Origin of the sequence: Rothia mucilaginosa (genome assembly GCF_964211445.1) — a bacterium.
Lineage (GTDB): Bacteria > Actinomycetota > Actinomycetes > Actinomycetales > Micrococcaceae > Rothia > Rothia mucilaginosa_E.
In genome coordinates this window covers 1-51,769 of sequence record NZ_CAXOQT010000016.1, presented here as the reverse complement: position 1 = coordinate 51,769, position 51,769 = coordinate 1, and the positions used below count along the sequence as shown (strand labels likewise).

The window sequence follows — 51,769 nt, the reverse complement described above, 5'->3', positions numbered from 1 at the left end:
AAGTGCATGCGGGGCGGGGGTCTACCCTCCCTCTCGCGGCGTATACACGAAGACGCACAAGTCTATATAAGCAGCTGACTAGCACAGATGAGCTAATCAGCCGAACCGTTTATCCAAGTGTAGCCGGTTTTGCCGGTTTAGCGCGGCGACTTCGCATCATCCGCTGTAGTTGCCTGGTGACGCTGACGGTACAGCACCACCGCCGAGGAACGCTGACGAGGCGCCGGGCGGGTACCGCGGGCAATATGCACCACGTCGCCACTAGTACCGGCAGCGAACACGCGCTCCGTCAAGCCCAGCTTCACCTTCGCGTCCTCAACCTGACGCTGCAGCGCCGCGATCTGCTCCTGCTGCTCCTCCACGAGGGACTCCAGCTCAATAATGCGGCGAATACCCTCCAGGGAGACGCCCTCCTGCGAGAGCTGCTGAATCTGCTGCAGACGGTTCACGTCACGCTGCGAGTAGCGGCGCGCCTTACCGGGCGCACGCGAGGGCTGAACCAGGCCGATGCGGTCGTACTGGCGCAGGGTCTGCGGGTGCATGCCCGCCAGCTCAGCCGCTACAGAAATCACGAAAACCGGCAGGTCCACGCTGTGCAGCGGCTTGCCGCTACGAGACTTGGATGATGATTCTCGAGATGCCATTGGTTTACTTCGCCTTCTTCAACAGATCCTTACGGGGGTTCTCCTGGGGTGCCAGCTTCACGAACTTGTCGAATGCTTCCTGCGCCTCTGCGCTCAGCTCGGTGGGCAGAACGATTTCGGGGATGACCATCAGGTCGCCGTCGCCGCCCTTAGCCTTGAAGCCGCGGCCCTTGGCGCGCAGTCGGCGGCCGACCTGGCCGGGTGCCAGGCGCAACTTCACGGTGGATGCGTCGGGCAGGGGCACCTCGATCACTGCGCCGTCGACGGCCTCGGCGAGGGTGACGGGCGCACGCATAATCAGGTTGTTGCCCTCGCGGGAGTACACGGAGTCGTCGGAGACGCGCACGGTGACCTTCAGGTCGGCGCCGTGCAGGCCCTTGCCGCGCAGGCGCACCTTCTGGCCGTCCTTGATGCCTGCGGGGATGCGCGCCTCGGTGTGGGAGCCGTCCGGCAGGAACACGGTCACAGTCGCGCCGGTGTATGCCTGGGCGAGGCTGATGCGGGTGCTGGTGGTGCTTTCTTCGGGTGCTGCGTGCTGTGCGCCGCCGAAGCCGCCGCTACCCATGCCGCCGAAGTCGGCGCTGGTGAAGCCGGCGGAGCGTCGGGAGCCGCCTGCGCCGCCGCCGAAGAGGCCGCCGAGCAGGTCGTCAATGTTGATGCCTGCGCCGCCGCCGCTGAAGCCGCCGAATGCGTCCGCGCCGGGGTAGCCGGTGTAGCCGCCGCCGCCGAAGCCGCCCATGCCAGATGCGCCGTAGCGGCGGATCTGGTCGTACTCTTCGCGCTGCTTCTTGTCGGAGAGCACGTCGTAGGCCTCAGAGATTTCCTTGAACTTCTTCTCCGCTGCGGCATCGCCGGGGTTCAGGTCCGGGTGGTACTTGCGGGAGAGCTTGCGGTACGCCTTCTTGATGTCGTTTTCGCTTGCGTCTTCGCTGACACCCAGTGCCTTGTAGAAGTCGTCAGTTATCCAGTTTTCACTTGCCATGTGTGTTTTCTCCTCTCGCGGTGTTGCGCCGCCCTCCTCGGTTACGGGACGGCTAGCAGGGCACCACGTTCTTATCTTAATGCTCTATATAAAAGTTTAGTCTACTTGACTCAATTTCGGAAGGGGCTAGACCAAAAAATAGCGCCCTCCAAGGGTTTTTCACCGCGACCGCAGCTCACCACATCCCGGACAAAATGCCCCCGGCAAAACATCCAGGGTAAACAACACGAGGCAAACAACAGGGCGGGCACTCCCCCACCAGGGAGAGCACCCGCCCGTCGTTAGTTATTCAGCCAATGCTGAGCCGACCACCTTACGGTGCGACAGCCACAGCCACCTGAGCGGTACGAACCACACGGTCGTTCACGCGGTAGCCGTAACGCAGAACCATGGAGACATGATCCTCAGCCACCTCGTCGGTGGGCTGCTGCAGTACAGCTTCGTGGATGTTCGGGTCGAAGGCGTCGCCTACTTCACCGAAGCGCTCCACGCCCTGCTTGCTGAGCAGCTCTTCGAGCTTGGTAGCGATGGAGGCGAAGGGGCCTTCCTGCAGGTCGCCGTGCTTACGTGCGGCGTCGATATCGTCGAGCACCGGCAACAGCGCGGTCACCAGTTCACTGGTTACGAAGCCTCGCAGCTGCTCCTTTTCGCGAGCGGTGCGGTTCTTGAAGTTAGTGAACTCGGCCTGCAGGCGAAGCAGGGAGTCCAGGCGCTCTGCGGCGAGTGCCGCATCAGCAGATTCTGCTTCTACGGCGTCCTGGAGCTCAGCCTCGACGGCTTCCGCGGCGTCCTCGGCGTTTTCTGCCGATTCAGCTTCGGGGTGGCCTTCCGCTGCGGGGGCGTTGAACGCCTCCTCCAGCGGGTCGGGGGTAGTGTTTTCCTGCTCAGCCATGATTACTTCTTCTCGTCTTCGTCGATAACCTCGGCGTCGACAACGTCCTCGTCAGCTGCGGGCTTGGACTCGGAAGCGTCAGCCTGTGCTGCTGCGTAGAGTGCCTCGCCCAGCTTGGACTGGGAAGCCTGCAGCTTCTCGAGTGCGGACTTCACTGCTGCGTCGTCGTCGCCCTCGAGTGCCTTCTTCAGCTCGTCGACGTCACCCTGAACGGAGGTCTTGACGTCCTCGGGCAGCTTGTCGTCGTTCTCCTTCAGGAGCTTCTCGACGGAGTATGCGAGGGACTCAGCTGCGTTGCGGGTGTCAGCAGCCTCGCGGCGTGCCTTGTCCTGCTCTGCGTGTGCTTCTGCGTCCTTGACCATGCGGTCGATGTCTTCCTTGGAGAGGGAGGAACCGCCGGTGATGGTCATGGACTGCTCGGCGCCGGTGCCCTTATCCTTTGCGGAGACGTGGACGATGCCGTTTGCGTCAATGTCGAAGGTAACCTCAATCTGGGGCACGCCACGGGGTGCGGGGGCGATGCCGGTCAGCTCGAAGGTACCCAGGTTCTTGTTGTCGCGAGTGAACTCACGCTCACCCTGGAAGACCTGAATGGTCACGGAGGGCTGGTTGTCCTCTGCGGTGGTGAAGGTCTCGGAACGCTTGGTCGGGATTGCGGTGTTGCGCTCGATCAGCTTGGTCATCACGCCACCCTTGGTCTCGATACCGAGGGAGAGGGGGGTGACGTCGATCAGCAGAACGTCCTTACGGTCGCCCTTCAGCACACCTGCCTGCAGGGCTGCACCCATTGCCACAACCTCGTCGGGGTTCACACCCTTGTTGGGCTCGCGGCCGGTGAGCTCCTTGACGAGCTCAGCAACAGCGGGCATACGGGTGGAGCCACCGACCAGGATGACCTCAGAAATCTCGGAGATGGACACGCCAGCTTCCTTGATTACGTCGAGCACGGGCTTCTTGGTGCGCTCGAGCAGGTCGCGGGTCAGTTCCTCGAACTTTGCGCGGGTCAGCTTCTCATCCAGGTGGATGGGGCCCTCGGGGGTCACGGACAGGTACTGCAGGGAGATGTTGGTGCTGGAAGCGCTGGACAGCTCCTTCTTAGCCTGCTCAGCTGCCTCCTGCAGACGCTGCAGAGCAATCTTGTCCTTGGACAGGTCTGCGCCGGTGTTTGCCTTCACCTGTGCGAGCAACCACTCAACGATGCGGTGGTCCCAGTCGTCACCACCGAGGCGGTTGTCACCGCTGGTTGCGCGAACCTGGATGGTGGAGAAGCCGTCGTCGTCCTTGCCGACTTCCAGCAGGGAGACGTCGAAGGTACCGCCACCGAGGTCGAAGACCAGGATGAGCTCGTCTTCCTTACCCTTGTCCAGGCCGTATGCCAGTGCTGCGGCGGTGGGCTCGTTGACGATACGCAGGACGTTCAGGCCTGCAATCTCGCCGGCTTCCTTGGTTGCCTGACGCTCAGCGTCGTTGAAGTATGCGGGAACGGTGATGACAGCGTCGGTGACGGTGTCGTTCAGGAATGCCTCTGCGTCGCCCTTCAGCTTCATGAGGATACGAGCGGAGATTTCCTGCGGGGTGTACTTCTTGCCATCAATCTCGGTGGTCCAGTCGGTGCCCATGTGGCGCTTGACGGAGGAGATGGTGCGGTCGACGTTGGTCACTGCCTGACGCTTTGCGACGCTACCGACCAGAACCTCGCCGTCCTTGGAGAATGCGACGACGGAGGGGGTGGTGCGGGTGCCCTCTGCGTTAGCGATGACGACCGGGTCGCCACCTTCCAGTGCTGCTACGACCGAGTTGGTGGTACCGAGGTCAATACCTACTGCACGTGCCATATGTTTATTCACTCCTTAGGTGTTAGTGCCCCGCTTCTTCTAATGCGAGGCGGGTTAGTTTGAAAGTTTTGGAGGCGAGGGTGCTACGCGTGATGCCCCGTGTGGGGTGGTCTGCGCGGCTCCCTTGAGCCTCATGTACTCAAGTATGCACCCTTCTGGCAGGGGTGTCAATAGGGTTGAGTGAACTTTACTCAACTTTTTTTCGTGGAGGCGTGTTAGGGATGGGTTTTTCGAGGTTCCGGAGGGGTGTTTTGCGGGTGATTTTGGGGCGGCGACGAGACAAGGATGGGCGGTTTTGCCGCAAAATTCCGGGGTTTTTGGTCTGGGCGAGGGTGAGGCGCGGCGATTCAGCGCACGGCGGACGCTGCCGGGCTAGTTTGGAGAAAAAATTTTTTTGAAAGAGGGGTGAAAAAGGGCGAAAAACCCAAAAATTGGGGTGCGAGGGGTGCCGGAAGGTGGTGCAGGGGCACCTCATATAGGGTGTGCGGGGGTGGCTTTCAGGTCTGGAGACTAGTCCTCTGGCAGCGTTGCTAGAGAGGGAGTGAGACGTCAGAGGTTCACTCCTCTTATATATAGAGGGCCTGCTTGCGAGCTCCATCGCTCACTTCATGGAGGAATCTCTGCTTGTCCGACCCGTAATTCTCTAACCTTCACCTGTGGCTTGAGGCTACCCGCCTGCCGTATGCTGGTTACGACAATATCCTCTCAAAGCAGACAGGAGACCCCAGTGTCGCAGGAAGACAACCCGAGCACCCAAGGCGATTCCACCTCCAAAACCCCACTCCCTTCCGCAACTCCCAAAAATCAGGCAAATAGCACCCCTGCCACAGAATCAGAAGAACCAAATAACCTGACAGCAGAAACCCTCAGAGAAGAAGGAGAGGGGATAGTAGAAGAACGCGGTAGATTTAAAGAGCGGCTACATAATATCAAAGAATTACCACATAATATAAATAAATATATCACTGAAGATAATCCTATTTTGGACAGCAATGAAACCAATAAGAAATACCCAACTGATACTCTGGTGTCAATATTTAAAATCCAGAAAAAAGATCATAAAATCATTTTCTGGATATCTGTCCTTCTATTAACCCACATGATTTCCTATTACCTTAAATGGATATACCTTGTAGACCTATTTCGAATTGCCATAACAACGATATTCTTAATATTTGCAATAAAAAATACATACTCGGCCTATCAAAACAGGCCCATTATTGTTGATTCTTTCAAGAAACACCCACTTCAATTCTTTACAACGATTATTGCCATAGGTGGATTATTTGCATTAGTTATCCCAGCAGCAATGAATGTGTTGAAGCTCATTGGAGATAGCTCTGCTTTAACCACTGCGATACTCACTATCACCGGTGGATTTATTGCAGTCTTTGGACTCATTAAAAGCCATCAAAAAAGCGAGCTGGAACGCGAGCAATTAGAGGTGCAGAAGCAGAAAGATGCTCGAGACCATATTCGGCAGCTCCATAGTTCCTACAATGACCGTTTTGATAAAGCTGTTGCGGAGCTTAATAGCGACGATGTAAAGGCGGCCTATGCGGCTGTACCTAAATTAGCTAAACTTGCCGATGCTTGGTTAGATTATAAAGATCTCAGCGATGATAAGAAAGAATTGAAGAAACTGAAAAAGAAGGCAAAGAAAGAAGCTCAAACAATCATAAACATTCTTTGCAAATATATACGCACCATGCCTGGTGAATACACAGAAGAAGACCTTAAAAACATAGGTGCCCTAAACAGCACAGACCAGGATAAACTTAAAAATGAATCCGAGGTTCGCCGTCTTATTTTCTCCGAGATTAGCGACCGATCCAGTGAGGTCACCATTGAAAATGACAAAATATCCACCACTTCTGGCCCATGGAGCAACTTCGATTTCGATTTCAGTCGAGCACCAATTTTCTACCCACTCAATAACCTCACAATTGAGAAAGGTAATTTTTCTTCTGCCAAGTTCTACAGCAACGCAGACTTCAGCGGGGCGACTTTCACCCAAACCGCAGACTTCAGCTGGGTGACCTTCGCCCAAAACGTGCGCTTCAGCGGGGCGACCTTCGCCCAAAACGCGGACTTCAGCTGGGCAACCTTCGTCCAAGACGCGGACTTCAAGAGAGCGGCTTTCACCCAAAACGCAGACTTCAAGAGAGCGGCTTTCACCCAAACCGCAGACTTCTACGAAGCGGCCTTCACCCAAACCGCGGACTTCAGCGGGAGGACCTTCGCCCAAAAGGCAAACTTCAACGGGGCGACCTTCACCCAAAACGCAGACTTCAGCGGGGCAATCTTCACCCAAAACGCAGACTTCAGCAGGGCGATCTTCACCCAAACCGCGGACTTCAGCTGGGCAACCTTCGTCCAAGACGCATACTTCGCGGGGGCAACCTTCGTCCAAAAGCGGAGCTTTAAGGATGCGTTCTTCAAAAATTGTGCGCCAACCTTTATGAACGAGATTTTGGGAGCCTGGTTCTCCGTTCACAGGGTTCAAGAGGACTACATTTTTTCAGTTTCTAGCGGCAGTAAGCCTATTCAACCTGGCAAAGCTGAGCTTGACGGAATGGAACGCCAGATTCCGGTCGGAACCATGCTCTTCGACCTCGATTCAGGCCGTATAAGTGAACCTGCGAAGCCAATAGAAGAGTCTGATAATCAGGGAGAAACCCCCTCCAAGTAAGGCTCATTAGAAGGAGCCCCGCCGACCCCTCGTCGGCGGGGCTTCTTCTTTAACCCAGCGCGAGCGCACAAGGGTGGGGGCTTCCCCTATGCTGGATATAAGCCAGCACCGGAGCAGGAAGGGCACACCACCATGAACCTAGTAGCACTCTTCGCAAAGCTGCGACAACGCAAAAACACCCCGGAACGCATCCAGCAGAGGCAGGCCAAGCGGCGCAAACGCTACACGCACGCCCTCGAACAATTCCTCGACGGACAACCCGCCACACGCCTCGGCGCGGTATTCACGCTCGTAAACCTCGCGGACGGATGGCTCACCGACACCTCCCTCCCCACGCAAGTACGCCGTGAAGAAGCCCAAACCATTATCGACGCGCTGACCGGGTGCATCCGCACGCCCTACCCCCTCGCGCAGAAACGGCAAATCCTAGAATCAGACGAGGCACCCGAAGGATACGAAGGCGACTTTACGCACGATCAGGAGGCGCTTCGCGAAGAGCAGCTAGTGCGCCGCACCGTCTTCAAGGAGTTCAGCCGCCGCCTCGCCGCCGCCTCCGAAAGCAGCAAGGCAGGCCATAAGAAGAACCAGCACCCGGTGCCGCCAATATCTCCGATGTGGGCTGATTTGCGCTTCGACTTTGGTGGTGCGCCCATCTTCTACCCGCTACAGCAGCTGTACTTTCAGAACGCCGATTTCGCCTCCGCAACCTTCTACGGCCCGGCAGATTTCTTCGGCGCAACCTTCCACGGTGACACTAGCTTTTCGGCGGCGCAGTTCACGGCTGATGCATCCTTCGACGGCGCGAACTTCAACGACTGGGTGGGGTTCAGCGCCGCCCACTTCGCGGGTGCAGCAGAGTTCAGCGGGGCGCGCTTTGCGGACACGGCAAGCTTCGCAACCGTAACCTTCACCGGCGAGACTGACTTCTCAGATGCGGTCTTTTCAGCTGTGGCTGACTTCGCGGTAGCCTCCTTCGAGTCCGACGCCAACTTTTCACGCTTGAACACCGCAGGCATAGCCAGCTTCGCGGCGGTCACCTTCGGCGGAAAGGCAGTATTCACCGCCTCCACGTTCCACGATGAAGCGCACTTCGCCGCGTCGGTCTTCAACCGCCCCGCGGTGTTCTCCAAGTCGCTGTTCGGCGGGGCCGCGCGCTTTGCCGGTATAGCTACCAAGCAGTCCGCAATGTTCAGCAACGTACGCTTTGCGAGCGCGGCGGATTTTAGCGGGGCGTCCTTCACGCAGTTCGCGGATTTTGGTGAGGCGAGCTTCGACGGCGACACCACGTTCAGCCGGTCGTTATTTATTGCTCTTCCGAGGACGAGCTATGAGATGGACTTCCCGCAGTATGCGAATTTCGGTAACACGGCGTTCGCGCAGGATGCCGACTTTAGCAAGGCGACGTTCACGGCGAGTGTCGGCTTCGGTGGGGTGACGTTCGCGCGGGAGGTGAGCTTCAACGGGGCGAGCTTTGAGGGTGCTTACTTCGCGGATGCTACGTTCGGTCGGGACGCGCGTTTTAGCGACGTAACTTTCAGGGGTGCGTCTGACTTTAGTAACGCGCGCTTTGCTGGCGATGTTGAGTTTGCCGGGGCGGCTTTCAACGCTAATGCGGAATTCCACGAGGCTTCTTTTAGAGGGCACGCGGACTTCCGCGACGCTGCGTTTGCGGCAGACGTTCGGTTTAGTGGCGCGTCCTTTGGTAGAAACGCGGGGTTCTGCGCGGCGTCGTTCGGCGGTAATGCGAGCTTCTTTAGGACGGACTTTGCGGGGACTGCTGAGTTCCGTGAGGCTGTCTTTGAGGGGTATGCCGGGTTCAGTACGGCGGCTTTCAGCGCTGATGCCAACTTCAGCGGAGTTGTGTTTGAGCAACTTGCTTGGTTCGCTGATGCAGCCTTCGAGGCAGGGGCGGAGTTCGTGGGGGCAACCTTTATGGGTGTTGCAGATTTCTGCGATGTGTCTTTCGTGAAGAGCCAGCTGGTTTTTGCGGCTGAAGATGCTGACTCGGGTGAGATGTGCCGGGCTCGATTCGCTGCGCTGTCTGCTGATTCGGAGGCTACCGGTCAGGAGGCGCATAACTTCGCGGTGTACGAGGGCAGCCAGCCTATTCCGCTGGGCACGGCGGAGCTTCTTAATAGAACGTTCGTTCTCCCTCTCGGCACGGTACTGTACGACCCGGATTCCTGGGACGAAGAGAAACAGGACTACACCCGCATCAGTGAGCCCGCGCAGTAAAACCTAGCTCTCCCCTGCCGTCGGGGAAGCCCCCCCGCACAGACCCCGCCCGCGCATCCAGTGCTGGCGGGGTTCTTGCTTTTGACCAGCAACCGCCCAAGCCCAGCAGCTTTACACTATGCTGAATATGACCCGCCCCTTTCAACGATGATAGGAGAACCACATGCATCTCGCACCCAGCACCGCGTGGGTTTGGCTGATAGCTTGCGCAGTCATCATTCTGTTTTTCCCGCTCGCCGCGCAGTTCGGCAATTTCAAAGGGAAGCTGTCTAGCTTCCGCACCTGGGTTTGGGCTATCGCTCTCTTGGGCATTGTCGCGGCGGGTTTTATGCCTTTCGCCTTTGATCCTGACATCGCCTATTTTGAGGTTCAGCCGTTCATTTTCTTCATCACCGGTACGCTGTTGGGTGTTCTCTTTCTTGGGGAGTTCCACCGCATAAACGCCCAGAAAAAGCTGGAACACCCCCAGCGAGTACATGCCAAGCGCCATACCCGTTACAGCAAGGCAGTTGAGCATCTGGCGTATCCGAACCCGGCAGTCCGTGCGAGCGCCATCAGCACGCTTGCGGGTCTGGTTGATGAGTGGCTCGCTGATGAGCAGCTCAGCGTTGAGGCGCGGCAGAAGGAGGGGCAGGTCATCGTCAATGCCCTCTGCGCTTATATTCGTTCGCCGTTCGCGCGGGCGTTCAAGGCAGAAGCTTTTGAATCGGATACACCGCCCGCTAACTATGCGGGTGATTTCGCTACGGATCTGGCGGCTTTCCGTGGTGAGCAGGATGTTCGCCGCAGCGTCTTCGTTGAGATGAGCAAGCGCAACAGCACCCTTGCTGAAAATGAGAAGGGCGAGACGGCTGTTGTCCCTGGCGCGTGGAGCGGCTTTGAGTTCGATTTCAGCAGGGCGGTCGTCTTCTACCCTCTCGACGGCCTGACTCTTGAGAACGCTGACTTCTCAGCGGCAAGGTTCTGCAACGGTTCAGATTTCAGCGGGGCAACTTTTGTGGGAACCGTGGATTTCAGCCGCGCAACTTTTGAATCTATCGCGGGGTTCGGTGACGCGACCTTCGCTGGTGACGCGACCTTCAGCCACGCAACCTTCACTCGTAGTGCAGACTTCGGCGGAGCGTCCTTCATTCAGAGCGCGCATTTCGCCGGGATGAAGTTCATGCAGAACGCGCATTTTAGCGGGGCGAACTTCGCTCAGGAGGCGAACTTCACTGGGACGGCTTTCATCCAGAACGCTAGTTTTGGCGGGGTAAATTTTGCTCGAAACGCAGACTTCAGCTGGGCTGTGTTCGCTCAAAACGCGCACTTCATCGGGGCCGTTTTCGGTCAGGTTGCAGACTTCAATGGGGCAACTTTTACCCAAAACGCCCGCTTCAGTGAGACGGCTTTCGTGCAGGTCGCACGCTTCAAATGGGCGACTTTCACGCAAACCGCAGACTTTAGCGAGGCGGCTTTTGACCAAGGTGCAGATTTCAGTGAGGCTACCTTTGAAGCTGACGCTGAGTTCTACGGAGCGTCCTTTATGGGTGTTGCAGATTTCTGCGATGTGTCTTTCGCGAAAAGCCCGCCAGCCTTCGCTGTTGAGGATGCTGACTCGGGCGAGATGCGCCGGGCTCAGTTCGCTGCGCTGCCTACCGGTTCGGAGGCTACTGGTCAGGAGGCGCATAACTTCGCGGTGTACGAGGATAGCCAGCATATTCCGCTGGGTACAGCCGAGCTGAACGGCGTGGGCTACCACATCCCGGTCGGGGCGGTGCTCTTTGATCCGGCGTCCTGGGATGAACACAGGAAAGAATACATGCGCCTGAGTGAACCCGCGCAGTAATATCCCGAAGGCCCCCGCCACATCTTCGAAGTGGTGGGGCCTTTGCGTGCTCGGTGGACACCGCTGAGTAGCTGCGTCGAAAAATAAAAACGGTGCGAAAAACCCCGCTAGAGCCTACAGGCTCAGCGGGGTTTTTCGAATCTTATCTACCCTGGTTCGTTTATCGCTTTCCAGCGGCATTACGCTATGTCCACAATAAATAAAACATAAATTGGGTAGCAAAAATCCGCGAAATGTGTGTCATCTGCTAAAATCAGCAGTGACAACGCAATTCCGCGTTGTCTCTAGTTAATAAATTAAATAGAGAGGAGGTGTACTCCTATGGACAAGGACCGCTTTTGGGTACTTGTTGAACGGGGAAGCTATGTAGCAACCCTGTTCGCTAGCCTGATTGAGATGTGTGAGTTTGTAGCTGCGTCTCTCTTTTAGGCTCTGATTGTGGGGCTACTCGCGATGGTGCAACATCGCTGGTAGCTCCACTTTTATTTTACTGTCATTGCACATAAGGACATTCCCTGCACATATGACCGTATATCTAATAATGTAGCGCAATTCTTAAGACATAACAACACGGCAACACTAATTACGCCGCTATTGCATCCACCGTGAGGAACAATATTACCTATTTTGAGGATTTCCCCATACCTACCTCGCCTGCCGCAGATAGCAGAAGCATCGTCTGTGCATCTCATACAGGCGAATCCCTCGTTGATAACCGGGCGCAACTCAGGACAGGTAGCTTTACCCTATGCTGGAAGGTAAACGTTCCTATCAGAGAGGACAGGAGAACCAGATACATGTTCATAGAGCCAACGGAAGCCTGGCGGCTACTCAGCCTATGCACCGCATGGGTCGTTACTTTCTTACTTGCCGCACATTTCACCAAGCTGAAGACGAAAGTACCCCTGTTCTACAGTTGGATTGGGGCAATCGCTATCTTTGGCGGAGCAGTAGCTTTCCTCCTACCCATCGCGCTCAACTCTGGTTTCGGTAAGGACGATGACGGTCGGGTTCTCAGGCAGCTCATCCTCTACACCACCGGTGGCGTTCTAGGTGTTATCACCCTTGGCGAGAGTCACCGAAAGAACAATCAAGAAAAAGAGAAAAATGAGAACGACCATACCCGTCAGGTGTATGCAGAGCGTCGTAGTCGCTACACCAAAGCTGTCGAGCAGCTAGCTGATGAGAAAGCAACCGTCCGACTGGGCGGTATCTATACCCTTGTAGGCTTGGTCGATGAGTGGCTCGCAGATGACACCCTCAATCCTAAAGAACGACAGAAAGAAGGTCAGGTTATTATCAATAACCTCTGCTCCTATATTCGTTCGTCCTTTCCTCTTGCACGAAAGGCAGAAGTACTTGACTCCGACATAGAACCTACTGACTATGAGGGGGATTTTGCCAAGGACCAGGCGGTATTTCGTGAAGAACAGGATGTACGCCGCTCTATCTTTGATGAGATGAGCAAACGAAGCAGCTCCTTTATCAAGGATAAAGAAGACAAAATAGTCGTTATTCCTGGCGCTTGGAGTAACTTCGATATTGATTTCAGCCGAGCATCAATTTTCTACCCTCTGAATGACCTCACGATCGAGAAAGGCAATTTCTCGGACGCAAAGTTCTACGCTGGTGCATCATTTGAAAATTCTAAATGGGACAACCTAGCCATATTTGATGCAGTTTTTTATAACGATATTAGCTTCAAGAACGCAATCTTTTCTGGAGAAACACATTTCACAGGATCCAATTTCAAGAAATCTGCCTCGTTCTATAATGCCAATTTCCAGGGAGATTTATACGCCAAGGGCCTCCAGATTTGCGGCCCTTCGGACTTCTCCGCCACTTTATTTGAATCAGAAGCATACTTCAATAATTCAGAGTTCCATACAGATATGAAAGGTCGAGAAGGAGATATTGATTGGGACAAAATCGGTATAACAAAATTTTGGGGAGCCAATTTCAAAAATAAAGATACTAGTAAAACCGCTGATTTCTGTGATACATATTTCTATGGCTACACAGATTTCAAGGGATCAATTTTTGAGATCAGTGCATTATTTAGGGGGTCAAAATTTATGCATGGGTCAAATTTTTACCGCACCGAATTTACCTTGGCAGATTTCAAAGGGACGCATTTTAATCGAGGAACTAATTTTCAAAATTCAACTTTCAGCAGGCAAGCACATTTTGTATATTCTGAAGGCCTTTTGGGATACGAAACATTTTTGGGAGCAACATTTTCATACTCCGGAAACTATGATTTCGACCTAATTCCACTTGGTCGCATTCAAAAAGATGTTAACTTTGATGACGATTGCATGTTATATCCGATAGGGTCAAGAGTTTACATCGATAAAAATGGTACTAGGATATACAGCAGCCCTGCGCGCGCTTAGCCCTCTCTCGATAAAAATCTAAGAAGTGCAATCGTGGTATTTCCATAAAATTATGGACCCCGCCGACCTCACGTCGGCAGGGTCTTTGCAAGCCCGCGGTAAAGTACCCGTCAGCGAGCGCATCCGCCTATCACAGAGCTGCCCCGAGCGGGACATCGTTTATATCTGATAGCAACCCATGTCAGACAGTTTTGCGCTATGCTGAAAGGTGACCGTTCCTTTCAGCGAAGACAGAAGAAACAAACATGCCAGAAAACGTCTCACCGCCGTCTCTCAATAGCCAGAATCAAGAAGACAAAAAACCACGTTTCAACTTATATACATGGCTTTTTGATAATCCTGCGCACTTCTTCTGGATCATTGTTTTACTTGGCCTCATAGGAGGTTTAGCCGCTCTTATGGTGCCAAATTGTATTGACTGGCAAATTCCAAGCAATAATTCTGCAGATACTAAGGTAGAAGAAATCAGACAGAAATCTATCTCTGATTTACGCCTCCATATCCTTTACATTACAGGTGGAATCATTGCGATTCTGACGCTTCTGCAGAACAGCTGGAAAAATCAAATCGACCGCCGAAAAATTGAGGATGACATCCAGAAGAACAAGAATGACCACAATCACCAGGTGCACGCCGAACGCCGCAGTCGCTATACCAAGGCGGTAGAACATCTGGCTAGCGATAAAGCTACCATCCGTCTCGGCGGTGTTTACACCCTAGTGGGCCTTGTTGATGAATGGCTTGCAGACGACCCCCTCGGACAAGAAAAGCAACAAAAAGAAGGGCAGGTTATTATCAATAATCTTTGCTCCTATGTTCGCTCACCCTTCCTGCTTGCTGCACTACGAAAAGATCTTGACAAATACACATCATTAACTGAAGATGATATAGAAAAGCCCAACAACAATCCTAGGGTAATTTTCCTTCAAGAACAGGAAATTCGTATAGCTATATTTACAGAAATCAGTAAGCGACTCGAAAATTCCACCAACGACCATGAAGATGCTTCAGGACTTTGGAATAAATTTAAATATAATTTTAGGGAAGCAGACATCTTCTATCCCCTTGCAGACCTGCATTTCTCATCCCCTGATTTTTCGGGAGCAAAGTTCTACGGAAACACAAGCTTTTCCAGCTCAAAATTTATCGGTGATGCAAATTTCAAATTTGCAGTGTATGAAGGAATCACCTCATTTCTCGATGTGAATTTCGAAGGAACTGCTAACTTCTATAGAGCAAATTTTGCAGAAAAATCTTCATTTGCCGGAGCATCTTTTAATGGAGGCGTTGATTTTAATCGCCTATCATACAACCAGGAACCATTATTTATAGATGAAATAGAAGGTGAAATTCATCAAGCTAGATTCTCATGCAAAACCAAACCCGAGGAATATAAATATACCGATAAAGAATTAGAAATAAAAACAATAAAAACTAAAGATATCGAATATGAAAATAAAACATATACTATTCCTCTTGAAGCTGTGCTATACAATCCTGATAACCCTTCAGCGTCTACAGTTTCATAGTCTCGCAAAGAATCTCATAAAAAATAAACCTGCGCCCCGCCGGCCCCTCGTCGGCGGGGCCTTTTCGCGCCCATACCAAATGCGCCTCCGCGAGTACCCTCAGCGAGCGCCTCCACCCATCATCGAACCACCCAAAGAACCACGCCAAGCACCCGCCGCGCCCAACTATCCTCTACCCCACCGATACACTAGAACCATGTACCGAATCATGACTGTCTGCACCGGCAACATCTGCCGCTCCCCCGTCGGCGAATACCTCATCCTCCAGCACGCCCAAGAAGCCGGCGTGCCCGTCACCGTCACCTCCAGCGGCATCAGCAACGAAGAAGAAGGCAACCGCATCGACCCGCGCGCCGCCGCGCAGCTCACCACCCGCGGTATCGACCCGTCCGCGCACCACGCCAGCGTCTTCACCGTCGAGGACTTCGACCGCAACGACCTCATCCTCGCCATGGACGCACCCCACTACCTGCGACTCAAAGCCCTCGCCCGCAACGACGACGACAAAGCCAAGATCCGCATGATGCGTAGCTTCGACCCGAAGGTCACCACCACCCACCTGGATCAGCTCGGCATCTACGACCCCTGGTACGGTAGCGAACGCGACTTCGTGTACACCACCGGCCTCATTGACGCCGCCGCGCGCGGCCTCATCAACCACCTCAAGCAGGAAGGCGACGCGCAGTGAGTCAGCGTATCCCCCTGAACCAGAACCGCCGCGTCACCGGCACCACCGAAATCCTGGAGCTCTGCAAAGACATGCTGCGTCTGGAGCACGGCATCGGCAACGACTTCGACATGGATACCGCCGAATTTGCTGAATTCCGTGAGCAGTTCCTTGCCGACTTCGCGCAGATCCCGCTGATTATCGGCATTGACGGCCGTAGCGGCACCGGCAAAACCTCCCTTGCCGCGCAGCTTGAGCGGGAGCTCACCGCCGCCGGCCACAGCGTGCACGTGCTGCACCTGGACGACTTCTACCCCGGCTGGGACGGCCTCTTCGACGGCGTGGAGGCGTGGGACGCACTATCCGTACAACTGACCGAAGGTATTGCCGGGACCTACACCCCGTGGGATTGGGAGGCGGGCGCCCCCGGTGAGGTGCGCACCGTCGACCCGGCGGCTACGCAGGTCATCATCTGTGAGGGTGTCGGCGCGATTGCTGGCGCCTGCGAGGTGCGTATCCTCGCCACTGCCCCGGACGAGGTGCGCCACGAACGCGCCATGGCTCGTGACGGTGACACGTTCCGCCCGCACTGGGAACGATGGGCGGCGCAGGAGGAGGCGCTGCTCGCCGAAATCCCGGAGGACTACGAGACCGTGGACTTCATCTACGACAGCGCGGCAGCAGACGCACGGTAACCGCCGGGAAGGGGCGGTGTTATCTCTCCAACGGAGCGTGGATAACACTGTCCCTTTGCTGTACCCGGTATGCGTAGGGCGCAGCCACGTTTTCCGGAAGCGCCCTCAGGGTGTCGCACAGACGCTCTCCGCAGCGAAGCAAGGAGGGGCGGAGCGTCTGTGCGACGGGTGCCCCTGCGTAGGCGCGGAGGAAATATGTGGCGTGCCCTCCCCCCTATCCTTGTAGGAACGAGAGCGAATACCGCCTCCCAAGCGAACCAAGTACGAAGGAACCAAGCAGAGCGCCCCTCCTGAACCGAAAAAAGGTCAAACGTTTAACTTACGAAGCCACCCCCGATTCTGCTAGGGTGAAAAGGTTGTGCTTCTGGCCTGCGCAAGCTCATCCCCGGATCCGGCACCGCCGCATCCACCCCTTAGAGCCGCGGGCTCCGTTGCACGTGCGTCACGCAGAAAGAAAAACTAAGGCTAATGTCTTCGAAGTCGATTAAGACCTCTTTTGGGCTGTCGCCCCTTTTCATTGTTGTTCTGGCGTTGCTGACCGCTATTGCGCCGCTCGCTACGGACATGTACCTTGCCGCGCTGCCCGCTGTCGCGGAGGACCTGAACACGACCAGCACGAACGCGTCCCTGACGTTGAGCGCGTTCATGGTCGGTATGGCGCTCGGCCAGCTGGTTGTGGGCCCGCTGTCGGATAAGACGGGCCGCCGCAAGCCGCTGCTGTTCGGTGTGGTTGTCTGCTTCATTGCGACGGTGGCGTGTGGTTTTTCGCCGAATATTGAGCTGCTGATTTTTGCGCGTTTTATGATGGGCTTCACCGGTTCGATTGGTGCGGTGCTGGCGCGTTCCATCGTGACTGATACGACTGAAGGCCTGGCGACCGCTAAGCTCATGGGCGTCATGATGATGATTAACGGCTTCGCGCCGGTGCTTGCGCCGCTGTTTGGCGGTTGGGTGCTGTCGTGGGGTAGCTGGCGCGATATTTTCCATGTGCTCGGCGTAGTCACCGCGGTCATGATGCTTGGCGTGGTCTTCGTCGTGAAGGAGACCCTGCCGGTTGAGGAACGCTACCAGGGCAGCGCCCTGAGCGTGTACTCGGAGCTGCCGAAGGTGTTCACGGTGCGCCGCTACATGGGTTTCATGCTGACCATGTGCTTCGCGTTTGGTGCGCTGTTCTCGTACATTTCCGGTTCGACGTTCGTTCTGCAGAAGATTCTGGGTCTCTCCGAAACCCAGTTCACGATTGTGTTCGGCGTGAACTCGCTGGGCATTGTGCTGTTCAGCGCGATTGCAACCAAGCTCGTTGGACGCGTGGCGCAGCGCCGCATTGTGAACACCGGTGTGATTAGCCTAGTCGTGGTGTCCGTGCTGCTGACCGTCAGCTTCCTGATGGGTATTTCACTGGTGCCGACGCTGATTCTGCTGTTCCTGCTGACCAGCTCGTGCGGCCTGATTTTCGGTAACGCTTCCGCACTGGCGCTGAACGAGGCACGCCACATGGCCGGTAGTGCTTCGGCGGTAATGGGCACGGTTCAGGCTCTGCTGGGTGCGTTGGCGGCGCCGCTGGTGTCGATTGCCGGTGAGCATGAGTACCTGCCGATGGGCTTCTCCATTCTGGGTTTTGCGAGCCTGACGGCGCTGGTCCTGTGGCTGACCCCGCGTAAGGATTCGGACTACTCGGCGGACGGCAAGAGCCACGGTGCTGGTGAAGGCCACGGTGCCCCGGCGGCGGGCCACTAGCCTGTTGTTGATTTTTGTATAGCTAAAGCCCCGGATGGGTGACCCGTGTGGGTTGCCGGTCCGGGGCGTTACTGTATTTGCTGCAGTAGTTAGGGAGGCGCCCGCACTCTTCCTTCGCTCCTACAGGGGAAGCGGGTGCCGCATGTTTCCTCCGCGCCTACGCAGGGGCACCCGTCACCCGGACGCTCCGCTCTTCCTTGCTTCGCTGCGGAGAGCGTCCGGGCTGACACCCTGAGGGCGCTTCCGGAAAACGCGGCACCCTTCGAGCCCTTTCAGGAAGCAGCCGCGAACGTACAATAAGACTATGTCTAGTACCGTAATTCTTCTGAACGAGCAGAACCCGCAGGGCATCTTCGTCGACCCGTCCGTGCCTCTCATCAGCGTTGATGATCAGGGCTTCACCCGCGGCGACGGCGTCTTCGAGACCATGCTGTCCGTCAACCGCCGCGTGCGTAAGCTCGGCATGCACCTGTCCCGCCTCGAGTCGTCGGCGCGCATGCTGGATCTGCCCGACCCGGAACCCGAGATTCTGCGTTCGGCGGTGGAACGCCTCATGCGTGAGGCGGCCGCCGGTGCCGAGACGGCGCTGGGCGAAGAGCACATCGTGAAGATTATTATTTCGCGCGGCCCCACCCAGGCTGTGACTTCCATGCAGCCGGGCCCGTACACGCTGATTATGGCGTCGCCGGTGCCCGCCTCCATCGTGAAGCGCCGCACCGAGGGCGTGAAGGCGATGCTGCTGCCGCGCGGCCACGAGCCGATGGACAACAGCGCCTACCCCTGGCTTCTGGCGGGTGCGAAGACCCTCTCCTACGCGGTGAACATGGCGGTCCTGCGGTACGTGCAGGAGCGCGGCGCGGACGACGCCATCTTCATCACCGACGAGCGTCGCGTGCTTGAAGGCGCCACCTCCTCGGTGCTGGTCGCCAAGATTGAGGACGGCAAGAAGGTGCTGTACACGCCCGAGCCGAGCCACGGCATCCTCCCCGGCACCACGCAGGGCGCGGTGTTCGAGGCGGCGCGCCAGGCTGGCTGGGAGCTGGGCTTCGGCCCGCTCTACCCGCAGGATTTGTTCGAGTCGGACGGCGTGTGGCTGGCGTCGTCGGTGCGTCTGATTGCGCCGGTGACCCATCTGAACGGCACGGCGCTGGCGTATGACCCGGAGCTGACCGCCACGCTGTTGAACTACCTGGCACAGCAGAGCTAACCGCATACAAAAAAGGGACGGTATTATCCGTAGCGACATCAGGGTGTCCGAAGCGAAGCGAGGACGGGTGCCCCTGTAGGAGCGAGGATAATGCCGTCCCTTTTCGCATATCTGGAGAAGCCCTACAGGAGCGAAGGAAGAGTGCGAGCGCCTCCCTACTCATGTTCCAAGCAGAGCAAACTAGCCCCAGAGGAACTGAATCGTACCCACCGCAATAGATGCACCGTACGCAACCGCGATGATGACGGCGGCGGCAATGCTCACGTGCACGTCGCGCGGCGAATAGGAGGGCACACGAGCCCAGGTACGTTCGCCTGCGCCGAAGCCGCGCGCCTCCATGGTGATGGCGAGGCGGGAGCCGCGGCGGATAGCCTGCACGAGCAGGGCAAAGCTTTGCCCGCCGAAGGTTTGGGCGCGTCCGGCGAGGGATTGGCCTGCGCCGAGTCCGCGGGCGCGTCGTGCTTGGCCGAGGGCGTTCCATTCGGCGAAGAGGATGCCGACGAGGCGGAGGGCGGCGACGGTGGCGAGCACGAATCGGGAGGGTAGTTTGAAGGTTTGTGCGAGGGAGTCGCCGAGGTCGGTGGGGTCGGTGGTGAGTACGAATGCGAGGGTGGGTAGGACCATGGCGAGGGAGCGGATCATCATGGCTGCGCCGACGGCGGCGGAGTCGGTGGTGATGCTGTTGAAGCCGAGGTCGAGGATGGTGGCGCCGGTTTTGGCGCTGAGCATGGCGACGGACCAGCCGGTGGTAATCACGGCGATGAGGATGGGCCAGAAGCGGGTGAGGACGTTGACGGGGCGGAACCCGACGAGGATGAATCCGAGCAGTTCGAGGGCGAAGAGGATTCCGGAGGTGAGGGGGTCGCGTACGATGAGTGCGGCGATGATGAGGGTGAAGGAGACGATGAGTTTTACGCCGGCGTTGAGGTTGCTGAAGTAGCTGGTTCGGTCGATGGTGCCGAAGAAGTCGGTGTTCATGCGTTCTCCTTTCCGGGGGTGGTGTGGGCTTCGGAGGTTTCGAGCGCCTCGAGGGTGATGTGGTTGCCGCCGAGTGCGGCGGTGTAGTCTTCGTCGTGGGTGATGGAGATGACGGCGGTGCCGCCTGCGAGGAGTTCGCGGATGAGGTCGACGAGTTCGGCCCAGGTTCGTGCGTCTTGGCCGAAGGTGGGTTCGTCGAGGATGAGGATTTTGGGTGCGGTGGCGAGCGCGGAGGCGACGGAGAGCCTGCGTTTTTCGCCGCCGGAGAGGGTGAAGGGGTTGGCGTCGAGTAGGTGGGTGAGGCGTAGGCGGGCCGCCAGGTCGTCGGTGCGTGTTGCCAGGTCGTCTTCGTCGAGGGGTTCGCGGTTGAGCGCGGCGAGTCGGCGAGGGCCGAGTTCGAGTTCTTCGCGTACGGTACCGCGGATGAATTGGTATTCGGGTTCTTGGAAGACGTAGCCGATGCGGCTGAGCATTTGGGCGGGGGTCCAGGTGGGCACGTCCCAGTGTGCGGGCTCGCCGCCGTGATTGCCGCCGTGGTTACGCAGCGCGTCGGTGGCGGTGAGGGTGCCGTTGGGCGCGGTGAGGAGCCCTGCGAGGGTGAGGGCTAGGGTTGATTTGCCGGCGCCGTTGGGGCCGAGCACGCTGAGGTGTTCGCCGGCGCGCAGGGTGAGGTTGATGCCGCCGCGCAGTACGGGCAGGTCGATGGGTGCGGGTGCGGGGGTGTCGCCGAGGCGTTTGATGGTGCGTCGGCGTGCGCGGCGTTGTTTGGGGGTGGGTTGTGCGCGGGTGATGCTGAGGTTTTCGGCGCGGAGTAGCGCCTCGCCGGTCGCAGCCTCGCCGCCCGCAATATCACCGGTCTGCGGCGCGCGCGGCACGTAGTTGGGTACCCACACGCCCGCGTCGATGAGTTCTTGGCGTGCTTCGGTGAGTACGGTGTCGGGTACGCCGTCGTGGGTGATGGTGCCGCCTTCGCCGAGCACGATAATGCGGTCCATGTGCGGTGCCCAGATGCTCACGCGGTGCTCTACGACAAGCAGGGTCGCGCCGGTCGCCTCCGCGGCGGCAAGAATACTGTCGCGCACCTCCTGCACGCCGGAGGGGTCGAGGTTGGCGGTGGGTTCGTCGAGGATCATGGCGCCGGGGTGCATCGAGAGGATGCCCGCCAGGCCGAGGCGCTGCTTCTGACCGCCGGACAGCGCGCTGCTGGGGTGGTCGAGGGGCAGGTTGTTGAGCCCTACTGCGGTGAGGGCTTCGGTGACGCGGCCCCAGATTTCTTCGCGGGGTACGCGCAGGTTTTCGGGGCCGAACGCTACGTCGTTGCCGACGGTTGCCATGACGATGGAGGATTCGGGGTCCTGCTGCATCATGCCTGCGGTGCCGCGTGCTTCGGCGGGTGCCTGCCCGTTGATGGTGATGGTGCCGCCGGCAGATTCGCCGTCGTCATCGTGGAGCACACCGGCGATGGCGTGCAGGAGCGTCGATTTGCCGGCGCCGGAGGTGCCCAGTAGCAGGACTTTTTCACCGGGGTTGATGGTGAGGTTGAGTCCGTTGATGACGGGTTCTGGGCGTCCGGGGTGGTGCCAGCTGAAGTTGTTGAGCTCGATGCGCGCCCCGCGCGGTGTTGCTTCCATGATGGTTCCTTAGCCTTGTGGCTGCTGAGTGTGCCGAGTAGTGACTCGTGGTGAGTAGTGACTAGCTGGCGGTTAGCGGCGGGTCTTGCCGGATGCCAGCGAGGAGAGCACACCGGTCTTGGCGAGGTTCTGCACGAGAATCCATGCGAGGAAGCCTGCGATGATTGCGCCGGAGATGACGGCGCACGCTACGTAGATGATTGCCTTGACCGGTTCCATGTCGGGGTAGTAGATGAAGATTTCGTTAACGCCCATGAACAGGCCGCTGAGCGCACCGGCGAAGACTGCTACGAATGCGTCCCAGCGACGGTAGCGGAAGATTGCGAATGCGATTTCAGCGCCGATGCCCTGGAAGAAGCCTGCGATCAGGATTTCGCCGCTCCACGCGCCGCCGGTGAAGAGCACGGAGATGAATGCTGCGACGATTTCGCCGAAGAGTGCCGCACCGGGCTTGCGGATGAGCAGGCCGCCGAGGGTGCCGCCGAGCAGCCATGCGCCGGCGACGATGGGGCGGAATTCGGGTGCTGCTACGAGTGCGGTTTTGGCGGCGGGGCCGACTGCGATGTCCCAGATCCAGAAGATGACGGCGCAGGCTACTGCGATAACTGCGGCGATAACGATTTCGTTGACTCGCCAGCGCAGGTTCGGCTTCTTCGCTTCTGCCTGTGCGGGTGCCTGGGTAGTTGCCTTAGAGGCGGGGGTTACGTTCTGCGACATTGGTGGTCCTTCCTTCGTTGGAAGGGGAATGTCCTCGCCCTCTGAATGGACGAGGGCATTGAGAAGAAATTCGACTCCCTACGCCGGTACTAACCGGATCAGGTTCGAGGGTCTGCTTAGCACTCTCAGCGCCTCGGTGGCGCTCCCCTGTCGTTGTGGGCTTCCTTGTCCGTATCGTTTTGGTGCGGGCGGAAGTCCAGGTTCGATTGTAGGCGTGTCTGGCTGTTCGTGCCAATTTGCCACTTTTTGTTTCAAAGTTCGCCCCACATTACCGATTTGTACGGTGTACAATTTTGGAACGTGACCCCTCCAAAGCGGCACGAACGCCTTAAACCCTATACGCTAGGGAGTGGCGCTCTTTTCTCACCCAACCCCGAAGGGGTTCACGGGCAGGACGCCGCATCATATACAGCTAAGGAGATACACATGAACCCCGTCGCTAAGCTTGCTATTGCGGGTATCAACATGGGCGCTGCTGCCCTGGTTGGTAAGGGCCTGGGCGCAGCCTGGACCAAGGCTACCGGCAACCAGCCTCCCGCCATTTCCCACGACTCTGAAGACACCCTGCGTCAGGTCATCCTCTGGACCGTTCTGACCTCCGTCGTGGGTGCTGTGGTGAGCTTCGGTATTGCTCGCCTGCAGCGTCGTTTCTTCAACTAAGACTTTGCGCCTTCCGCGCGAAAGTTCATGAACTAGGCGGTACGTATCTCCACTCGGTACGTACCGCCTGGTGTTCCATCTTTAGCACGCCCGCTCTACTTCAGCAGGTTTCACGCCGCCGCTACGCTGAAGCGCCACCTCGGCATCCGAAAGCACAACTATGACTATTTCTTCTCCCCGCCGTAAGACGAAGGCTCCGCGTAGGGTCGTTGACCACGCGAACAGCCGCCGTTCGGTCGCGTCCTGGGTCATGTGGGATGTTGGTTCGTCGAGCTTCGACTCGATTATGACGACCTTCATCTTCACTGTGTACCTGACCAGTAGCTACTTTGGCACGCCCGAAGAAACCTCTTCGGCGCTGTCGCTGGGTCTGACCATTGCCGGTTTCCTCATTGCGATTCTGGCGCCGGTGACCGGTCAGCGTAACGACAAGTCCGGCAGGGGCATCTTCTGGCTTGGCGTGAACACCATGCTGCTGGTCGGTTCGATGGCGGCGTGCTTCTTCGTGGGCCCCACCCCGCAGTACCTGTGGCTGGGTGTCACGCTGATTTCTGCGGCGAGCGTGTTCAGCGAGTTCGCGTACGTGAACTACAACGCGGTGCTGCCGCGTATCTCCCACCCGGAGAACATCGGTAAGATTTCGGGCGCCGGATGGGCTGCCGGCTACATTGGCGGCATCCTGGCGCTGGCTGTGGTGCTGTGGGGCTTTGTGCTTACCCCCGAAGTACTCGGCCTGACCACCGATAACGCCCTGAACATCCGTGCGGTCGCGCTGTTCGCCGCCGCATGGTGCCTCATCTTCTGTGTGCCTCTGCTGGTGCGTATGCGCACCCGCGAGCGCTTCCTGCCGGAGGTGTTGCCCACCCGCGAGCTGCGTTTCCTGGAGCTCGGTATGGAGCGTCTCTCCCCGGCTCGTCAGGGCGGTCTGCTCGCCTCCTATAAGGCGCTGTGGCGCACCATTAAGCGGCTGAAGATGACGTCCCCGCAGACCCTGTGGTTCCTGATTGCTTCGGCGGTGTTCCGTGATGGTCTGTCCGGTATTTTTACGTTCGGCGGTATTCTCGCGGCGGGCACGTTCGGTTTCAGCACTTCCGAGGTGATTCTGTTCGGTATTGCCGGTAGCGCCGTCGCCGCGGTTGGTGCGATTCTGGGCGGCTACCTGGATGATTACCTGGGCCCGAAGGCGATTATTGTTATCTCGCTGGTCGGCATTATCTTGGCGGCTACCCCGCTGATGTTCTTCCCCGAACCGGGCGTGTTCTGGGTATGCGCCCTGCTGCTGTGCCTGTTCGTGGGCCCGGCACAGTCGGCGTCCCGCACCTTCCTGGCTCGCCTGGCAGATCCCGGCACCGAGGGTGAGCTGTTCGGCCTGTACTCGACCACCGGCCGTGCCACCAGCTTCCTGGCGCCGATGCTGTTCGGCCTGTGCGTGAGCCTGATGGGCGCGCAGATTTGGGGCGTGCTCGGTATTCTGATCGTTGTGGTGGCGGGCCTGCTCCTGCTGCTGCCGGTGAAGGCTCCCGGTCCGCTGCGTGTGCGTGCGGCTCGCCGCGAGCAGAAGCGTGAGCAGAAGCGCCGCGACAAGGCTGGCCAGTAAAGCTGCTCTATAAGGCTACGCGGGGCTAAGCGCTCCGCTCCCCGCAAACGCGACCTCGCGAACGCAACAGGAGGGGCGGGTAGAAGATCATCTTCTACCCGCCCTTCCTTCGTGCTTAAGCAGTGCTTATTCGGCGGTGCTCATCAGCGGAGAACCCCGGTGGTTAGTCCTCCACCACGTCGTCCTCATCATCAGAGACAGCATCCTCAGAGGAGCCCAGCGAAATCTGCTGGTCCTCCTCATCCAGAACCTCATCGCTGGTCAGCTGAGCCCAGGTCGCGTCATCAATCAGCGGATCATCAATCACACGAACCCACAGCATCGAACCAGCCGCCAAAGCGCTCAGGTTCTCGTCATACGCCTCAGCAGGCAGACCCTCAAAGATCTCAGCCAGACGCGCAAACAGGTCATCGTACGAAATGTCGCCCTCAGCCTGCAGCCAGCACTCAGCCGCAAACTCAGACAGCTCATTCAGCTCAGTATCGCACAGCAGCAAGAACGGGCCGTCCTCGCCCACACGCACACCCGAAGTACCCGGCATACGAGAAACCGCAATCGTACCGTTCAAGAACACACCCGGCAGGTGATCCTCAACCGTGTACTTCTCCAGGCTCTCAACCTCATCAGCGTTCGGCAGCTCGCCACCATTCAGCAGGTCCTGAACCAGCGGCAGAGTGTCCTCAATCTCCGAGTACACCAGGCGCCACACGCCACCGCAACGCTCCACCAGCTTAGCCAGCGACACAACACCCTCAGGGTGACGCGCCAAACCAGAGCTCTGCTCGCTCAAGAACACCAGAGCCTCATGCAGCGGAACACGCTCAAAATACGGCTCAGAAGCCGACTCATCACGAGAAATGAACACAATACGCGACAGCTTATAGCTGCGGTCATCACGATCAACAACATTCAGGCCCAAATCAACCGGGTTCTGCTGATCCTTCGGCGCATTCGGGTCAACAATCACAGACAGCGGCTTCGGATACGGCGACACAACACCCTCATCCGAAATAATCGCAGTCTCATCAGTCAGGTACGCAAACTTCGAACCCAAGAAACGCGACGCAGTCGTCTTACCGCTACCAGAAACACCCACCAGCGCAACAGCGCGCTTCGACTCAGGGTCACCAATAACAGCCGCATGCAGCATCACACCGCGACCAACCAGCTGCTCAATCATCGCCAACGTAATACGGCTCGTCAGATCCTGCATACCCGAATCGTCATCAGCCACACGCAGCGTCGACACCTTATCAAACGAACCCATCAGCGGATTCGCCAAATCCATCACCGACTCATCAGTCGGCGCATGCACCAGCATCACCTGATCAAAACGAGACAACGAAGCATACGCCTCATCAGGAGTATCAAAAAACTCCGGAGCAAGAGGCTCCCACGCCTTCTTAAAACGCTCCACAAAAGAGTCCGACATATCAATCAGATACACAGAAACTTCCGCGCCAGCAACACGCAGAACAACAGGCTTCAGATTCATCAAAAAATCCTTAGAGAGTGAGAGATAAAAACCCGCACGCGAGTGAACGCACGAGCACAAACAGGCGAAAAACCGCCCAACGCGGGCGCACAAACACACAGCCTGCACGCCCGCACCCCAAAGCGGGAAAGACTAAGACTCCACAGAACTATCCGTAGGAATCATCGTCTGATGAAAATTCAAATAACTACGCGAAGCAGTCGGGCCACGCTGACCCTGGTAACGGTTACCATACGCACCAGAACCATACGGATGCTCAGTCGGGCTACTCAAACGGAAGAAACACAACTGACCAACCTTAGAACCCGGCCACAACATAATCGGCAAAGTCGCCATATTCGACAACTCAAGCGTCACATGACCAGAAAAACCAGGATCAATAAAACCAGCCGTAGAGTGAGTCAGAAGACCCAAACGACCCAACGACGACTTACCCTCCAGGCGGGCAGCCACATCATCAGGTAGAGTCACCTTCTCATACGTAGAACCCAACACAAACTCACCCGGATGCAAAATAAACGGCTCATCAGGAGCCACCTCAACCAGGCGGGTCAAATCCTCCTGCGGCTGAGCAGGATCAATATGCGGGTACTTATGGTTATCAAACAGACGGAAGAAACGATCAATCCTCACGTCCACACTTGCAGGCTGAATCATCGACTCATCGAACGGATCAAGAACGATGCGCCCATCAGCAATCTCTTGACGAATATCGCGATCTGAAATAAGCACGCTTAAAGGATACCTGGCAAACACCACCCACGTGCAGGCATCCACCAGCCCCAGCACACAGTCCTACATCACATTTCAACCCCGGCCGCGCCGCCAACAAGCACCGCAACATATTTCACCCCAGCAAGCAGGCGCGATACACTGAAAAAGATGCGGCTGTAGCTCAATGGTAGAGCGCACGCTTCCCAAGCCTGATACGCGGGTTCGATTCCCGTCAGCCGCTCCAAAAGCCCCGGACTTTATTGGTTTGGGGCTTTTTATTTTGGGTTGGATGCGGTGGTTGGGCCAAGGGTTTAGGATGCGGCTTGGGTTGGACGGGTCGAGGCGGTATGTTCCTAGCTCCTGCAGGGAACCCGTCCTCGCTCCGCTTCGGACACCCTGATGTCGCGACGGAACATACCGGCCTCTCCCCTACTAATTCCATCCCCCTCCCTGTGGTGCGAGGTAGGGTGCGGGTTGCGCGGCGGGGAATGCGCCGCGGGTTGCTCAGCTTGGGAAGAGTGTGCGCGAAGGCGGGGAAGGGAATGCTGGGGTGAGGTACCGCAGATAGCTCACCGAGGAGATGCAGATAGGTATTTGGGTGCGGTGGTAGTTCCGTATAGGAAGTCAATGCGCCTACCAGCGGGCTCGGTGCGAAAGGGCTTGCCGCAACCATGCGAGCGCACCGCACAGCTATACCTTCCGGAAGCGACATCAGGGTGCCCGAGCTCTGCGAGGGCGGGTCCCCTGTAGGAGCGAAGGAAGTGTATAGCGCGCCAGCCTATCCCCTACACGAGCGAGGAACGCACCCCGCAAGACGCATCAAAACACTTGAAGGATGTTCAACTCACCACACAGTTGTGCTAACCTAACCACAGAAATTCAATGAGAGATTTTCTCAAAAACATCTACTCGACGACGAATCGTAGACCCGCATGACCCGCGAAACGCACCCCTACACCACCCCCGCACGCCCCCTCGACCTGAGCCTCTACCTCGTCACAGGCGACAACCCCCTCGAAACCGTCCGGGCAGCTAAACACGCCACCTGCATCCAGGTCAGGTCCAAGCCCATCAGTGCGCGCGAACTCTACCAGCTCACCGAAGCTATCGCCGGCATCATCCAGCCGCACCAGACCCTGCTCGTCGACGACCGTGTTGATGTCGCCCTCGCGTTGCGTGCCCGCGGCGTGCGCGTTGACGGCGTGCACATCGGTCAAGACGACCTGCCCGTAGCCGACGCCCGCGCCCTCCTCGGTGCCGACGCCATCATCGGCCTGACCACCGGCACCCGGCAGCTCGTCGAAGAGTCTAACAAGATTGCGCATCTGATTGACTACATTGGCACCGGCCCGTTCCGCCCCAGCCCCACCAAGCAGTCCAACCGCCCGCCCCTCGGCATTGATGGGCTCCGCGAACTTGCCGAATTGTCCGCCGTGCCGACCGTAGCTATCGGTGACATCACCCCCGAAGACTGCCCCGCCATCCGCACCACCGGAGTTGCCGGAATCGCCATGGTCCGCGCCTTCGTCGACAACCCCGCACTGAAGGCATAGCCATGACCATCACCATTATTGGCGGCGGAATCATTGGCCTCACCACCGCGTTTGAGCTCACCGAACGCGGCGAGAGTGTGCACCTCATCGACGCCGGCACCGGCGACTACGGTACCGCCGAGGATGGCACGGCGCTCTACCCCGCCGCCAGCCACTACGCCGGCGGCATGCTCGCCCCCATCGCCGAAGTGCAATTCCAACAGGACGCGCTCTTCCCGCTCATGACCGCCAGCGCCGACGCTTACCCCTCCCTCATGGAGCGGCTCAGCCGCGCCACCGACCTGCCCACCGGCTACGACACCACCGGCACGCTCATTGTCGCCGCCGACCGTGCCGACGCCGAGCATCTGCAGCGCACCCGCGCCTACTACCGGGATTTGAACCGCCCCGCAGACCCCGTCACACCCACGCAGGCGCGCGCCCTCGAACCGCTCCTGGCGCCGCGCATTGCCGGTGCCGTGAGCATTCCCAGTGACCATCAGCTGCACCCGCGGCTCATGAGGCGCGCCCTCAAAGACGCACTCACCCGCCGCGGCGTCACCTTCAGCACCGAACGGGTCACCGACCCGGACGCAGGCGACATTATCTGCACCGGACTAGGGGCAACACTGCACGGGGACTACCCGCTACGACCCGTCTACGGGGATATTCTGCGCCTGCGCACCCCGCGGCCCATCCTCAAGCACGTGGTGCGCGGCTACGTGAACTCCCGCCCCGTCTACCTCATCCCCCGCCCCGACGGGGAGCTGTGCATCGGCGCGACCAGCCGCGAAGACCACCGCACCCTCCCCGCTATTGACGGCGTACACCAGCTGCTACGTGACGCAATCCGCCTGGTGCCCGCCGTTGAAGAGTGCGAGCTTCTGGAGGCGAACGTCGGCGCCCGCCCCGGCACCCCGGACGACCTGCCCATCTTCGGGTACCGCACTCGCGCTGACGGCACCCGGCAGCTCGTGTCCACGGGCTATTTCCGCCACGGCATTCTGCTTGCCGCACTCGCCGGTAAGGTCAGCGCGGAGGTCGCCTGCGGGGCTGAGATTCCGCCCATCATGCAGGCGTGCGACCCGGCACGATTCACCCACTAAACACAGTTCCCGCCGGGTGCACCCGGCGCCCTCACGAAAGGATTCCGCATGATCATCACCTACAACGGCGAGCCGCTAACCACGAACGCCCGCACCGTATTTGACCTTGTCATGGACCAATTCGGTACCGAAAATGGTGTGGCTGTGGCGCTCAACCGCAGTATCGTGCCGCGTTCCACATGGCTGGATGTGCCGCTGAGCGAGGGTGACAGGGTGGATGCCCTGACCGCCGTTCAGGGTGGCTAATCCTCCAGCTTGTGCTGGCAAACCCCCGGCAAATACCCACCAGCAAAAAAAGAACAGCCATTCTCGGTTTTCTTTCTACACCGGGCGCGCCGCCGCGCCCACACACCTAAACCCCGTTATCTAGACGTTCCCACAGAGGAGAACTCATGAGCCTCACACCACTCACCATCGGCGACCGCACTTTCAACTCCCGCCTTATCATGGGCTCCGGAGGCGCAACCAGCATGGACCTGCTCGAACAGGCGCTCATCGCCTCCGGCACCGAAATGACGACCGTTGCCATGCGCCGTCACGCCGCAGGCACCCCCATTTTTCCGCTTCTGCAGAAGCTCAATATTGCGCCGCTGCCCAATACCGCAGGGTGCCGCACCGCAGCTGATGCGGTGATGACCGCGATGCTCGCCCGCGAGGCGCTGGGCACCTCCTGGGTGAAGGTTGAGATTATTCACGATGAAGACACCCTGCTGCCGGATACCGTGGAGCTGCTGACCGCTTGCGAGCAGCTGGTCGCTGAGGATTTCACGGTGCTCGCATATACCTCTGACGATCCAGTGGCTGCCGCCCGTCTGGAGGATGCGGGCGTTGCCGCGGTCATGCCGTTGGGCGCGCCGATTGGTACCGGTCTGGGCATTTTGAATCCGCACAATATTGAGCTGATTGCGTCCCGCGCGCAGGTTCCGGTGGTTCTGGATGCCGGCGTGGGTACCGCCTCGGATGCGGCCCTGGCGATGGAGCTGGGCTGTGATGCGGTGTTGTTGGCGTCGGCGGTGAATCGTGCCGAAGATCCGGTGGCGATGGCTCAGGCGATGAAGTTTGCGGTGCAGGCGGGCGCATTGGCGCGTGAGGCGGGCCGTATTCCGGTGCGTGAGCACGCGAAGGCGTCGTCGCCGTCGGAGGGTTTCGTCTCGTGGATGTAAACCTCTCCCCTACCCCGGTGAACCCGGAGCATGCGCGTCTGGATCGCGAGCGCACGGACCGTCAGCGTCGCCTCCCCGGTTTTGATCAGGATGCGGTCGCGGCGGCTCGCGTGTTGGTGATTGGTGCTGGCGGTTTGGGCTGTCCGGTGGTGCAGGCGTTGGCGGCGGCTGGTGTAGGGTATCTGCATATTGTGGATTCTGATTCGGTGGAGTTGTCGAATATTCAGCGTCAGCCGCTGTTTGGGGTGTCTGATGTGGGTGAGCCGAAGGCGGAGGTTGCGGCGCGCCGTGCGCTGGAGCTGTGCCCGTCGTTGACGGTTGAGACGACAATCCGGCATGTGGATGCGTCCTGGATTTTGGATCTTTTTGCCGCGTCGGCACCGGATTGTGTGGTGGATTGTACGGATACGTTTGCGTCGAAGTATCTGATTGCGGATGCTGCGCAGGTTGCGGGTCTGCCGCTGGTGTGGGGCACGGTGCTGCGTTTTGGCGGGTCGGTGAGTCTTTTTGAGCCGGATGGCGCGCATTTGCGTGATATTTTTCCGACGATTCCGCAGACTGTGGAGTCGTGCGCGCTTGCCGGTGTCTTGGGGGCAACAACAGCGGTGGTTGGTTCGCTGATGGCGACGGAGGTGCTCAAGCATGTGAGTGGCCTACCGACGGCGGCGGGCACTCTGCTGACTTATGATGCCCTGTCGGGTACGTGTACGTCGTTTGGGGCGGTGCCGGATCCGGCGCGTGTGGTGCCGGTGGATTTGTCGGCGCATGAGGTTCCACAGGTGCTGTTGGATGTGCGTGAGGTACCTGAGCGTGAGGAGTCGGTGAAGCATGAGGGCTCGCTGCATGTGCCGTTGTCGCAGCTGAGCGACGCGGAGGGGTCGCTGTTGCCGGCAACCGACGTGCCCGCGGAGCTGCTGAGCCTGTTTGAGTCGGTGCGTGATCAGCGTGTGGGTGTTTTCTGTGCCTCGGGTGCGCGTGCGCAGCGCTTTGTGCAGGCGTATGAGCAGCTGGCGGGCGAGTACGGGGTGCGCCTCACGGCACTGTAGAGACGGTTTCCCCATGTGCAGGGCGTAAAATCGTGTATAACACGGCGGCACGTCGCGCGGTTTGTTCTGCCCAAAAGCTCTGTCTGAAAACTGCCCTGCCGCCTCCTGTTTTCGCACACTCACTCTAGGAGTTTTATGCTCACCGTCCCTACTGTGCCGCTTGTTTTGTGCACGGCTCTCATCGCCCTAACTCTGCTCGTTAGCGGTATTGCTAAGGCGAAGGACCCTCAGAGTACCGTGACTGGTATTCAGAATCTTGGTTTGGAGAAGATTGCGCCGACCCGTCTGGTGTCACTTGTCCTGCCGTGGTTCGAGATCGCCCTAGCCGCCGTTCTGCTGTTGTCGCCGGTGCGTTTGCCTGCTGTGATTGCGTCGGGTTTAGCGCTGGTGCTGATGCTGTTCTATACGGTGGTGATTGCGCGCGCTCTGGCAACGGGACGCACCGCTGGTTGTAATTGTTTTGGTTCTGAGTCAACTGCGCCGGTGAGCCGTTATACGCTGGTCCGTAATGTTGCGCTGTTGTTGGCGGCTGCTGGTGCGCATATGAGTGCGTTGAAGGGTGGCACGGGTGTTGTGTCGACTCTGCTGGGTTTGGGCGTTAGCGGCTGGGCTTGGGTTGTTGGTGCGGCGCTGATTGCTTTGACTTTGGAGGCTGTTCGCCGCGGTGATGCGCTGGCGCAGCCGGAGCCGCAGGCTGAAGTGATTTTGCCGGAGCCGGTGTATGACGAGAACGGCGAGGAGCTGTATGTTCGTATGCCGATTCCTCATGCGGCGCTGTACCTGGAGAATGGCCGCCACACGAATTTGCGTGCGTTGGCTAAGAATCAGGCGCGTATGCTGGTGTTTGTGTCGGCGACGTGTGCTGGTTGTGTGAAGTTTTTGAAGACGATGTCTTCGTGGCAGGAGCGTCTGCCGCAGGTGGCGTTGCATCCGGTGTATTCGAGCTTGGAGTCGTTGCAGACCTCGCGTAATGCGGGTACGTTGCCTGAAGGGTTAACTCCGCTGATTGACCGTGATGCTGGTGCGCGCGCGAATTTCGGTAATGGTGTGCCGTTGGCTGTGGTTTTGGGTGCTGATGGTCTGATTGCTGGCGGCCCGGTGGCTGGTAAGGAGGAGGTTGAGGCGCTGCTGACCGATATTGAGGCGCAGTTCGCTGAGGCTGCTCGTCTGGCTGAGGAGGAGCGTCAGGAGCAGATGCGTAAGGCGATTGCTGAGGGTACGTCGAATACTGGTGGTGACCACCTCTAAACGCACCCCTATCATCCAGCCCCTGTAGCGCCTCTGTAGCGCTTCCGATAGCCCCGTCCGGCTCTTACTTGCCCTTACCGGCAGACGCCGGGTGGGGCTATGCTAGTACGTAGCGCACACACCGCTTATACGCCGCGGTCACCTTGCCTGGTGACTGGCGCGTCCTCAACCCTGTCTAAGGAGTTTTTATGGCAATGATGAGTTTCAACGCTCCGGGCGAGCGTGAGAAGTCCTTGTGGCTGGTCCGCAAGGAGAGCAACCCGAATCATTCACAGTGGTACATTGACCGTTTTAAGGCGATGGAGGCTGAGGGTAATGATATGGCGGGTGAGTCTCGTCTGGTGAATGCGTTGGCTTCTCGTGGCGCGAAGATTCTTGATGCGGGTTCGGGTCCTGGCCGTGTGGGTAAACAGCTGCACGCGCTGGGTCACCGTGTGACGGGTGTGGATATTGATCCTGAGCTGATTGAGGAGGCGCGCCGCGTCTGCCCGGATGCTACGTGGATTACGGCTGATTTGGTGGATTTGCCGGAGGTTCTGGGCATTGAGGGTGACGCCACTGAGGAGAATGGTTTTGAGCTGCTGGTGTGTGCGGGTAATGTGATGGGTTTCTTGGCTCGTTCGACTCGTAAGCCTGTGGTTGAGAATTTCCGTCGCGTGTTGGCTCCTGGCGGCCGTGCGGTGGTTGGTTACGGTTCGGGTCCGGGCCGTGATTATGCGTTTGAGCAGTTTTTGGTGGATGCCCGCGAGGCTGGTCTGAACGTGGATAACACGTATTCGTCGTGGCAGATGCACCCGTTTGTTGAGGGTTCTTCGGAGTTTTTGGTGGCGGTGCTGTCCCGCCCGGCGAGCTAGGCTCGCATCTAGAACTGGGCTCACATCTGAAACGAGCGCACTAAACGCATATAGTTAGGCATACAAAAGGCCCGGCGCCTCCCCTGTGTGGGGTGGGTGCCGGGCCTTTTGCGTGTCCGGAAGAAGCGCGTCCATAAGAACTTTAAAGAATGGGCGTTCTAGTGGATCATGTAGATGTTGCGGGCTACTTCTTCGGGCAGGAAGGATGCGGCGAAGAGGATTACCACGATGATGACGGCGAGCGCGGTCATGAGGCTGGAGCGCCAGCCGGGGTGCAGTTCGTTGAAGGTGATGAGTCCCTTGTGTTCTTTGTCCATGTTGACCACGTTGATTTGCTTGTAGATGGTGGTTTGGGCGGAGAGCTTGGAGGAGACTTCTCGCATAGTTTTGCCGTCCCAGACGCGGCCGTCGATGCGCATGAGCTGTTTGCCGTCTTTGTCGACTGCCCACATGGCGGGGAAGCTGCGGTAGCGTAGGCGGCCGGCGACGGTTTTGAGTTTCTGGCCGTAAGCTTTTTTGGGGTAGAGCTTTTCGACGAAGATGGTGTGGTCGATGTTTTCGAGGGGTACGGCGAACCAGCCGAAGGTGCGTGCGCGGAGCACGTGGGTTTTGGTGATGACGATGATGGTGGGTTTGAGGACTGAGTAGAGGTTTACGCCTGCGATGGTGCCGATGAGCAGTACAAAGATGGTGTACGGCAGGGCGGGTCGCTTGTAGAAGATGAAGGCGAGTGCGGCGAGGAGCACGATGGTGCCGGGGAGTGCCGCTTCGATGCGCCTGCCGTAGGAGCGCATGCGGGGGTGGAATAGTTCGTTGACTTCGCCGTATTTGGCGGGGACTTCGTGAGCGCGTTCTGCCATATACACAACTTTAGTGTGTGCGGTGCGTGAAACCTAGCGGACTACCTGCGTTACTCTGGTTCTATGCGTAATTTTTCTCCCGTGGAGCGGGTTCTGGCAATGTGGATGGTCGGTGTTGTGGTGGCGGTGTCTGTGGCTGCTGCGGCGCTGGTTATGACGAATAAGCTGGTGTATGGCCCGACGGGTCAGGTGCGGGAGTATTTTCATGCGTTGCGTACGGGTAATGGTTCGTATGCGCGTGGCTTGTTGGGTGCGCAGATTCCTGAGGGTGACGCATCTTTGCTGGATGGGGATGCTTTGAGGCGTTCGGTGTCTTCGTTGGGTGAGGTGTCGTATGAGGTGGTGGAGACCAGCGAGGATGGTGAGCATGCGACGGTGCGTGCTTCTTATACGTTGGAGGGTTCGCGGCAGCATACGGATTTTCGTTTGCATCGTTCGGGTACGCATTGGGGCTTTTTTGATAAGTGGGCTATTGATGAGGCGTCTTTGCCGTCGGTGAAGGTGAATATTCAGGGTGTGGAGGCTGCGACGATTAATAACCGTAAGGTTGCGGTGGATAAGGGTGTGGCGTCGTTCCCTGTGTTTTATCCGGGCGTGTATGCGGTGTCGTATGATTCGACGGTGTATACGGCGCAGAAGGTGAATGAGGTGGTGACGGCGCAGGATGCGAATCATGCGGTGCGTATGGAGTTGAAGCCGAGTGATAATGCGTTGTCGTCGGTGAAGGAGCAGGTGCAGGATTATTTGAAGAAGTGCACGCAGCAGAGCACTCTTTATCCTGGTGGGTGCCCTTTTGAGTATGCGTTTACGGGCCGTGTGGATTCTGAGGTGAAGTGGTCTGTTGAGAAGGTCGCGGATCCGCAGGTGAGTGTGAGTTCGGCGGGTGTGTGGTCGTTGAAGCCGATGTCGGGTACGGCAAAGGTGTCGTTTACTCAGTTGGATTTGTATACGGGTGCGCGTTCGCAGGTGCAGAAGGAGATTCCGTTTACGTTGAAGGCGTCGGTGGAGGCAGATGCGAAGGCGGTCCGAGTCTCCTTCTAGGTTTGCTGACCTGTAAGGGCCGGTGTTATCCGTAGCGACATCAGGGTGTCCGAGCGAAGCGAGGACGGGTGCCCCTGTAGGAGCGAGGATGACCCGGCCCTTTCGCCTCCGTTCATCCTAAAGGCACAAAGGAACCGGTACTATCCGTAGCGACATCAGGGTGCCCGAGCGAAGCGAGGGCGGGTTCCCTGTAGGAGCGAGGATATGTACCGGTTCCTGTTTTATGTATTTAGGTGATTAGTTGATACCGCGCAGGTCCAGGACGAGTTCGCTTTCGTCTGCCTCGTCACCGGTCACGATGACGGGAATACCCCAGTCCTGCTGGTAGAGGTGGCATGCTGCGTGCTCGGGGATGTCACCGTCGGGGGTGCCGTCGCAGGCGGCGGCGCGGGCGGTGATGTGCAGGACCGCCTCGGTGATCTCGGGGTTGAGCACGAGGGTGCGGGTCAGCCCGGTGGAGGTGCCGGCGCCTTCCAGGATGAAGTTCTCGGGGGTGGATGAGATCTTCAGCTGGGTGGGGTCGCCCCAGCGGGTGTCGAGCTTCTGGCCGGTGGGCACGGTGAATCGTGAGGTGAATTCGAGGGTGCCGCCGGTGAGCTTGGTCGAGGGGCGTGCGGTGGTGATGGCGCCTTCGTCGACGTGCTGTGCCTTCGCGGGGATGGAGGCTCGTACGAGCTGGTGGGCGTTGGTTTCGACGATGATGAGGCGCGGTTCTTCGCCGAGTGCTTCTTCGACGAGCAGGTCGGAGGGTTCGTCGAGGCCGCGTTCGAGGGTGCCGAGGGTGCCGGTAACGGGGTCCCAGCGGCGGATGGCGCCATTGTAGGTGTCTGCGACTGCGATGGATCCGTCGGGCAGTTCGGTCAGGCCGAGGGGGTGCTGCATGCGGGCGGTGTCGGAGTCACCGTCGACGAAGCCGAAGTCGAACAGGCCCTTGCCGACGGCGGAGGTGACCTGTACGCCGTCTTCGGTGAAGGTGATGTGGCGCAGGCCGCTGGTTTCGGAGCATGCGACCCAGAGGCTGCCGTCGCGTGCTTCGATGATGCCGGAGGGCTGGGCGAACCAGGCTTCAGCGGCGGGGCCGTCGGCGAGGCCTTCGACGCCGGAGCCAGCGAAGATGCTGACGGCACCGGTGACGGGTTCGTAGCCGAAGAGCTGGTGGGTACCTGCCATGGCGATGATGAACTGGCCGGCTTCGCGGGAGTAGACGGCATCCCAGGGCGAGGAGAGGGCAATTTCGGTAGCGGGCACGCCGGCGGGGATGTGGTTGGGGTCGCCGGTGACGGCGTTGTCGCCGTCGATGACGCGCTGCACGCCGTTACCCGCGAGGGTGCGTACTTCGCCGGTGCGCAGGTTGAGGGAGCGCAGGCGGTGGTTGACGGTGTCGGCGACGAGCACGTCGTAGCCAAGCTGTTCGCGCAGGTTTTCGGGTACGAGGGCGAGGCCGGCGGGCTCGTTGAAGCGTGCTTCGGTGCCGGTGCCGTCGACGTGACCCTTGACGGGGTGGTTGACGGGGTCGTCACCGCCACCGTAGGTGTTGATGACGGTGTTGAGGTCGGCTGCTACCTGCAGGATGCGGTGGCGCGCGCTGTCGGCAACGAGGTAGGTGCGCTCGCGGTTGCCGAAGAGGTTTGCGGGGCCGAATTCAGTGGGCAGTTCGATGGCTTTGCCGGGGAAGGCGTAGGTGCCGGCGGCCTTGGGGCGGGGCACGTAGGGGCCGTCGCCGCGGTGCAAGGTGCCCTTCGCCTCGTGCTCGGCGACGAGCTCGCGTACGAGGGAGGTGAGGCCCTGCACGTGGCCTTCGCCGGAGAGGTGTGCGACGATGTAGCCTTCGGGGTCGACGACGACGAGGGTGGGCCATGCGCGGGCGGTGTATGCCTGCCAGGTGGTCAGTTCGGGGTCGTCGAGTACGGGGTGGGTGATGTGGTAGCGGTCGACGGCTGCGGCGAGCGCTACGGGGTCGGCTTCGTGCTCGAATTTGGGGCTGTGTACGCCGACGGTGACGAGCACGTCGGAGAATTCTTCTTCGAGGGGGCGCAGTTCGTCGAGGACGTGCAGGCAGTTGATGCAGCAGAGGGTCCAGAAGTCGAGGATGACGATTTTGCCGCGCAGGTCCTGCAGGGTGAGGTTTTTGTCGCCGGTGTTGAGCCAGGATCGGCCTTCGAGTTCGCTGGCGCGTACGCGTACGCTGCGGGTGGTGTTCTCGCTCATGGGTTCTCTCTCCTGTTGGGTGCGCCGCGTGTGGGCGCGATGGTTTGCTGTCCCCATTATGCCAGCGTGGTGGGGGTGGTTCGCTGGGAGTTGAGCTTTGTGACTTGGGGGCTTAACGACCTGTCATATTAAGTCATATTGCGGGTGGTGTGTGGGTGCACAGAAGCGCCCCGCACGCATCACTATCGGATACGTGCGGGGCGTCAAGGTATTCAGGCAGTCTCAGCTAATTAGCTTAGTTACAATGTGCGCTGGATACGCTGGAGTTCCTAGACTCCTAATCCGCGTCAGAAGCCCTTTCGGGGTCCCAGCTATGGGCCCTCTTCGTCGGTTTCGCAGGTTCCTTCGGAGTTATGTTGAGAGCCTCAACAGGGGCGGGGGTTTGCGGGATTTCCAGGGACGCGTAGGATTCCTCGTTAACCTCATTCTTAAAGTCAATAATCTGGGCCATACCGTCTGACTCGACGTTGATAAGACGCCCGCTAGCCATGATTGCGCTCCACGACCCATCAGCGTTTACAGTAACGATTGACTTTTTAGGCGTGAGGCGGCTCCAGCTACCGTCCTTATTGATAATGATGTCATCGCCGTTGTTCGCCTCAACAATGGCGACTTCATCGCCGAGGGATGAAGTATACACGGTACCGTCAGCATTCGTAGATTTCCGTGCTGCGGGGCTCTTCTTGGCCTCTTCAATGGTCTCCTTGAAGGATTTCTCCTTGGCACCATCAGAGGTGGATTCTGCGGACTGAGATTCTTCTTCTGCTACGGCCTGTTTTTCGGCGGAAGTATCCTGCGTTGAGTCTGCTTCAGTCGGCTCTTCCTCAGCCTTAACCGGTACTTCGCTTGAGGCCATCTGCGATTCGGGGGATGCGCTCTGGTTGATGGTGATGGTGGTCTGCGTAGTCTCACCGCAGGCTACCAGGCCGAGCGTAGTCGCAAGGCCTAGGGACAAGATAGCAATAGATTTCTTCACTAATTTTCCTTTTTCTGACACGTGTTGTGTGTCTCTGCACCACATGGAGCGTGCATTGAGTGAGCGCTAGATTCTGTGCGCTTCCCTATCCTAGCAATGGTCGTCTAGTACTTCCTAGCTTCGTAAAGCTGCAGTGCCGCGATTAGTGCGCAGAAGCGCCCCGCACGCATCACGTTCGGATGCGCGCGGGGCGTTGGTTGCCCTATCTGGCGGGCTGTTCTGGCTGTTCTGCCCGGGGGCAGGAGCTAGGTTTACTTAGCGCCTGCGACCTCGGAGAGGTCACCAATCTTGGTGGGCTTGACCGGGGTCTTAGCGGTGCCGCTGAAACCGTCGATACGGCCAGGTGCCTTCGGGGTCTCGATGGTGGAGACGTCGGTCGCCTGCTCGAAGGTCTTGGTGTTCAGCACGGATGCGGTGCCGTCTGCATTGACGACGGTGTAGAGGTTGTCCTTGGGGTTGGTCTTAATCCAGGAGCCGTCCTCTTTCACGACGATGGTTGTACCGTTGGAGTCGATGCTGGTCCACACACCGTTATTCTGGATGCTGACGATAGCGCCGTCCTTGGCTTCGAATGCGGCAAGTTCATTGGTGTAGTAGACGGTGCCGTCGCTGGTCTGCACCTTCTTCACACCGGACTGCTCCTTGAGCTGGCCCAGGGCTTTCTTGCTGGCGGTGTAGCCTGCGGAGGCTCCCTGCTGGGCGGCTTCCTGACCCTTCTGGAGCGCTTCAGCGGCTTCGCTGGGCATGCCGCTGGGTGCGCTGATGGTGCCCTGGGTGGTCTTGGTTTCTGCCTTGGTGGTTTCAGCTGCTGCGGAGGTGCTGCTTTCGCTGGTTGCCGCTGCGGAGGTGCTAGCGGGTGCCGAGGCAGTTGCGGAAGCGGTTGCAGAAGCAGATGCGCTTGCCGATGCGGAGGAGTTGGAGTTGGTGCCGGAGTTGCCGCCGCAGGCTGCGAGGCCGAGGGCACCGGCAATGGTCAAGGACAGAACAGCAATAGACTTCTTCACTGTAGTTTCTCTTTTCTGTATGCGCCGCTCTGCGACGGCGCAGTGCGTAGTGTGGTTGAAGTACACCGGGTACGCCCCGGTGTACGCCATCATGCTAGCACCGCGACCTGAGAGCTTCCTGGACTACCGCGCCGCTGGCGGGCCCCTCCCCTGCTACTCTTACGGGTCTTCCTCTTAGGTCTTCTCAGCATAGTTTGAAGACGCAAAAACGCCCCGCACGCATCACGTTCGGATGCACACGGGGCGTCTTTATAAGTCAGACGGGCAGCCACGCTCGGGGAGCGTTAGCGGCCGTTGTCAGCTCGTTACAGCTTACTTGGGCTGTGCGGGCTTGACGGGGTTGACCTTAGCCTGTGCGGGCTTTGCGGGAACCTTCGGAGCCTTCAGGTCTGCCTTCTCGCCGCCAACGATGGAGGTTACCTCGCCGGATGCGTCCACGGATGCCTGCAGGCCGCTGTTAGACTGGATGGTCCAAGAGCCGTCAGCCTTGACTGCAACCTGGCCGTTTGAGTCCTGGCGGCTCCAGGAGCCGTCAGCCTGTACAGCTACCTGACCTTCGTCACCCTGAATGGTCCAGCCGCCGTCCTCAGAGACAATGACGTCGCCCTCAACAGTGGAGGAGGAGTTACCCTCAGAGTCCTTGGACTCAGCCTTGGTGCCCTTCTCGTCGGACTCTACCTTGGAGGAGTTACCCTCGGAGTCCTTAGCGTCTACGGATGCCTTGCCATCTGCGCCGACCTTGACGTCTGCGGAGTTGCCTTCGCCGTCGTTAGCCTTGACGGTGACGTTGCCGTCCTTGTCAACCTTCACGTCTGCAGTAGCGGAAGCAGATGCAGCCGAGGTGGTTGCAGCTGCAGAGGACGCCTTAGCCGATGCGCTTGCGGAAGCAGTCGCAGAAGCAGATGCGGATGCGGATGCAGTCGCGGTGGTGGTGTTAGCGGACTGGGAGCCACATGCGCTCAGGCCCAGTGCGCCTGCGAAAGCGATGGACAGGACCGCGGTGGTCTTCTTCATTGCGGGGGCGAATGCCATTGTTTCTCCTTGTGGTTGTTGAGTATGGTGCGGCTAGTTGACGACGTATTCGCGTCGTGCGCAGGATCCTTGTGGAATTCCATAACGATTATCGGTGTAACCAACCGCGTTAATTCTATCGAGTTTGGGGGCTTTTATCCGAGCCGGCGGGCGTTTATCCGCATTCTAGCGGGTGGGATATCCCACGTTTCTGCCCGGTTTGTCGGCTGGTCACATCAGTTAGTTACGGGGAGTGACGGGCTTGACGGGGTCCACGGTAGCACCGGCAGGCTTGAGGGGGACGCTGGGTACCTTAACCGCGCCTTTGCCGCCGGTCTGTTCCCAGGTGCCGTTGGCTTCTACCTCGATCACGCCGTTCTCGCCGGTCTGCTCCCAGGAGCCGTCAGCATCAACCTCAACGCCCCCTCCATCGCCAACGCGCTCCCAGGAGCCGTCAGCTCGTACCTCGATGATGTCGCCGTTGGGGGCGTGGTAGGACCAGCCGCCGTCGGTCTTGATTTCGATGAGGGTATAGCCGTTGGCTGCGCTGACGGTTCCGCTGTCGACGGTCACGGTGCCGGAGCCGTTCGAGCCGCTCTTGGCGGAGGTTTCGCCGGCCTTCTCGTCGACCTTTGAGGAGGAACCGGAGTTGTTCGATGCAGAGCCGCCGTTGACGGTTGCGTTGCCGGTAGCGTCTGCGGTCACGCCGGTTCCGTTCGCGCCGTTGACGGTCACATTACCGTTGGCGTCTGCGGTGACCCCGGTACCATCGGCACCGCTGACGGTCACGCCGTTTTCGGTGACTGTGACGGTGCCCTGGGAGCTGCTTGCGGTGGCGCTCGGGGAGGCTGCGTCGCTTGCCTTGACGGTGACCTTGCCGTTGCCCGCGTTGACTGCTGCGTCGGCGGTGGAGGATGCCTTGGCGGTCGCGGTTGCGGTGGGTGCCGGGTTGGAGGTGTTCTGTGCACCGCAGGCGCTCAGGCCGAGTGCTGCGATTGCTGCCAGGGACAGTGCTGCCGCGCCGGTGCGGAAGCGACGGTTGGTGGCCTGTTCGGAAGTATGCTGAGCGGGGCGTGCCATGAGGTGGTTCTCCTTGTGCATCCCGGAGGGTCAATCGTCCGGGGTTTGTATGGTTGATTTTCCGGTTGGGTGGGGCCGCCGTGTATGGTGTGTGGCTTTTCCTTCGCCGGTGATTCCAGCTTAGGGTGTGAGTCTAAGATTGAGCTTTAGTTTGCTGTGTTTAAGCTGTGTCCGATCGGCAATGTATAAGTATTTTTCCCAGCGGGGTTTGATAATCGCGATTTCTCGCTCAGCTCATGCATAGCTTTCTGCTCAAATGTATAAATTTTCTTTATTTTTTCTGTAGCCCATCATAGCTTCCCCTGTGAAACCGAGCTACTTTCTGTGTTTTATGGCTCGAGTATAGGGTTAGGGTCTTAAATACCCGCTCCTCACGCCCCTAATATTCCTTTCATTTCCTTCCGTTCCGCCTCTCCCCCTGTCTTTAGACACAACAAATTGGCATAACAAAAGACCCCCACCGTGAGGGTGGGGGTCTTTAGCAGATTCAAAGTCTCAAGAATTACTTCTTCTTAGCGACTGCTGCCTTCAGCTTGGAGCCTGCGGTCAGCTTCACGCCGTGACCGGCGGGAATCTGGATAGTTTCGCCGGTCTGCGGGTTACGGCCGGTACGAGCTGCACGGTCGGTGCGCTCGATTGCCATCCAACCGGGGATGGTAATCTTCTCGCCCTTGGAGACGGAAGACTCGAAAACCTGGAACACTGCGTCGAGGACTGCATTCACGGTTGCCTGGCTCTTGCCAGACTTCTCTGCAACCTCTGCAACGAGTTCGGTACGGTTCTTAGCCATTAGGGTGCCCCTTCCAGAGACTTAAGGTTTGAGTCTAAAGCGAGTGACCGTCGATGACGACGGAAAACCGTTTAGGAACTAAAATACCAGATTTACCAGCTGGACTTGGTGATACCGGGCAGCTCGCCACGGTGTGCCATCTCGCGGAAGCGCACGCGGGAGATACCGAACTTCTGGAAGGTACCGCGGGGACGGCCGTCGATCTGGTCGCGGTTACGCACGCGAACAGGGGAAGCGTTGCGGGGCAGCTTCTGCAGTGCCACGCGTGCTGCTTCGCGCTCCTCGGGGGTAGCGTTCTCGTCGATCAGGGTCTTCTTCAGCGCGATACGCTTCTCGTTGTAGCGAGCGACGATGACCTTGCGCTGCTCGTTGCGAGCGATCTTGGACTTCTTAGCCATTCTTAGCGCTCCTCTCGGAAGTCAACGTGCTTGCGGACGACGGGGTCGTACTTCTTCAGCACCATGCGGTCGGGGTTGTTGCGGCGGTTCTTACGGGTCACGTAGGTGTAACCGGTGCCAGCAGTGGACTTGAGCTTGATGATAGGACGGAGGTCCTTAGCCTTGGATGCCATTTACTAGATCTTCTCCCCGCGTGCGATGATTTCTGCAACAACGGCATCGATGCCACGAGCATCGATAACCTTGATGCCCTTAGCGGACACGTTCAGGGTTACCTTACGACGCAGCGAAGGAACCCAGTAGGTCTTCTTCTGAACGTTCGGATCGAATCGACGCTTGTTACGGCGATGCGAGTGCGAAATGCTGTGTCCAAAGCCGGGAACAGCTCCGGTCACCTGGCAGACTGCTGCCATGTTTCACTCCTTTATTGATTGACTTTTATGACGGTACGCAGTCGATGTTACTCGTGAGCGTCCCGCCACCAATGTAGAAGCACCGGGTTATTCGCCGGGCTAGAGTGTTTGAGATCGTCACGTGGGTGAGAGGCCACGCATCGATCCCCGCCGCGGGAAAAACGGTGAAGCTTATTAGTGTCGAGAGGCGTTTCCACCACTACGAACAGCGTTAAATTCTAGGTAAATACGGGGGTTCGTGCAAGCCTGCACGCCGGATTTTGCCTTAAAAATCCGCGGAATCTCGGTGTTCTGAGCCGATTGCGCCTCGTTTAAGCGAAGTGCTTGATTCGCGGATGCACGCCTGCCTTCGAACGGCAAACATACCTATCCATTCTACCAAAAATGGGTGTTTTTGCAAGTCCAGGTGTTTTTAAGGAATTCTTTAACGCCCCTAGTCAGGCGTTAATGCGCCATTTTAAGAACGGTTGTTCTCTATGTGACCGGGGATAAATTACACCGGTGAAATTCATGTTGTGAGATTAACAGCTTAAGCCGGATTTAAGCCGTAAACAGCCCCGCGCCACCGACTCTTGCGGTGTGCGCAGGGCTGTTAAACAGGTTTAAACACGCGTTTAAAGAGCATTTAACTCTCGTTTTAACGCTTCCGCCCCGGTTTTAAAGGGCAGTTTATGGGTTCGCAACGGTACGAGTAACGGCGGATTTACCGTTCCCGTTACGGCGTAGAGGCGGGCACAAATACAGTACAGATACGGCGCGGATACAGCACAAGGCACTCCCCCGGCATACAGTTCTACGCCGTACCGTGAACCTCCATGAACCTAGTTCTTAAGGCTTGCCGCGGGAACCCACTGCGGGTACTTGGGGCTCACACCGTCACCGGAGCTCGTACCCTTCAGGCGGCGACCAATCCACGGCAGGGCAAACTCACGGACCCAGCGCGCCTCCTGCTCGACCTTCTCGCGAACAGTCAGCTGCACCTCCGGGGGCAGTACAGGTTCGGTGACCACACCGGGCAGGCCGAGCTGTGCCAGCACGCGGGATGCGAAGCGTTCGTGGCCGAGGTCGTTCATGTGCAGGCGATCGTCAGCCCACAGGCGCCAGTCGAGGAAGTCATTCCAGCGCCAGTAGTCGATAATGTGCACGCCGTGGTCTTCGGCGATGCCACGCAGTAGTTCGTTGTAGGTGGCGGTGCGACCGCGGGTGCGGGCGAAGGGGCCCTGGCCCTGCACGTCCAGGCCGGTTACGGTAAGCACTTCGATTCCTTCGCCGCGCAGGGTGGCGAAGGCTTCGTCTACGTGGGTCATGAGCTGGTCGATATCCACGTTGGGTCGCATGATGTCGTTGCCGCCGCCGTAGAAGGTGACGAGGTTGGGCTTCAGATCCAAGGCTACCGGCAGCTGCTCTTCCAGGATGGGAATGAGCAGGCGGCCGCGGATGGCGAGGTTTGCGTACTGCGCCTGCGGGTCTACTGCACCGAGGCCTTCGGCAACGCGGTCTGCCCAGCCGCGCAGTCCGTTAGGGCGGCGGCGGTCAACGTCGCCCACGCCTTCGGTGAAGGAGTCACCGATTGCCACGTAGCGTACTGATTCACCGTTGAGCTTGCCGTTGGAGTCTAGGAGCGGGGTCGTCATTGTGTTCTTCTTTCCGGGCCTCTGTAGAGATTGCCCCTTCTGTGGAAGAAGCCGGCACACCCGCGCGGTGTACCGGCTTCTTCGCTTAGCTTTCGGTGCGTCCTGCTTTCCAGTATCCCACTGTTATGGGCTCTTTATCAGATATGAGCAGGGGTTTCTTAGGATGCAATAGCTGAACCGGCAGCTGCGGGCGCGCTACGCGGGTGGGGTACCACCACCACGCTGCCGTCGTTGAACGGGTCGGCGACCTCTGCTTTCAGCCCGAAGATAGTGTGCAGGTTCTCGCGAGTGAGCACTTCGTGTGCTTCGCCTTGGGCAACGATGGAGCCGTCCTTCATCGCGACGAGATAGTCGGCGACTCGGGCGGCGAGATTCAGTTCGTGTAGCACCATGATCATGGTGGTGCCGCGCTGTTCGTTGAGTTCCGAGAGCAGGTCGAGTAGCTCCACCTGGTGTGCCAGGTCGAGGTAGGTGGTCGGCTCGTCCAGCAGTAGGATATCGGTTTCCTGGGCGAGCGCCATGGCGATCCAGACGCGCTGGCGTTGGCCGCCGGAGAGCTCGGTAACCTGGCGTTCTGCAAGGGACATGGTGTCGGTGGCTTCGAGAGCCCAAGCAACCGCCTCGTCATCTTCGGCGCTATTGCGTTTGAAGAGTCCCTGGTAGGGGTAGCGGCCGCGGGAGACCAGGTCGGCTACGGTAATTCCTTCGGGGGCGATGGGGTGCTGGGGCATAAGCCCGACCATGCGGGCGAAGCCCTTCATGGAGTATTCGTGGGTTGACTTACCGTCGAGGGTGAAGTCGCCGTTGAGGGGCTTGAGCAGTCGAGAGACACCGCGTAGCAGGGTGGACTTGCCGCAGCCGTTAGGGCCGATAATGGCGGTGATTTTGCCCTTGGGGAATTCGAGGGATAGGTCTTTGACGATGGTGGTTTCGCCGTAGCCGAGGCTGACGTTCTCAACTTTGAGGGTGCGTTCGGTGATTTCTTTCATGGCGTCCTTTCTTCTCCTACGGCTTCTCCCGGAGCCTCATAACTTAGCCTATCCTAATTTTGGGTCAGAAAATAGCGGATCCCCCGTTCTGTTCACACTTCTGTAGAACAGTTCGGGGGATCCACTGTATTGGTGAACTTTAGAAGTTCACTTTTCCGTTGACGAGCCAGCCGCCTTCCGCTGCACGCTGGAAGACTTCCTGAGCCATGGTGCGGCTGTAGGTCTTGGAGACGTGGTTGTCATCGATGTAGACGTAGATGTTTCCAACCACGGGGCTGCACATGCCGTCCGGGCAGTACACGTCCTTCAGGTCCACCATGACGGCGCCCTGGTTGCGGTACTTGTCGAAGACTTCCTTTGCGGGGTTCTCGGCGGCGTACTTATCGCTTGCGGGTCGTGCGCAGGAGCTCTTGTCGGCGCCGGCCTTCTGAGCGCATTCGTAGATGTTGTACTCGAAGCGCGGGTTATCGCGCAGGCCGATAACCTGGATTCCTGCCTCGGTGAGACGGCGGACCGTCTCATCCAGGCTCGGGTCGACTCGTTCGTCGTTCGATCGTGCCTGGGCAACGGTGGCGATGAGCACCACGGTCTGCGGCTTACGCTTGAGAATTTCCTCGGTCATCTTGGTGTTGAATTCCGAGCATTCGTTGCTGGCGTTGACGGCGCGGACCGGGTACTGGCAGCCACCGAGCAGGTAGGTCTGCAGGTTGGTCTTGGTCTGTTCAGCGATGGGCTTGAAGATGCTCAGCGCCTGTTCGGCGTGGGAGTTACCGATGACCATGGTCAGCGGTGCGTCTTCGGGGCCGTACTTCTGCACGTTGCAGTACTTGGCGAGTGCCGGGTCGGAGGGCGCGAAGCCGCCGGTGCAGGGGTCGCTCAGTCCGTCGAACTGAGCTTTGACGTCGCCACCGGAGGGGATGGGGTTGTCGATGAGTCCCTGCTGGGCGCCGCCGATTGCGCGGGCGCCGGGGTAGTTTTCGCTGACGGTCTGTACCTTCAGTTCGGCGTTCTGCTCGGACTGGGCGTTGCGGTAGCCGATCCAGATCTGTGCGGCGGTCAGGGGTACGCCGGCGACCAGGAAGATTGCGAGGATGAAGGCGAGCTGGTCTGCCCAGGTCTTGACGGAGAAGACGGTCTTGAAGCGCATCTTCATCATGAGCCAGGGTACGAAGGGATCCTTGCGGTAACGCAGCGGCTTTTCCACGAAGCGGATGAGTAGCCATGCCAGGCCGATGGAGGCAAGGATGATGATGGTGCCTTCGATGACGTTCACGCGGGAGGTGCCGACGGCGCTGCTGTAGAGAATGAGGATGGGCCAGTGCACCAGGTACAGGGCGTAGGAGATGTTACCGAGGCTCTGCAGGGGTGCGGAGACCAGCAGTCGGTCGATGCCCCAGCGACTGTTGGTGCGGCCTGCCATGATGACGAGCGCGCCGGAGAGCACGGGCCAGAGCGCCAGGTAGCCGGGGAAGGCTCGTTCGACGGGCAGGATTGCACCGCAGGTGACCAGGCCGATGATGCCGACCCAGCCCATGACGACTCGCGCCTTTTCGGGCGCCTTCCATTTGAGGGTGAGCATCGCCAGCAGGGTGCCGATGGCGAACTCCCAGAGGCGGGTGCGGGTGTCGAAGTAGGCGAATCCCTGGTTGGTGTCGGTTTCGACGATGGAGAAGGTCAGGGATGCAACGAACACCGTGTTGAAGATGAATACCGCGGTGGTGAAGAGGTTCCCGCGGAATCGGTGCACGACGTAGGCTACTGCAGCAAAGAGCAGGGGCCAGATGATGAAGATCTGTCCCTGGATGGAGAGCGACCAGAAGTGCTGGAAGGGCGACTTCACGGAGGCGTTTTGGGCGTAGTAGTCCACGGAGCTGAACGCGAGGTTCCAGTTCTGGAAGTAGAACAGGGAGCTGGTCGCGTCGGTGACGGTTTGGGACCAGCGGCTGGGCGCGAGCACGAAGAAGGATGCAATCGTGGTACCCGCAATGACCACCGTGGCTACGGGTAGCAGTCGCTGGAAGACGTGCAGCCAGTAGTTGAAAAGTTTGAGGGGTTTACCTTCGTTGATCTTGCGCATGAAGGAGAGCGAGAGCAGGAAGGCGGAGATGAAGAGGAAGACGTCCACGCCGCCGGAGACCTTACCGAACCAGACGTGGTAGAGCACCACGAGGAGCACGGCGAAGGCGCGCAGGCCCTGGATTTCGGGGCGGAAGCCTCGTGATTCGATGAATTCTTCGAGGGGGTAGTCGCTGGTTTCGCGTGCTTTGACGGTGCGCAGCGCCGCGGTACGGGTGGCCTGCGGGGTTCCGGAGGTTTCAGACATACTTGGTTCCTCAGGGCGGGTAGACGATGTGTTGGTGCGGGTCCCTTAGACACTCGAGGACACTCGCTACAATAAAATCCTGATTCGCACCTCTGCTATGAGGCTGGTGCGAACCAGGATTTTTCTGAGCCCCCTACCGGATTCGAACCGGTGACCCTCTGTTTACAAGACAGATGCTCTGGCCAACTGAGCTAAGGAGGCAACTTGTCCAGTGTACCTTATTCTGGTGGTTGAATCTGCTTAGTTGTTCTTTGGCGGTTTGCTTGAGAATGCTTCTGGATTATGCCGGTTTGATGCGTTCGTTTCCTTCGCTTTCTCCCTTCCGAATACCTCGGCTACAGAGGCTCCCGGGCACCTTGTCCAGCACTTTGCCGAGTCTTCTTCCTGCCCCTCACGTTCCTTTACTCGTTCTTTAGAGCTTCGGATACATACAGAAAAACCCGGTAGCCTCGCGCGGAGGTTACCGGGTTTATCGTATCGAAGAGGTTACTTCTTCTTAGCTTCGATCTTGCTCTTCAGGAAGGCGCTGAAATCGTTGCTGGTGTACTGGTCACCATCAACGAAGACGGTGGGGGTACCCTTAATACCGTTCTTTGCGGATTCAGCGTTGACCACGTCCACGAAGGGGCGCCACTTGCCTTCGTTCATATCGGAGCCAATGGAGGCGTGGTACTTCGAGGCGATGTCAGCGATCTGCTGGTTGTTCATGTCGCCGCTACCCTGGTGAGTGAAGATCTCACGCTGGTAGTTCAGGAAGTCGCTGGTGCTGACCTGGTTTGCCACGGAGTATGCTGCTGCCGCGTTACGTGCGGAGTATGCGGTGGGCGAGGAACGGTCCAGGAAGGTCAGGTTACGGATTTCCAGGGTGATGGTGCCGTCTTCGACGAGCTTCTGGATTTCCTCACCGTACTTCTTCTCAAACTCTGCACAGTGCACGCAGTTGTAGTCCTGGAAGATGGTCACGCGAACGGGCTGGCCGTTCTTGGATGCCTCTTCAGCGGTCTGCACGCCCGGGGGCAGGGTGTTGACGGCTGCTGCGGTTCCGTTGACCATGGGGGTCACGGAGGAGGTCGAGGTTGCGAGCTGCTTGAAGTCGCGGGTCTCCTGGGTGGAGGAGTTTTTGACGATTCCGTCCTTGGTCAGCACAATGCCACCGTATTCGTTGGCGCTGGCGGGCACGGGGCCGCTTTCTGCTACCTTGGTGTTCTTGTTGCCGTTGATTACGACGAAACCGATGATACCTACGATAACGAGGACCACGGCGAGTACGCCGAGCTGGAGCCAGCGGCGGCTTGCCTGGCTGGGGCTCTTCTTGGCCTGCTGGGCCGCGATCTGGCGGGCTTTTTCGCGGGCGTCGGTCGACATGCCTGCTCCTTTGGTTGGGAATATGGGTGGCGGTTCATCCACTGTTCTAGCCTACCCCTTATAGAGTAAGCACCCGTCAGGGTATAGCTCCAGAGGTCTAGCTTCCTGCCGTTTGAAAGAGCTGAAAGTCATGTCGAGCAGGTGCCACCGTGAAGGCTGGCTCTACTCACGCTCTGTCGTGGGGTCTATCTCGTGGATGTACCGCGCTACCCGTCTAGCCTACCGAATGGGTGCCTTATCGGCTAGTTAATACCCTGGCTGAGATGCTGTGATGTCGATTCTCACGCTCTCAGCTTATTTTCCTCGTAAACTTCTGTAGCATTGGGAGGCGCTCCTCCCCCACTAGGTATGCCGCTAGGCTCCCATCCGGTTCAGCTCACCAGCTGCTAGGGAATGTTGTAGATTTCCACTCCCCCAATGAACGGGCGGGTGTCGAAGTTCCCCTTCCACTCCACGTTCAGGCCGTGCTTCTCCAGTACAGGAATAATCGTATCCTTCATGAGTTCTACGGAGAGCTTCTTGTGACGGGCACTGATTTCTTCCTTCTGTGCATCGCTCAGCGCATTCCATTCATTTTCGTCCCTGGGGTAGGCGAGGAAGGAACCGAACCCAACGTAGGTGCCGCCGCTCTCAGCGAGGCTTTCGGTGTCTTGCTGGTGGAAGTAGATGTATCCCTTCCATTCACGGCTATCGTCGATCTCATCCCAGATTTCTGCGGAGGCGCAGGTACCGCAGCAGGTGAAGTTCTGTCGTGCGATAACTCCTTCTTCTTCCAGGGCTGCGAAGGCACGGTTGAGGTTAGAGTTCTTCTGCATTTCGGGGGTAATGCCCAGCTCAGCAGCAAAGGCACGACGACGCTTGATGAGCTCTTCCACGTAGTCCTCTACGCGCTTTTCCCAGAGCTTGCTGTCTTCGTTCTCCCCATCGTATTCCAGACCGAGTACGTCCATCACATAATCGGTGATCGTTTCTACGTACTGCTCAGTATCAGATTCACCCATGAACAGCAGGGGCCAGATGGGCCAGAGCAACTCGGCTTCGTCTTCTTCATCCAGCCCCCATTCTTTGGGGAAGGGCGGGTCGAGGCGTTCTTCGCTCCAGCGTTCGTAGATGCTCTTCTCATCGGCCATGATGATGCTCCTTTGTGTGTTCTCTACTCGTTGGGGGCAGAGATGTGGATTGCTCTTGTTGTTAAGGTACCAAGAGTTCCTCTACTGCGCTCTCTAGTTCGTCATTCAGGCGGATCTGTGAACTCCCCATCTCGTGACCTCTGCAGTAGGCTGGCACGCTGTCGGACTGGCTCTGCAGCCACGTTCCCCTTGCTTCTCTGCTGCGTCTCTACACCTCTACTGAGTTAGGGGCTTTCGCTCGAGGAGTTTTTGGGTACACAAAAAGAGGGGAAGACCTATAAGGTCTTCCCCTCTTGAATAAAAAACCCGCGGTGACCTACTCTCCCACACCCACAAAAGTGCAGTACCATCGGCGCAAAGAGTCTTAGCTTCTGGGTTCGGAATGGAACCAGGCGTTTCCCTCTTGCTATAACCACGGAAAATCTTCCGAATAAAAAGCCTCAACCTCCCAAAGGAAGCCCAGGGTT

General features: G+C 58.4%; 43 protein-coding genes, 2 tRNA genes, 1 rRNA gene and 1 riboswitch. Of the genes, 20 read left to right on the top strand and 26 right to left on the bottom strand.

Annotated elements, in window-relative coordinates:
• Nucleotides 1-137: 137 nt before the first annotated feature.
• The 4 genes from AB8E48_RS05470 to dnaK all read right to left on the bottom strand — a co-directional run bounded on the left by AB8E48_RS05470 (nt 138) and on the right by dnaK (nt 4,353).
• Entirely contained in the window at nt 138-644 is a 507-nt protein-coding gene (locus AB8E48_RS05470) for a heat shock protein transcriptional repressor HspR (RefSeq protein WP_368886022.1), read from the bottom strand.
• Nucleotides 645-648: 4 nt separating this feature from the next.
• Nucleotides 649-1,626: a DnaJ domain-containing protein gene (locus tag AB8E48_RS05465; protein ID WP_368886021.1), complete on the bottom strand. Its 978-nt coding sequence runs from the start codon at nt 1,624-1,626 to the stop codon at nt 649-651.
• A gap of 313 nt (nt 1,627-1,939) precedes the next feature.
• Nucleotides 1,940-2,518 (bottom strand): nucleotide exchange factor GrpE, encoded by a 579-nt coding sequence (locus tag AB8E48_RS05460; protein ID WP_368886020.1) that lies wholly within the window; start codon nt 2,516-2,518, stop codon nt 1,940-1,942.
• A gap of 2 nt (nt 2,519-2,520) precedes the next feature.
• Nucleotides 2,521-4,353, bottom strand: a complete 1,833-nt coding sequence (gene dnaK, locus AB8E48_RS05455; RefSeq protein WP_368886019.1) for a molecular chaperone DnaK — start codon at nt 4,351-4,353, stop codon at nt 2,521-2,523.
• A 727-nt stretch (nt 4,354-5,080) separates the two neighbouring features.
• On the opposite strand from dnaK, the gene AB8E48_RS05450 reads away from it, so the two are divergent.
• From AB8E48_RS05450 to AB8E48_RS05410, 9 genes are all read left to right on the top strand, one after another.
• Complete coding sequence (locus AB8E48_RS05450) at nt 5,081-7,045, top strand: pentapeptide repeat-containing protein (RefSeq protein WP_368886018.1); 1,965 nt, start codon at nt 5,081-5,083, stop codon at nt 7,043-7,045.
• A gap of 132 nt (nt 7,046-7,177) precedes the next feature.
• Nucleotides 7,178-9,280: a pentapeptide repeat-containing protein gene (locus AB8E48_RS05445; protein ID WP_368886017.1), complete on the top strand. Its 2,103-nt coding sequence runs from the start codon at nt 7,178-7,180 to the stop codon at nt 9,278-9,280.
• Nucleotides 9,281-9,443: 163 nt separating this feature from the next.
• On the top strand, nt 9,444-11,108 hold the full coding sequence (locus tag AB8E48_RS05440) for a pentapeptide repeat-containing protein (protein ID WP_368886016.1): 1,665 nt from the start codon (nt 9,444-9,446) through the stop codon (nt 11,106-11,108).
• Between the two features lie 797 nt (nt 11,109-11,905).
• Entirely contained in the window at nt 11,906-13,504 is a 1,599-nt protein-coding gene (locus AB8E48_RS05435; protein ID WP_368886015.1) for a pentapeptide repeat-containing protein, read from the top strand.
• 245 nt (nt 13,505-13,749) lie between these two features.
• Nucleotides 13,750-15,033, top strand: coding sequence for a pentapeptide repeat-containing protein (locus AB8E48_RS05430; RefSeq protein WP_368886014.1), 1,284 nt, complete (start codon nt 13,750-13,752; stop codon nt 15,031-15,033).
• 208 nt (nt 15,034-15,241) lie between these two features.
• The gene (locus AB8E48_RS05425) at nt 15,242-15,721 is read left to right on the top strand and encodes a low molecular weight protein-tyrosine-phosphatase (protein WP_368886013.1); all 480 of its coding nucleotides are present in this window, start codon (nt 15,242-15,244) and stop codon (nt 15,719-15,721) included.
• The gene (locus tag AB8E48_RS05420) at nt 15,718-16,395 is read left to right on the top strand and encodes a hypothetical protein (protein WP_368886012.1); all 678 of its coding nucleotides are present in this window, start codon (nt 15,718-15,720) and stop codon (nt 16,393-16,395) included. The genes AB8E48_RS05425 and AB8E48_RS05420 overlap by 4 nt, the downstream gene beginning before the upstream one ends.
• Nucleotides 16,396-16,863: 468 nt before the next feature.
• Nucleotides 16,864-18,132 carry a multidrug effflux MFS transporter gene (locus AB8E48_RS05415; RefSeq protein ID WP_368886011.1) on the top strand — a complete coding sequence of 423 codons (1,269 nt, stop codon included), beginning with the start codon at nt 16,864-16,866 and terminating at the stop codon, nt 18,130-18,132.
• Between the two features lie 304 nt (nt 18,133-18,436).
• Nucleotides 18,437-19,339, top strand: a complete 903-nt coding sequence (locus AB8E48_RS05410; protein ID WP_368886010.1) for an aminotransferase class IV — start codon at nt 18,437-18,439, stop codon at nt 19,337-19,339.
• Nucleotides 19,340-19,519: 180 nt separating this feature from the next.
• Here the strand turns inward: AB8E48_RS05410 and AB8E48_RS05405 are convergent, their stop codons facing one another.
• The 3 genes from AB8E48_RS05405 to AB8E48_RS05395 form a co-directional block, all read right to left on the bottom strand.
• Complete coding sequence (locus AB8E48_RS05405; protein WP_368886009.1) at nt 19,520-20,317, bottom strand: energy-coupling factor transporter transmembrane protein EcfT; 798 nt, start codon at nt 20,315-20,317, stop codon at nt 19,520-19,522.
• Nucleotides 20,314-21,948: an ABC transporter ATP-binding protein gene (locus AB8E48_RS05400; RefSeq protein WP_368886008.1), complete on the bottom strand. Its 1,635-nt coding sequence runs from the start codon at nt 21,946-21,948 to the stop codon at nt 20,314-20,316. The genes AB8E48_RS05405 and AB8E48_RS05400 overlap by 4 nt, the downstream gene beginning before the upstream one ends.
• A 72-nt stretch (nt 21,949-22,020) precedes the next feature.
• A complete protein-coding gene (locus AB8E48_RS05395) occupies nt 22,021-22,665 on the bottom strand; it encodes an ECF transporter S component (RefSeq protein WP_368886007.1) in 645 nt (214 codons plus the stop codon).
• 58 nt (nt 22,666-22,723) lie between these two features.
• Nucleotides 22,724-22,824: riboswitch (TPP riboswitch) on the bottom strand.
• A gap of 267 nt (nt 22,825-23,091) precedes the next feature.
• On the opposite strand from AB8E48_RS05395, the gene AB8E48_RS05390 reads away from it, so the two are divergent.
• A complete protein-coding gene (locus AB8E48_RS05390; RefSeq protein WP_049340557.1) occupies nt 23,092-23,325 on the top strand; it encodes a DUF4235 domain-containing protein in 234 nt (77 codons plus the stop codon).
• Between the two features lie 160 nt (nt 23,326-23,485).
• On the top strand, nt 23,486-24,922 hold the full coding sequence (locus AB8E48_RS05385) for an MFS transporter (RefSeq protein WP_368886006.1): 1,437 nt from the start codon (nt 23,486-23,488) through the stop codon (nt 24,920-24,922).
• 163 nt (nt 24,923-25,085) lie between these two features.
• On the opposite strand, the gene AB8E48_RS05380 is transcribed toward AB8E48_RS05385, so the two are convergent.
• Nucleotides 25,086-26,417, bottom strand: coding sequence for a septin family protein (locus tag AB8E48_RS05380; RefSeq protein WP_368886005.1), 1,332 nt, complete (start codon nt 26,415-26,417; stop codon nt 25,086-25,088).
• 132 nt (nt 26,418-26,549) lie between these two features.
• A complete protein-coding gene (gene dcd / locus AB8E48_RS05375; protein ID WP_368886004.1) occupies nt 26,550-27,149 on the bottom strand; it encodes a dCTP deaminase in 600 nt (199 codons plus the stop codon).
• 152 nt (nt 27,150-27,301) lie between these two features.
• Here dcd and AB8E48_RS05370 point away from each other — a divergent pair.
• The 8 genes from AB8E48_RS05370 to AB8E48_RS05335 all read left to right on the top strand — a co-directional run bounded on the left by AB8E48_RS05370 (nt 27,302) and on the right by AB8E48_RS05335 (nt 34,080).
• A tRNA-Gly gene (locus AB8E48_RS05370) sits at nt 27,302-27,375 on the top strand.
• A gap of 688 nt (nt 27,376-28,063) precedes the next feature.
• Nucleotides 28,064-28,684, top strand: a complete 621-nt coding sequence (locus AB8E48_RS05365; protein WP_368886003.1) for a thiamine phosphate synthase — start codon at nt 28,064-28,066, stop codon at nt 28,682-28,684.
• 2 nt (nt 28,685-28,686) lie between these two features.
• A complete protein-coding gene (gene thiO, locus AB8E48_RS05360) occupies nt 28,687-29,769 on the top strand; it encodes a glycine oxidase ThiO (RefSeq protein WP_368886002.1) in 1,083 nt (360 codons plus the stop codon).
• Nucleotides 29,770-29,817: 48 nt separating this feature from the next.
• Nucleotides 29,818-30,015 (top strand): sulfur carrier protein ThiS, encoded by a 198-nt coding sequence (thiS, locus tag AB8E48_RS05355; protein WP_294628211.1) that lies wholly within the window; start codon nt 29,818-29,820, stop codon nt 30,013-30,015.
• Between the two features lie 146 nt (nt 30,016-30,161).
• On the top strand, nt 30,162-30,932 hold the full coding sequence (locus AB8E48_RS05350; RefSeq protein ID WP_311450400.1) for a thiazole synthase: 771 nt from the start codon (nt 30,162-30,164) through the stop codon (nt 30,930-30,932).
• Nucleotides 30,923-31,978, top strand: coding sequence for a ThiF family adenylyltransferase (locus AB8E48_RS05345; protein WP_368886001.1), 1,056 nt, complete (start codon nt 30,923-30,925; stop codon nt 31,976-31,978). Before AB8E48_RS05350 ends, AB8E48_RS05345 begins: the two co-directional genes overlap by 10 nt.
• Before the next feature lie 135 nt (nt 31,979-32,113).
• Entirely contained in the window at nt 32,114-33,226 is a 1,113-nt protein-coding gene (locus AB8E48_RS05340; RefSeq protein ID WP_368886000.1) for a MauE/DoxX family redox-associated membrane protein, read from the top strand.
• A gap of 188 nt (nt 33,227-33,414) precedes the next feature.
• Nucleotides 33,415-34,080 carry a class I SAM-dependent methyltransferase gene (locus AB8E48_RS05335; RefSeq protein WP_368885999.1) on the top strand — a complete coding sequence of 222 codons (666 nt, stop codon included), beginning with the start codon at nt 33,415-33,417 and terminating at the stop codon, nt 34,078-34,080.
• A gap of 158 nt (nt 34,081-34,238) precedes the next feature.
• On the opposite strand, the gene AB8E48_RS05330 is transcribed toward AB8E48_RS05335, so the two are convergent.
• A complete protein-coding gene (locus AB8E48_RS05330; protein WP_368885998.1) occupies nt 34,239-34,940 on the bottom strand; it encodes a hypothetical protein in 702 nt (233 codons plus the stop codon).
• 63 nt (nt 34,941-35,003) lie between these two features.
• Between AB8E48_RS05330 and AB8E48_RS05325 the strand changes: the two genes are divergently transcribed.
• Nucleotides 35,004-35,981: a hypothetical protein gene (locus AB8E48_RS05325; RefSeq protein ID WP_368885997.1), complete on the top strand. Its 978-nt coding sequence runs from the start codon at nt 35,004-35,006 to the stop codon at nt 35,979-35,981.
• 237 nt (nt 35,982-36,218) lie between these two features.
• Here AB8E48_RS05325 and AB8E48_RS05320 read toward each other — a convergent pair whose 3' ends face one another.
• The 16 genes from AB8E48_RS05320 to rrf all read right to left on the bottom strand — a co-directional run bounded on the left by AB8E48_RS05320 (nt 36,219) and on the right by rrf (nt 51,722).
• Complete coding sequence (locus AB8E48_RS05320; RefSeq protein ID WP_368885996.1) at nt 36,219-38,189, bottom strand: NHL domain-containing thioredoxin family protein; 1,971 nt, start codon at nt 38,187-38,189, stop codon at nt 36,219-36,221.
• 277 nt (nt 38,190-38,466) lie between these two features.
• The gene (locus AB8E48_RS05315) at nt 38,467-39,165 is read right to left on the bottom strand and encodes a hypothetical protein (RefSeq protein ID WP_368885995.1); all 699 of its coding nucleotides are present in this window, start codon (nt 39,163-39,165) and stop codon (nt 38,467-38,469) included.
• A gap of 251 nt (nt 39,166-39,416) precedes the next feature.
• Entirely contained in the window at nt 39,417-40,169 is a 753-nt protein-coding gene (locus tag AB8E48_RS05310; RefSeq protein WP_368885994.1) for a preprotein translocase subunit SecD, read from the bottom strand.
• A gap of 312 nt (nt 40,170-40,481) precedes the next feature.
• Nucleotides 40,482-41,201, bottom strand: coding sequence for a hypothetical protein (locus tag AB8E48_RS05305; RefSeq protein ID WP_368885993.1), 720 nt, complete (start codon nt 41,199-41,201; stop codon nt 40,482-40,484).
• Nucleotides 41,202-41,420: 219 nt separating this feature from the next.
• Nucleotides 41,421-42,260 carry a hypothetical protein gene (locus AB8E48_RS05300; RefSeq protein WP_368885992.1) on the bottom strand — a complete coding sequence of 280 codons (840 nt, stop codon included), beginning with the start codon at nt 42,258-42,260 and terminating at the stop codon, nt 41,421-41,423.
• A 502-nt stretch (nt 42,261-42,762) separates the two neighbouring features.
• Nucleotides 42,763-43,050: an HU family DNA-binding protein gene (locus tag AB8E48_RS05295; protein WP_005506733.1), complete on the bottom strand. Its 288-nt coding sequence runs from the start codon at nt 43,048-43,050 to the stop codon at nt 42,763-42,765.
• A gap of 92 nt (nt 43,051-43,142) precedes the next feature.
• On the bottom strand, nt 43,143-43,448 hold the full coding sequence (gene rpsN, locus AB8E48_RS05290; protein WP_005506731.1) for a 30S ribosomal protein S14: 306 nt from the start codon (nt 43,446-43,448) through the stop codon (nt 43,143-43,145).
• 2 nt (nt 43,449-43,450) lie between these two features.
• A complete protein-coding gene (gene rpmG / locus AB8E48_RS05285; protein WP_004005967.1) occupies nt 43,451-43,621 on the bottom strand; it encodes a 50S ribosomal protein L33 in 171 nt (56 codons plus the stop codon).
• 3 nt (nt 43,622-43,624) lie between these two features.
• Nucleotides 43,625-43,861 (bottom strand): 50S ribosomal protein L28, encoded by a 237-nt coding sequence (rpmB, locus tag AB8E48_RS05280; protein ID WP_004005966.1) that lies wholly within the window; start codon nt 43,859-43,861, stop codon nt 43,625-43,627.
• Between the two features lie 821 nt (nt 43,862-44,682).
• Nucleotides 44,683-45,495, bottom strand: coding sequence for an SGNH/GDSL hydrolase family protein (locus tag AB8E48_RS05275; RefSeq protein ID WP_368885991.1), 813 nt, complete (start codon nt 45,493-45,495; stop codon nt 44,683-44,685).
• A 158-nt stretch (nt 45,496-45,653) separates the two neighbouring features.
• Nucleotides 45,654-46,484 (bottom strand): ABC transporter ATP-binding protein, encoded by an 831-nt coding sequence (locus tag AB8E48_RS05270; protein ID WP_303980540.1) that lies wholly within the window; start codon nt 46,482-46,484, stop codon nt 45,654-45,656.
• Nucleotides 46,485-46,623: 139 nt separating this feature from the next.
• Complete coding sequence (locus AB8E48_RS05265; protein ID WP_368885990.1) at nt 46,624-48,807, bottom strand: acyltransferase family protein; 2,184 nt, start codon at nt 48,805-48,807, stop codon at nt 46,624-46,626.
• A 127-nt stretch (nt 48,808-48,934) separates the two neighbouring features.
• A tRNA-Thr gene (locus AB8E48_RS05260) sits at nt 48,935-49,008 on the bottom strand.
• A gap of 285 nt (nt 49,009-49,293) precedes the next feature.
• On the bottom strand, nt 49,294-50,172 hold the full coding sequence (locus AB8E48_RS05255) for a DsbA family protein (RefSeq protein ID WP_368885989.1): 879 nt from the start codon (nt 50,170-50,172) through the stop codon (nt 49,294-49,296).
• Nucleotides 50,173-50,558: 386 nt separating this feature from the next.
• Nucleotides 50,559-51,302, bottom strand: a complete 744-nt coding sequence (locus tag AB8E48_RS05250; RefSeq protein WP_368885988.1) for a DUF6891 domain-containing protein — start codon at nt 51,300-51,302, stop codon at nt 50,559-50,561.
• A gap of 303 nt (nt 51,303-51,605) precedes the next feature.
• Nucleotides 51,606-51,722: ribosomal RNA gene (rrf, locus tag AB8E48_RS05245) — 5S ribosomal RNA — on the bottom strand.
• Between the last annotated feature and the right edge of the window lie 47 nt (nt 51,723-51,769).

What these genes read in the sequence shown, in the direction of transcription:
- AB8E48_RS05385 (WP_368886006.1), top strand. Translation starts at nt 23,486, where the DNA reads ATGACTATTTCTTCTCCCCGCCGTAAGACGAAGGCTCCGCGTAGGGTC.
- AB8E48_RS05465 (WP_368886021.1), bottom strand. Translation starts at nt 1,626, where the DNA reads ATGGCAAGTGAAAACTGGATAACTGACGACTTCTACAAGGCACTGGGT.
- AB8E48_RS05350 (WP_311450400.1), top strand. Translation starts at nt 30,162, where the DNA reads ATGAGCCTCACACCACTCACCATCGGCGACCGCACTTTCAACTCCCGC.
- AB8E48_RS05325 (WP_368885997.1), top strand. Translation starts at nt 35,004, where the DNA reads ATGCGTAATTTTTCTCCCGTGGAGCGGGTTCTGGCAATGTGGATGGTC.
- rpsN (WP_005506731.1), bottom strand. Translation starts at nt 43,448, where the DNA reads ATGGCTAAGAAGTCCAAGATCGCTCGCAACGAGCAGCGCAAGGTCATC.
- AB8E48_RS05320 (WP_368885996.1), bottom strand. Translation starts at nt 38,189, where the DNA reads ATGAGCGAGAACACCACCCGCAGCGTACGCGTACGCGCCAGCGAACTC.
- AB8E48_RS05265 (WP_368885990.1), bottom strand. Translation starts at nt 48,807, where the DNA reads ATGTCTGAAACCTCCGGAACCCCGCAGGCCACCCGTACCGCGGCGCTG.
- AB8E48_RS05295 (WP_005506733.1), bottom strand. Translation starts at nt 43,050, where the DNA reads ATGGCTAAGAACCGTACCGAACTCGTTGCAGAGGTTGCAGAGAAGTCT.
- AB8E48_RS05395 (WP_368886007.1), bottom strand. Translation starts at nt 22,665, where the DNA reads ATGTCGCAGAACGTAACCCCCGCCTCTAAGGCAACTACCCAGGCACCC.
- AB8E48_RS05410 (WP_368886010.1), top strand. Translation starts at nt 18,437, where the DNA reads ATGTCTAGTACCGTAATTCTTCTGAACGAGCAGAACCCGCAGGGCATC.
- AB8E48_RS05405 (WP_368886009.1), bottom strand. Translation starts at nt 20,317, where the DNA reads ATGAACACCGACTTCTTCGGCACCATCGACCGAACCAGCTACTTCAGC.
- AB8E48_RS05275 (WP_368885991.1), bottom strand. Translation starts at nt 45,495, where the DNA reads ATGACGACCCCGCTCCTAGACTCCAACGGCAAGCTCAACGGTGAATCA.
- AB8E48_RS05400 (WP_368886008.1), bottom strand. Translation starts at nt 21,948, where the DNA reads ATGGAAGCAACACCGCGCGGGGCGCGCATCGAGCTCAACAACTTCAGC.
- dnaK (WP_368886019.1), bottom strand. Translation starts at nt 4,353, where the DNA reads ATGGCACGTGCAGTAGGTATTGACCTCGGTACCACCAACTCGGTCGTA.
- AB8E48_RS05460 (WP_368886020.1), bottom strand. Translation starts at nt 2,518, where the DNA reads ATGGCTGAGCAGGAAAACACTACCCCCGACCCGCTGGAGGAGGCGTTC.
- AB8E48_RS05445 (WP_368886017.1), top strand. Translation starts at nt 7,178, where the DNA reads ATGAACCTAGTAGCACTCTTCGCAAAGCTGCGACAACGCAAAAACACC.
- AB8E48_RS05425 (WP_368886013.1), top strand. Translation starts at nt 15,242, where the DNA reads ATGACTGTCTGCACCGGCAACATCTGCCGCTCCCCCGTCGGCGAATAC.
- AB8E48_RS05300 (WP_368885992.1), bottom strand. Translation starts at nt 42,260, where the DNA reads ATGGCACGCCCCGCTCAGCATACTTCCGAACAGGCCACCAACCGTCGC.
- AB8E48_RS05330 (WP_368885998.1), bottom strand. Translation starts at nt 34,940, where the DNA reads ATGGCAGAACGCGCTCACGAAGTCCCCGCCAAATACGGCGAAGTCAAC.
- AB8E48_RS05440 (WP_368886016.1), top strand. Translation starts at nt 9,444, where the DNA reads ATGCATCTCGCACCCAGCACCGCGTGGGTTTGGCTGATAGCTTGCGCA.
- AB8E48_RS05390 (WP_049340557.1), top strand. Translation starts at nt 23,092, where the DNA reads ATGAACCCCGTCGCTAAGCTTGCTATTGCGGGTATCAACATGGGCGCT.
- AB8E48_RS05470 (WP_368886022.1), bottom strand. Translation starts at nt 644, where the DNA reads ATGGCATCTCGAGAATCATCATCCAAGTCTCGTAGCGGCAAGCCGCTG.
- rpmG (WP_004005967.1), bottom strand. Translation starts at nt 43,621, where the DNA reads ATGGCATCCAAGGCTAAGGACCTCCGTCCTATCATCAAGCTCAAGTCC.
- AB8E48_RS05340 (WP_368886000.1), top strand. Translation starts at nt 32,114, where the DNA reads ATGCTCACCGTCCCTACTGTGCCGCTTGTTTTGTGCACGGCTCTCATC.
- AB8E48_RS05305 (WP_368885993.1), bottom strand. Translation starts at nt 41,201, where the DNA reads ATGGCATTCGCCCCCGCAATGAAGAAGACCACCGCGGTCCTGTCCATC.
- AB8E48_RS05255 (WP_368885989.1), bottom strand. Translation starts at nt 50,172, where the DNA reads ATGTCGACCGACGCCCGCGAAAAAGCCCGCCAGATCGCGGCCCAGCAG.
- AB8E48_RS05250 (WP_368885988.1), bottom strand. Translation starts at nt 51,302, where the DNA reads ATGGCCGATGAGAAGAGCATCTACGAACGCTGGAGCGAAGAACGCCTC.
- rpmB (WP_004005966.1), bottom strand. Translation starts at nt 43,861, where the DNA reads ATGGCAGCAGTCTGCCAGGTGACCGGAGCTGTTCCCGGCTTTGGACAC.
- AB8E48_RS05415 (WP_368886011.1), top strand. Translation starts at nt 16,864, where the DNA reads ATGTCTTCGAAGTCGATTAAGACCTCTTTTGGGCTGTCGCCCCTTTTC.
- AB8E48_RS05380 (WP_368886005.1), bottom strand. Translation starts at nt 26,417, where the DNA reads ATGAATCTGAAGCCTGTTGTTCTGCGTGTTGCTGGCGCGGAAGTTTCT.
- thiS (WP_294628211.1), top strand. Translation starts at nt 29,818, where the DNA reads ATGATCATCACCTACAACGGCGAGCCGCTAACCACGAACGCCCGCACC.
- thiO (WP_368886002.1), top strand. Translation starts at nt 28,687, where the DNA reads ATGACCATCACCATTATTGGCGGCGGAATCATTGGCCTCACCACCGCG.
- AB8E48_RS05430 (WP_368886014.1), top strand. Translation starts at nt 13,750, where the DNA reads ATGCCAGAAAACGTCTCACCGCCGTCTCTCAATAGCCAGAATCAAGAA.
- AB8E48_RS05435 (WP_368886015.1), top strand. Translation starts at nt 11,906, where the DNA reads ATGTTCATAGAGCCAACGGAAGCCTGGCGGCTACTCAGCCTATGCACC.
- AB8E48_RS05270 (WP_303980540.1), bottom strand. Translation starts at nt 46,484, where the DNA reads ATGAAAGAAATCACCGAACGCACCCTCAAAGTTGAGAACGTCAGCCTC.
- AB8E48_RS05335 (WP_368885999.1), top strand. Translation starts at nt 33,415, where the DNA reads ATGGCAATGATGAGTTTCAACGCTCCGGGCGAGCGTGAGAAGTCCTTG.
- AB8E48_RS05365 (WP_368886003.1), top strand. Translation starts at nt 28,064, where the DNA reads ATGACCCGCGAAACGCACCCCTACACCACCCCCGCACGCCCCCTCGAC.